The organism is Nevskia sp., from assembly GCF_023266035.1.
Classification (GTDB): Bacteria; Pseudomonadota; Gammaproteobacteria; order Nevskiales; family Nevskiaceae; genus Nevskia.
Genome location: NZ_JAHFRY010000014.1, coordinates 1 through 49,350 on the forward strand (window position 1 = coordinate 1; position 49,350 = coordinate 49,350).

General features: G+C 64.5%; 47 protein-coding genes and 2 pseudogenes. 18 read left to right on the forward strand and 31 right to left on the reverse strand.

The genetic code is table 11. The annotated features are described in order from the left end of the window. A partial coding sequence (gene fliF / locus Q0D45_RS03180; RefSeq protein WP_293388395.1) for a flagellar basal-body MS-ring/collar protein FliF occupies positions 1-921 on the reverse strand: 921 nt, incomplete at its 3' end. Between the two features lie 21 nt (positions 922-942). Then, positions 943-1,275 (reverse strand): flagellar hook-basal body complex protein FliE, encoded by a 333-nt coding sequence (gene fliE, locus Q0D45_RS03185; protein ID WP_293388397.1) that lies wholly within the window; start codon positions 1,273-1,275, stop codon positions 943-945. A gap of 333 nt (positions 1,276-1,608) precedes the next feature. Between fliE and Q0D45_RS03190 the strand changes: the two genes are divergently transcribed. Continuing rightward, on the forward strand, positions 1,609-2,526 hold the full coding sequence (locus tag Q0D45_RS03190) for a GGDEF domain-containing protein (RefSeq protein ID WP_293388399.1): 918 nt from the start codon (positions 1,609-1,611) through the stop codon (positions 2,524-2,526). A gap of 126 nt (positions 2,527-2,652) precedes the next feature. Further along, positions 2,653-3,708, forward strand: a complete 1,056-nt coding sequence (locus Q0D45_RS03195; protein WP_293388402.1) for an NAD(P)-dependent alcohol dehydrogenase — start codon at positions 2,653-2,655, stop codon at positions 3,706-3,708. A gap of 52 nt (positions 3,709-3,760) precedes the next feature. Here Q0D45_RS03195 and Q0D45_RS03200 read toward each other — a convergent pair whose 3' ends face one another. The 9 genes from Q0D45_RS03200 to Q0D45_RS03240 form a co-directional block, all read right to left on the reverse strand. After that, the gene (locus Q0D45_RS03200; protein ID WP_293388405.1) at positions 3,761-5,290 is read right to left on the reverse strand and encodes a sigma-54 dependent transcriptional regulator; all 1,530 of its coding nucleotides are present in this window, start codon (positions 5,288-5,290) and stop codon (positions 3,761-3,763) included. Then, positions 5,283-5,681 carry a response regulator transcription factor gene (locus Q0D45_RS03205; RefSeq protein WP_293388408.1) on the reverse strand — a complete coding sequence of 133 codons (399 nt, stop codon included), beginning with the start codon at positions 5,679-5,681 and terminating at the stop codon, positions 5,283-5,285. Before Q0D45_RS03205 ends, Q0D45_RS03200 begins: the two co-directional genes overlap by 8 nt. Before the next feature lie 67 nt (positions 5,682-5,748). Next, positions 5,749-7,227, reverse strand: a complete 1,479-nt coding sequence (rpoN, locus tag Q0D45_RS03210; RefSeq protein ID WP_293388411.1) for an RNA polymerase factor sigma-54 — start codon at positions 7,225-7,227, stop codon at positions 5,749-5,751. A 211-nt stretch (positions 7,228-7,438) separates the two neighbouring features. Next, on the reverse strand, positions 7,439-8,074 hold the full coding sequence (locus Q0D45_RS03215; RefSeq protein ID WP_293388413.1) for a response regulator transcription factor: 636 nt from the start codon (positions 8,072-8,074) through the stop codon (positions 7,439-7,441). A gap of 2 nt (positions 8,075-8,076) precedes the next feature. After that, positions 8,077-8,415 carry a type II toxin-antitoxin system PemK/MazF family toxin gene (locus Q0D45_RS03220; RefSeq protein ID WP_293388415.1) on the reverse strand — a complete coding sequence of 113 codons (339 nt, stop codon included), beginning with the start codon at positions 8,413-8,415 and terminating at the stop codon, positions 8,077-8,079. Continuing rightward, a complete protein-coding gene (locus tag Q0D45_RS03225; protein ID WP_293388437.1) occupies positions 8,402-8,638 on the reverse strand; it encodes a hypothetical protein in 237 nt (78 codons plus the stop codon). The genes Q0D45_RS03220 and Q0D45_RS03225 overlap by 14 nt, the downstream gene beginning before the upstream one ends. Before the next feature lie 53 nt (positions 8,639-8,691). Next, positions 8,692-9,267 (reverse strand): PilZ domain-containing protein, encoded by a 576-nt coding sequence (locus Q0D45_RS03230; RefSeq protein WP_293388440.1) that lies wholly within the window; start codon positions 9,265-9,267, stop codon positions 8,692-8,694. Between the two features lie 66 nt (positions 9,268-9,333). Beyond that, complete coding sequence (gene fliS, locus Q0D45_RS03235) at positions 9,334-9,735, reverse strand: flagellar export chaperone FliS (protein ID WP_293388443.1); 402 nt, start codon at positions 9,733-9,735, stop codon at positions 9,334-9,336. A gap of 90 nt (positions 9,736-9,825) precedes the next feature. Beyond that, positions 9,826-10,224 (reverse strand): hypothetical protein, encoded by a 399-nt coding sequence (locus tag Q0D45_RS03240; RefSeq protein WP_293388446.1) that lies wholly within the window; start codon positions 10,222-10,224, stop codon positions 9,826-9,828. A gap of 128 nt (positions 10,225-10,352) precedes the next feature. Between Q0D45_RS03240 and Q0D45_RS03245 the strand changes: the two genes are divergently transcribed. The 7 genes from Q0D45_RS03245 to Q0D45_RS03275 are packed head-to-tail and all read left to right on the forward strand — an operon-like array spanning position 10,353 to position 17,926. Then, positions 10,353-11,624, forward strand: a complete 1,272-nt coding sequence (locus tag Q0D45_RS03245; RefSeq protein ID WP_293388449.1) for a TolC family protein — start codon at positions 10,353-10,355, stop codon at positions 11,622-11,624. A gap of 8 nt (positions 11,625-11,632) precedes the next feature. Next, positions 11,633-12,874 carry an efflux RND transporter periplasmic adaptor subunit gene (locus Q0D45_RS03250; protein ID WP_293388452.1) on the forward strand — a complete coding sequence of 414 codons (1,242 nt, stop codon included), beginning with the start codon at positions 11,633-11,635 and terminating at the stop codon, positions 12,872-12,874. Between the two features lie 10 nt (positions 12,875-12,884). After that, on the forward strand, positions 12,885-16,031 hold the full coding sequence (locus tag Q0D45_RS03255; RefSeq protein WP_293388455.1) for a CusA/CzcA family heavy metal efflux RND transporter: 3,147 nt from the start codon (positions 12,885-12,887) through the stop codon (positions 16,029-16,031). A 37-nt stretch (positions 16,032-16,068) separates the two neighbouring features. Beyond that, complete coding sequence (locus Q0D45_RS03260; RefSeq protein ID WP_293388458.1) at positions 16,069-16,299, forward strand: hypothetical protein; 231 nt, start codon at positions 16,069-16,071, stop codon at positions 16,297-16,299. 14 nt (positions 16,300-16,313) lie between these two features. Beyond that, the gene (locus Q0D45_RS03265; protein ID WP_293388461.1) at positions 16,314-16,985 is read left to right on the forward strand and encodes a HupE/UreJ family protein; all 672 of its coding nucleotides are present in this window, start codon (positions 16,314-16,316) and stop codon (positions 16,983-16,985) included. Between the two features lie 10 nt (positions 16,986-16,995). Further along, on the forward strand, positions 16,996-17,559 hold the full coding sequence (locus Q0D45_RS03270; protein ID WP_293388464.1) for a hypothetical protein: 564 nt from the start codon (positions 16,996-16,998) through the stop codon (positions 17,557-17,559). Positions 17,560-17,599: 40 nt separating this feature from the next. Next, a complete protein-coding gene (locus tag Q0D45_RS03275; protein ID WP_293388467.1) occupies positions 17,600-17,926 on the forward strand; it encodes a YnfA family protein in 327 nt (108 codons plus the stop codon). Positions 17,927-17,941: 15 nt separating this feature from the next. Here Q0D45_RS03275 and fliD read toward each other — a convergent pair whose 3' ends face one another. The 14 genes from fliD to Q0D45_RS03345 form a co-directional block, all read right to left on the reverse strand. Further along, positions 17,942-19,273, reverse strand: a complete 1,332-nt coding sequence (fliD, locus tag Q0D45_RS03280; RefSeq protein ID WP_293388470.1) for a flagellar filament capping protein FliD — start codon at positions 19,271-19,273, stop codon at positions 17,942-17,944. 10 nt (positions 19,274-19,283) lie between these two features. Then, entirely contained in the window at positions 19,284-19,664 is a 381-nt protein-coding gene (locus Q0D45_RS03285; protein WP_293388473.1) for a flagellar protein FlaG, read from the reverse strand. An 86-nt stretch (positions 19,665-19,750) separates the two neighbouring features. Further along, positions 19,751-20,902, reverse strand: coding sequence for a flagellin (locus tag Q0D45_RS03290; RefSeq protein WP_293388476.1), 1,152 nt, complete (start codon positions 20,900-20,902; stop codon positions 19,751-19,753). Between the two features lie 512 nt (positions 20,903-21,414). Further along, positions 21,415-21,801, reverse strand: coding sequence for a VOC family protein (locus Q0D45_RS03295; protein ID WP_293388479.1), 387 nt, complete (start codon positions 21,799-21,801; stop codon positions 21,415-21,417). 122 nt (positions 21,802-21,923) lie between these two features. Beyond that, a complete protein-coding gene (locus tag Q0D45_RS03300) occupies positions 21,924-22,532 on the reverse strand; it encodes a hypothetical protein (protein ID WP_293388481.1) in 609 nt (202 codons plus the stop codon). A gap of 370 nt (positions 22,533-22,902) precedes the next feature. After that, positions 22,903-24,099, reverse strand: coding sequence for a flagellar hook-associated protein FlgL (flgL, locus tag Q0D45_RS03305; RefSeq protein WP_293388482.1), 1,197 nt, complete (start codon positions 24,097-24,099; stop codon positions 22,903-22,905). A gap of 11 nt (positions 24,100-24,110) precedes the next feature. Beyond that, positions 24,111-25,994 (reverse strand): flagellar hook-associated protein FlgK, encoded by a 1,884-nt coding sequence (gene flgK / locus Q0D45_RS03310; RefSeq protein ID WP_293388484.1) that lies wholly within the window; start codon positions 25,992-25,994, stop codon positions 24,111-24,113. Between the two features lies 1 nt (position 25,995). Beyond that, on the reverse strand, positions 25,996-26,913 hold the full coding sequence (gene flgJ / locus Q0D45_RS03315) for a flagellar assembly peptidoglycan hydrolase FlgJ (protein ID WP_293388486.1): 918 nt from the start codon (positions 26,911-26,913) through the stop codon (positions 25,996-25,998). Next, positions 26,913-28,034 (reverse strand): flagellar basal body P-ring protein FlgI, encoded by a 1,122-nt coding sequence (locus tag Q0D45_RS03320; RefSeq protein ID WP_293388488.1) that lies wholly within the window; start codon positions 28,032-28,034, stop codon positions 26,913-26,915. The genes flgJ and Q0D45_RS03320 overlap by 1 nt, the downstream gene beginning before the upstream one ends. Before the next feature lie 22 nt (positions 28,035-28,056). Further along, positions 28,057-28,719 carry a flagellar basal body L-ring protein FlgH gene (locus Q0D45_RS03325; RefSeq protein ID WP_293388491.1) on the reverse strand — a complete coding sequence of 221 codons (663 nt, stop codon included), beginning with the start codon at positions 28,717-28,719 and terminating at the stop codon, positions 28,057-28,059. Continuing rightward, positions 28,716-29,501, reverse strand: a complete 786-nt coding sequence (gene flgG / locus Q0D45_RS03330) for a flagellar basal-body rod protein FlgG (protein ID WP_293388494.1) — start codon at positions 29,499-29,501, stop codon at positions 28,716-28,718. Before flgG ends, Q0D45_RS03325 begins: the two co-directional genes overlap by 4 nt. Positions 29,502-29,643: 142 nt before the next feature. Beyond that, a complete protein-coding gene (locus Q0D45_RS03335) occupies positions 29,644-30,384 on the reverse strand; it encodes a hypothetical protein (protein ID WP_293388497.1) in 741 nt (246 codons plus the stop codon). Between the two features lie 119 nt (positions 30,385-30,503). Further along, on the reverse strand, positions 30,504-32,687 hold the full coding sequence (locus Q0D45_RS03340; RefSeq protein ID WP_293388500.1) for a YjbH domain-containing protein: 2,184 nt from the start codon (positions 32,685-32,687) through the stop codon (positions 30,504-30,506). Between the two features lie 54 nt (positions 32,688-32,741). Next, on the reverse strand, positions 32,742-35,651 hold the full coding sequence (locus Q0D45_RS03345) for an SLBB domain-containing protein (protein ID WP_293388503.1): 2,910 nt from the start codon (positions 35,649-35,651) through the stop codon (positions 32,742-32,744). 223 nt (positions 35,652-35,874) lie between these two features. On the opposite strand from Q0D45_RS03345, the gene Q0D45_RS03350 reads away from it, so the two are divergent. Next, a complete protein-coding gene (locus tag Q0D45_RS03350; RefSeq protein ID WP_293388506.1) occupies positions 35,875-36,144 on the forward strand; it encodes a hypothetical protein in 270 nt (89 codons plus the stop codon). A 96-nt stretch (positions 36,145-36,240) separates the two neighbouring features. Here Q0D45_RS03350 and Q0D45_RS03355 read toward each other — a convergent pair whose 3' ends face one another. Continuing rightward, positions 36,241-36,939, reverse strand: a complete 699-nt coding sequence (locus tag Q0D45_RS03355) for a YjbF family lipoprotein (RefSeq protein ID WP_293388509.1) — start codon at positions 36,937-36,939, stop codon at positions 36,241-36,243. 179 nt (positions 36,940-37,118) lie between these two features. Between Q0D45_RS03355 and rlmKL the strand changes: the two genes are divergently transcribed. Continuing rightward, the gene (rlmKL, locus tag Q0D45_RS03360) at positions 37,119-39,401 is read left to right on the forward strand and encodes a bifunctional 23S rRNA (guanine(2069)-N(7))-methyltransferase RlmK/23S rRNA (guanine(2445)-N(2))-methyltransferase RlmL (RefSeq protein WP_293388512.1); all 2,283 of its coding nucleotides are present in this window, start codon (positions 37,119-37,121) and stop codon (positions 39,399-39,401) included. Between the two features lie 128 nt (positions 39,402-39,529). Beyond that, entirely contained in the window at positions 39,530-39,889 is a 360-nt protein-coding gene (locus Q0D45_RS03365; RefSeq protein ID WP_293388515.1) for a DUF1428 domain-containing protein, read from the forward strand. A gap of 73 nt (positions 39,890-39,962) precedes the next feature. Here the strand turns inward: Q0D45_RS03365 and Q0D45_RS03370 are convergent, their stop codons facing one another. The 4 genes from Q0D45_RS03370 to apbC all read right to left on the reverse strand — a co-directional run bounded on the left by Q0D45_RS03370 (position 39,963) and on the right by apbC (position 42,871). Continuing rightward, the gene (locus tag Q0D45_RS03370; protein WP_293388518.1) at positions 39,963-40,256 is read right to left on the reverse strand and encodes a GIY-YIG nuclease family protein; all 294 of its coding nucleotides are present in this window, start codon (positions 40,254-40,256) and stop codon (positions 39,963-39,965) included. 277 nt (positions 40,257-40,533) lie between these two features. Continuing rightward, a complete protein-coding gene (gene dcd, locus Q0D45_RS03375; RefSeq protein ID WP_022975460.1) occupies positions 40,534-41,100 on the reverse strand; it encodes a dCTP deaminase in 567 nt (188 codons plus the stop codon). Positions 41,101-41,141: 41 nt separating this feature from the next. Further along, positions 41,142-41,759, reverse strand: coding sequence for a hypothetical protein (locus Q0D45_RS03380; protein ID WP_293388523.1), 618 nt, complete (start codon positions 41,757-41,759; stop codon positions 41,142-41,144). A 17-nt stretch (positions 41,760-41,776) separates the two neighbouring features. Then, positions 41,777-42,871 (reverse strand): iron-sulfur cluster carrier protein ApbC, encoded by a 1,095-nt coding sequence (apbC, locus tag Q0D45_RS03385; protein WP_293388525.1) that lies wholly within the window; start codon positions 42,869-42,871, stop codon positions 41,777-41,779. Positions 42,872-42,945: 74 nt separating this feature from the next. Between apbC and sbcB the strand changes: the two genes are divergently transcribed. Then, entirely contained in the window at positions 42,946-44,391 is a 1,446-nt protein-coding gene (gene sbcB, locus Q0D45_RS03390; protein WP_293388527.1) for an exodeoxyribonuclease I, read from the forward strand. 42 nt (positions 44,392-44,433) lie between these two features. Here sbcB and aqpZ read toward each other — a convergent pair whose 3' ends face one another. Beyond that, on the reverse strand, positions 44,434-45,144 hold the full coding sequence (gene aqpZ, locus Q0D45_RS03395) for an aquaporin Z (protein ID WP_293388529.1): 711 nt from the start codon (positions 45,142-45,144) through the stop codon (positions 44,434-44,436). 133 nt (positions 45,145-45,277) lie between these two features. On the opposite strand from aqpZ, the gene metG reads away from it, so the two are divergent. The 5 genes and pseudogenes from metG to Q0D45_RS03420 all read left to right on the forward strand — a co-directional run. Next, the gene (gene metG, locus Q0D45_RS03400) at positions 45,278-47,392 is read left to right on the forward strand and encodes a methionine--tRNA ligase (RefSeq protein WP_293388532.1); all 2,115 of its coding nucleotides are present in this window, start codon (positions 45,278-45,280) and stop codon (positions 47,390-47,392) included. Further along, a complete protein-coding gene (locus Q0D45_RS03405; protein WP_293388535.1) occupies positions 47,389-47,772 on the forward strand; it encodes a hypothetical protein in 384 nt (127 codons plus the stop codon). The genes metG and Q0D45_RS03405 overlap by 4 nt, the downstream gene beginning before the upstream one ends. Further along, positions 47,769-48,422 carry an RnfABCDGE type electron transport complex subunit B gene (locus Q0D45_RS03410; RefSeq protein WP_293388538.1) on the forward strand — a complete coding sequence of 218 codons (654 nt, stop codon included), beginning with the start codon at positions 47,769-47,771 and terminating at the stop codon, positions 48,420-48,422. Before Q0D45_RS03405 ends, Q0D45_RS03410 begins: the two co-directional genes overlap by 4 nt. A gap of 7 nt (positions 48,423-48,429) precedes the next feature. Continuing rightward, positions 48,430-49,068: pseudogene (gene nth, locus Q0D45_RS03415) on the forward strand (endonuclease III); the annotation flags it as partial. A gap of 96 nt (positions 49,069-49,164) precedes the next feature. Then, positions 49,165-49,350 (forward strand): annotated as a pseudogene (locus Q0D45_RS03420) (EF-P beta-lysylation protein EpmB); the annotation flags it as partial.

Sequence of the window (49,350 nt, forward strand, 5' to 3'; positions counted from 1 at the left end):
GGCGGCGGCGCCAGCACCATTGCGCGTGGCTTCCTCGCTGGTCTGCTCGCTGCGGATCGCCTGCGGATTCGGGTTGTAGGCTTCGCGCGCTTCTTCGGTGACGCTGAAATCGACATCCGCCGATACCTGCGCGCTGACCCGGCCAGCGCCCATCATCGGTGCCAGCAGCTGCTCGATTCGGCGCACGTAATCGGCTTCCACGCGACGCGCAAAGCTGAACTGTTCGGACGAGGCGTCGGCCTCGCTATTGTTGCCGTCGCCGGTCAGCAGATGGCCGTACTGATCGATCACCGTGACGGCCGACGGCTGCAGGTTGGGCACGCTCGACGCCACCATGTGGACGATCGACGCCACCTGTCCGGCTTCGAGCTGGCGGCCCGGATGCAGTTCCAGCAGCACCGACGCACTGGCCTGATCCCGCGAGCGGGCAAACGCCGAAGGCTTCGGCAGCGCCAGATGGACGCGTGAACTCTTCACCGACATCAGGCTGCCGATGGTCCGCGACAGCTCGGTTTCCAGGGCCAGCTGATAGCGCGCGGTTTCGATGAACTGGCTGGTGCCGAAACCCTGTTCCTCGCGAATCATCTCCATGCCCAGCGACGAACCTTTCGGCAAGCCTTGCGAGGCCAGGCGCAGGCGCGCTTCGTGAACCTTGTCGGCCGGCACGGTGACGCTGCCGCTCGCACCATCGAGCTTGAATTCGATGCCGGCAGCCCGCAGCGCATCGGCCACTTCGGCGGAATCCTTCTCGCCGAGGTTGGGATACAGCGGTGCCTGGTTCGGCTTCTGTGCCCAGAAGAACAGCGTGATGCCGGCGGCGATCGCCAGCGCGATACCGGCGATCGCCATCAGCTGGCGTACCGCAGGAAGGTCCTGGAGCTTGCGGGAAGCGAATCCCGCGGGAACTGCGATGTCAGCCATGGTCGTTTAGGTTTCGTGCAATCACAGCGGCATGTTCATGACGTCCTGATACGCGGACACCAGACGGTTGCGAACTTCGACCATGGCCTTGAACGAGACCTGGGACTTGGAGGTGGCGAGCATCACGCTGGCGAGATCGGTGTTGGGATCGCCGAGCTCGAATTTCTTCTGCAGCTCGCTGGCCTTGTTCTGGGTGCTGGAAACCGAGTCGATCGACGATTTCAGCATTGCGCCGAAACCGCCCGCGGCCTCGCTGCCGGCCTCGGTGGCCAACGGTGCCGACGGGCGATTCGTTGCCTGCGTCTGCAGTGCGCGAATCTGGGAAAGCACCTGGCTGACGTCGATCGTGTTCATCCGTGTTCGCCTAGTGATAGCAGGACTTGAGAGCGGTTCTGCCAGCGTTCGAGCAAGACCTGTTCCACGGCGAAAGCACACGGAAACCCCTGAAATCAGGCGGAATCGCGACAGATTTCCGACGCGAAACGATGCGCGAAACCGAGCTTCAGCGCAGTCCTACCTTCGGTCGGCCAACGATAAATGATCACTGTCAGCGGTCATCAATGCCGCCCACACTCACGTCATCAGCTGCTGTGCTGGCGTCGCCGACACACGCCTTCAGGAGCACTCGCGATGTCCCCTCCTTCCGAAACAACCGCCGCTGGCGATGAGACAGCAATGAGCTTACCGATGACGCAGATCGAAACCGAGCAACTTCGCGAAACCCTGGCCATTGCCCAGGCGACGATCGAGAGCAGCGAACGGTTCAGCCGTCATGGCCTGTTGATGCAGGCATTCATGGATGGCAGCGCCCAGCTCGCCTGGCTCAAGGACGAACGCGGCCGGCTGGTCTGGGCCAATCGCCGCTGGTTCGAGCAATTCGGCATCGACGAAAGCACGGCACCCGACAAGACCGATTTCGAACTGTTTCCCGAAGCGGAAGCGCAGCGCATCCGCGCGCTCGATCTGGAAGTGCTCGGCGGCCACACGCCGCAGCACAGCATCGAAACCATGCTCGGCAGCGATGGCCGCGAACTCAGCTGGCGGGTCACTCGCTTCCCGTTCCACGACGCCGCCGGCCAGCGCTATGTCGGCGGCCTGGCCGAAGACGACACCGAACGCGTGCGCCAGCACGAGATCGCCCATCGGCAGTCGATCACCGACAACCTCACCGGCCTGCTCAATCGCCACGGTTTCGACGCGCAGGCAGCGCCTGAACTGCTGCGCGCACGGCGTCGCGGTTCGTCCTGCACCCTGGTCTGCATCGGGCTCGATGGCCTGAGCGGCGTTCATGTGCGCCTGGGCTCTGCCGCCAGCGACGCGCTGATCTCGCTGGCTTCGATGATCCTGCGCAAGAGCTTCCGCACCACCGACATCGTCGCCCGCATCGATGGCGACCGGTTCGCGATCCTGGCGCCGGACTCATCCGGCGAAGTGGACGTAATCCGCCGCCGGCTGCAGGCCGCGGTCGCCGAGCTGTCGGCGAATCCGATCCTCGAAGCGCAGTTCGATTTCCGGATCGGACTGCTGCTTTGCGAGCCGGCCGGCAGCGAATCGCTGGCGCAGTTGCTGGACCTTGTCGAGTTGCAGATGACAGCCGCGAGCTGATCGCAGGGCTGGGCCAATCCGGGGATTCGCAAGCATTTTTTTGAACGCTTGCAGCACTCGATTGTCGGACGAGGAGTATGTTACCGATCGGTATCATTCACTCCCCGCCTGATCCGGAACCCGAAAATGTCCTTTACCTCGCTCAGCTACGCGGCGCCCGCCGCCAGCGTCCCGCTTGCTCCGTTCACGATCGACCGCCGAGCCCTGCGCCCGAAGGATGTCGCGATCGACATCCTCTACTGCGGCGTCTGCCACTCCGATGTCCATCAGGCCCGCGATGAATGGGGCGGCTCGAAATTCCCGATGGTGCCCGGCCACGAGATCGTTGGCCGCATCTCCGCCGTCGGCCCCGAGGTCAAAGGTTTCAAGGTCGGCGCTACCGTCGGCGTCGGCTGCATGGTCGACAGCTGCCGCAGCTGCTCCGCCTGCCAGGAAGGCGTCGAGCAGTATTGCGAAAAGGGCTTCACCGGCACCTACAACAGCAAGGATCGCCACGACGGCTCGACCACTTACGGCGGCTATTCCAGCCACATCGTCGTCGATGAAGCCTTCGTGCTGCGGGTCTCGGACAAGCTGCCGCTGAACGCTGTTGCGCCGCTGCTCTGCGCCGGCATCACCACCTATTCGCCGCTGCGCTACTGGAAGGTGGGCCCGGGCGACAAGGTCGGCGTCGTCGGCCTCGGTGGTCTCGGTCACATGGCGGTGAAGATCGCCAATGCCATGGGCGCCCACGTGGTGCTGTTCACCACTTCGCCCAGCAAGGTGGCCGATGCGGTCAGGCTCGGCGCCAAGGAAGCGGTGATTTCCAATGACAAGAAAGCGATGTCGGCACACCTCAACAGCTTCGATTTCATCATCGACTGCGTCAGCGCCCCGCACGATCTCAACGCCTACCTGGTGCTGCTCAAGCGCGAAGGCACGATGACCTTGGTCGGCGTGCCGGACAAGCCGCCGACCATCGAGATGGCACCGCTGGTGTTCAAGCGCCGTCACCTTGCCGGCTCGCTGATCGGCGGCGTTGCCGAGACACAGGAGATGCTCGATTTCTGCGCCGAGCACGGCATCGTGTCGGATGTCGAAATGATCGACATCAAACAGATCAACGAGGCCTATGACCGCATGGTCAAGAGCGATGTGAAGTACCGCTTCGTGATCGACATCGCGACCTTGAAAGCGGCCTGATTCTCGGGCGGCGCTGGGAACTGGCCGGCAGCGCAAAGGCTGCCGGCCGGTTTCAGGCCTCGAGGTCGGCGTCGTCGCGCTGCAGGCCGTACTTGCGCAGCTTCTCGACCAGGGTCGTGCGCCGCGTGTTGAGCAGCTTCGCGGCATGGGCGACCACGCCGGACGACTGCATCAACGCCTGCTTGATCAGGGCCAGTTCGATGGTTTCGATGTGGTCCTTCAGGTTGACACCATCGGGCGGCAACTGTGTCGAGGCCGACGGGAAGTAGGTGCTCGACGCCGACGACAGCGGCGGCAGGCTGCTGATCGCCGTGAAGCCGGACGAGCCCAGTCCTGAGCCGCTGGACTGGCTCCGCGCATTGACGGCAATCGGCTCGTGTTCTTCATCGGCCACCGCGGGCACTGACGTCACGGGCATCACCGGCAGCGCCACGTTCTGGCGATAGCGGCTCGGCAATTCGGCGATGCCGACCATCGAATGCGGATGCAGCACGGCCAGACGCTCGATCAGGTTCGACAGCTCGCGGACATTGCCCGGCCAGTGGTAGGCGCGCAGCGCGTGCACGGCATCGGGCGACAGCCTGACCGAACCATGACCGTTGCGACGCATGGAGTCGATCAGGTCGTCGATCAGCAGCGGCAGGTCTTCCAGGCGCTCACGCAGCGCCGGCATTTCAATCGGGAACACGTTCAGGCGATAGAACAGATCTTCGCGGAAGGTGCCCTTGATGATGTTCTCTTCGAGGTTGCGATGGGTCGCGGCGATGATCCGCACCTCGCAGCGCATGCTGCGATTGGAGCCCACGCGCTCGTAGGTGCGTTCCTGCAGCACTCTCAGGATCTTCACCTGCATCGGCAGGGTCATGTCGCCGATTTCGTCGAGAAACAGGGTGCCGCCATCGGCCATCTCGAAGCGGCCCTTGCGCGAGGTGATCGCGCCGGTGAAAGCGCCCTTCTCGTGGCCGAACAGTTCCGATTCCAGCAGCTCGCTCGGGATCGCGCCGCAGTTGACCGCGACGAAGGGCTTGTCGCGACGCGCCGATTGCTCGTGCACCGCGCGCGCCACCACTTCCTTGCCGGTACCGGATTCGCCGGTGACCAGTACGGTGGTGTCGTGGCCGGCCACCTGTTCGACCATGCGCCGCACCTTGCGGATCGGTGCCGAATTGCCAGTCGGGCCGACCAGGCGAATGGCCGCAGCTTCCTGATCCATCCGTACCAGACCGGCACGGCGGAGCAGATCGTTCAGCTGGGCATAGCGCACCGGCTGTTCGAGCGCAAAGCAGGCGCTGCGATCGAGACTGAATTGCTCGCAAATCGTTTCCTGGCGCGTTGGCGAGACCAGCAGCGGTGGATGGTGGCGATCGCGCTTCAGCCATTCGACGAAGCGGCCGAGCGCAGCCGGATCCGCTTCCTGACCAACGATCACCGCCAGCCATTCCTGGGGCTTGCGATCGGCCAGCTTCAGCGCGGCCGCGCTGGGCACGCAGACCGGCACGAAATCGATGAACTGCAGGATCGAGGCGAGTGTGGCCGAGCTCTGCTCGTCGCCGTCGATCACCAGCACGCGGGATTCAGCCATGCGCGCCGCCCTCCTGTACCGATGCCGCCATGTTGGCGCGCACGTACTCGGCGATGCGGTGCTCGTAATCGTGCTTGGAAATGAAGCCGTCGGCACCGGCCTGCGCGGTGTGCTCGCGGTGCTCGGCATCGTCGTAATGGCTGGCGATCAGGATGCGCGGCGGCGTGTCCTGCGCCTTGATCAGCCGGGTCGCCTGCAGGCCGCCCATGCCGGGCATCGACAAGTCCATCAGGATCAGATCGGGGCGCAGTTCTTCGGCGAGACGCACGGCGTCGTAGCCGTCATGGCCGAGGCCGACGACGCTGATTTCCGGCACCGTGGCCAATAGATGGCGCGCCAGCACCAGAAACGCTTCGTTGTCATCGACCAGCAAGGTACGAACGGTATTCATGGGTTCCCCACGGAATTCTCTGGGCCGCGTCTGCGGCCTTGGCTCGCGGTTCAAGCAACGATCCGCATCAGCTCGCCATTCTGACTGCAATGGGTACCGCGATCCGTCTGCGTTCCTTGGCCGGTGCAATTTTCATGGCTTCGCGGTACTTGGCGATCGTCCGTCGGGCAATCAGCACGCCGCCGCGGGCAAGGATAGCGGCGATGGCACCATCGCACAGCGGCGCGCTCAGCTTCTCGCCATCGACGATGCGGCGGATCATTGCCCGCACCGCAATGCCCGAGGTATCGCTCTCCGCGCCCTGGATCTGGCTCGGGAAGAAATCCTTCATCGAGTACACGCCCCAGGGCGTGGCGACGAACTTGTTGGAGGTCACACGGCAGACGGTGGACTCGTGCATGGCGATCGCATCGGCGACTTCACGCAGGGTCAGCGGCAGCATGCCCTCCTCGCCACGGCGCAGGAAATCGCGCTGCCGCTCGAACACCACGCGGGCCGTCTTCAGCAAGGTTTCATGGCGCATTTCCAGGCCGCGAACCAGCCAGCGCGCCTGCTGCATCTGATCTTTCAAACCGCGATGGGCGCTGGCCGAAGTGGCCATCATCCGCTCGTAGGTGCTGTTGATGCGCAGCTTCGGCAGGCTGGCCGGATTCAGTTCGATCTTCCAGGCACCGGCGACGCCGCTGACGATCAGATCCGGCACCACCGCCTGCGCCGGTTCGATGCGCGAGGCACCCGGCTTCGGATCGAGCGTGCGGATCAGATCCATCGCCTGGATCATCCGGGTTTCAGTGGCGCCGAGTTCGCTGCGCAGCTTGCCGAAATCACGGGCGGCGACGCGCTCCAGATGATTCATCACCAGTGTTTCCGCCAGGTTGCGGCCCGGCGTGCCGGCTTTGATCGCTTCCAGCTGCAGCAGCAGGCATTCGCGCAGATCGCGGGCGGCGAAGCCGGTGGGCTCGACGCTCTGCACGGTGGTCAGCGCAGATTCGAGTTCGTCCATCGTCACCTGCCATTCGGCCGGCAGGCCGGCGAGGATCATCGCCAGTTCGGTTTCCAGATAACCGTTGTCGTCGATGTGTTCGATGATCGCCACCGCCAGCTGCCAGTCGCGGCGGCTTTCGATGATCAGCTCCAGCTGTTCGAGGGCGGCAACCCGGGCGTCCTCGATCGGCGCCGCCGCGCGGCGGGCTTCGATCGGCTCGCCGTCTTCGGTCGGTTCGCCACCGGACCAGGACTCGGCGCTGGACCAGTCGAAATCGGCATCGACACGATCACCGGCGGCTTCATCGCAACCGCTGACCGCCACTTCGGTGGACTCGCTGCTGGCCTGCGTGCGGTCGATCAGCTCAGGAGACGGCGCCTCGGCACCGGCGGTCGTCGGGGTGACGTCGTCATGGCGCTCGAGCAGCACATTGCCTTCCAGGGCGGTTTCCACTTCCTGTTCCAGCTCGATCGCCGAAAGCTGCAAAAGGCGAATGGACTGAAGCAGTTGCGGAGTCATCGCAAGGTTCTGCGACATGCCCATCCTGGTGGCCGGCTTCATGGTTGCGCTCCGTTGTGTGATTCCGTGGAGCCATCCTCAGTCAAAGCGCAGCATCGCCCAATCAGTTTATTCCTGACCGGATGTCAGCAAAATCCTGACCAGTGTCAAAAGCCGATCAGTGGATTCGCCACTGGTCCGGAAATTGCCCTCGCCGGTCCGGATGCAAGCTTTGGGCGAGCCCGTGGTTCCAGCGTGGGCCGGCCCACATCGCTCAACTTTCTGCGCCTTCCAGACCGGTGCGGATCGCATAGCGCATCAGCGCATTGGTGCCGTAGAGGCCGAGCGCGTCCATCATCCGCGCCCGGTGGGTTTCGACGGTCTTGGTGCTGATGCCCATCAGCTGGGCAATTTCCTTGGTCGACTTGCCGCGGGCGATCATCTGCAGCACCTGCTGCTGGCGACGCGGCAGGGTCACGCTGTCCTCGGCACGCGCCGATTTGCGCACCCCGACCAGCGTGTGCGACACGCTCGGGCTCAGGTAGGTCTGACGCTTGGCCACCGCTTTCAGCGCCAGTTCCAGTTCCACCGCTTCGCCATGCTTGGACAGATAGCCCACCGCGCCGGCCTTCAGCGCCGCGCGCACCTGCGAAGCCTCCGAACGCGCCGACAGCACCATCACCATGGTCTGCGGGTAGTGGCGGCGAATCTGCTGCAGCACGTCGAGGCCGTTGATCGTCGGCAGGCTCAGGTCGATCAGCGCCAGATCCGGCTGCTGCCGGGCCACCAGTTCCAGCAACTGCTGGCCATCGCCGGTTTCGCCCAGCACCTCGGTGCCGGCAATCGCTTCGCAGAGCTTGCGGATGCCGGCACGGATGAGCGGTTGGGAATCGGCGAGGACGAGTCGCATGCTCAGACCGAAAGAACCAGCTTCAGGCCGCTGTCGACCGCTTGCATGACGCTGGCGGGCAAGGCTTTGACTCTTGCGGTCAACAGGGCTTTGTCGACGGTCAGCAGCTGCGACACGTTGATCACCGATGCCTTCGGCAAGCCGGATTCGCTCTTGCCGATACGGACATTGCCGGGCGCCGCCGCCAGCGCCAGATTCGAGGTGACGACGGCGACGATCACCGTGGCGATGCGGCTGTCGTTATAGGGATTGGCCTGCACCACCAGCACCGGCCGGCGCAGGCCTGGTCCCGAACCCGTCGGCTCCGGCAGATCAGCCCACCAGACTTCACCACGTTTCATCGGCGAGCGGCTGCATTTGGGCACGCGCCAAAGCCGGATCGAGGTCCGACGCCTGATTGCCATAGACGGCATCGAGCTGCTCGCGAATGCCGATATCGCCATGACTGACGACGTAGGCCGCAACTGCGTCGGCGTAGAGCTGGCTGCGCGATTTCTTCTGCTGGCGCGCCACCTGTTCGGCGGCGCGGAACACGGAGTCAGGCACGGAGATCGCGATCTTCATGCGCCGACGGTATCACCGAGGTATGACCCGGACAAGGCACGACGACGCCTTGTTCAAGCTGAGGCGGTACGCCGAATACCCGCAATCGCTCTGCGGTGTCGCAGGAAGACGTGGCGTTCCAACGCCGTCTGCAGCGCATCGCCGAAGGCTTCGAAACGGGCATGGCATTCGTCGCCATCGACATGGACGATGCGCGCCGGCCAGACCAGCGGCTGCGGCACGCTGCGATTCAGGCGCAGCGACACCAGCCCGATGTCGCCGAGCGGCTGTTCGCCGCTGAACACCAGGCCCTGCCAGGACAGGCGCACCCGACGCGCTTCCGCCGCCGGTGCGTTCTGGCTGACCAGAAAGCCAAGCAGATCGATGACCAGGTTCAGCTTCTGGTTCAGCCGTGCGATCTCGGCATCGATCGGCGAGCTTTCATCGGCCGCGGTACCACTGCCGCGCTGCTCGTCGAGCAAGGCGACGGCCGCGAGCACGCGCAGATTGTCCTCGTTGAACTGCTCCAGACGCACGGCGCCGGGCAGCGCGACCAGCGGCGTCCAGCTCACCGGCATCGCCGCGTCATAGCTCAGCGCATCGCCGAGCGGAGCGCTGACAGCGGCAGTCATCGGGTTCGGATCAGGCATGAAGGACTCCGTGCAAGGCCTGCGCCTGGCAGCCGGGCGACGGATCGCTGACGGCCCCTCCCTCGATCAGTGCGCTCTGGCGCGCGCCGTGATCACGTCCCAGCCGCCCTTGATCTCGCGCAGCAGGCCGATCACTTCATCGACGGCCGCCGGATCGTCGGCCAGGTTTGCGGCCGGCAGGCGGCCGAGCATGTAGTCGTAGAGGCGGCGCAGATTGCGGGCGATGTCGCCGCCGGCATCGACATCGAGCACCAGCCGCAGATGCTCGATGATCGACATCGCCGAGGTCAGGTAATGGTGCTTGGCCTCGCGCTCCTGGCGCAGCATCGCGCCGCGGGCATGCGCCAGGCGATCGATCGCGCCGCCGAGCAGCATCTCGATCAGCTTGACCGGATCGGTCTCGACGGTCGCCGCCGCGATGCCGGTCTGGCGGTACTGGTTCATCGCGGAATTCATGTAATGGGCCATCGCCGTTTCCTTCATTTGCCTGCTTCGTCTAACGGCCTCACGGGCAGGAACTTGAGCGCGCAGTGCGCTTCCTGGGCTCGTCATGAAGCGTCATTCATTCGGCACCGCCTTCAGCTCTGCTAGGCTTCCCAGGTGATCACCACCCGCCCCTTGCTGCTGGTTCTGGCCTGCATTGCCGTCTTGGTGATGCGGCTGGGCGGTGTTCATCAGCATCTCTGCTTCGATGGCTCGGAAGCGCCGAGTGCGCTGCACTTCGTCGATGGTGGGCTGCATCACGTCGACGGCGAGCATGGCGTCTCGATCGACGACAGCTTTCATCACCACGATGTCGAAGTCTCGGCCGCCGATGACGGCGTGACCAAACTGCCATCGCTCGATCTGCCGGTGCTGGCACTGCTGATCGCGGTCAGCTTGCTGATGCCGTTCGGCCGACGTGGTGGCTTGCGCCCGGCCCGCCCGATAGCCCGTCTCGCGCAAGCTCCACTGCATTTACGACCGCCACTGCGCGGGCCACCCCGCTTCTCTTTCGCGTGATCTGAACGCGCCCGGCCGCTGAGGCTCGGGCATCGAATGCCGCTGGCGCCACGCGCGCCGCGGCTTTGAGAAGGAGATGAACCATGTGGTCGTCATTCGCTCGCCGGCTGTGCGTCGGCGTGCTGTCCCTGCTTCCCGTCGTGGCTGTTGCCGAAGCGGAAGCGCCCCTGCAAGGCCCGCCGATCCGGCTTGTGCAGGCCGTTGCCCAGGCCTTGGAAAAGAACCCGGACCTCGCTGCCTTCGGCTACGAGTTTCGTGCCCAGGATGGCCGCAGCGTGCAGGCGGCGCTGGTGCCGAATCCGCTGCTGAACTTGAGCGTCGAGGACGCACTCGGCAGCGGTGCTCGCAGCGGCATCGACAGCGCCGAATTCACCATCAGCCTGAGCCAGGTGCTGGAGCGTGGCGCGCGCCAGAGCCGCATCGCCGTTGCTGCTGCCGGGCGCGACAAGCTGGCTGCCACGCAGCTCGAGAAGCTGGTCGATACCGCGGCCGAAACGGCGCGCCGCTACGGCCATGTGCTGTCCGATCAGGCGCAGCTGGTAGTCACTCACGAAGCGATCGAACTGGCGCAGCAGACCGTCGACCTGGCGCGCAAGCGGGTCAAGGCCGGCGCCGTGCCGTCGGCGGAAGTGGCGCGCGCGATGGCGGCGCTGGCGCGGGCCGAGCTGGAACACGAGCACGCCGAGCACGAACTGCTGACCAGCCGCCGCCAGCTCGCTTCGCTGTGGGGCGATCGAGAACCGGCGTTCGGCACAGCGCTGGGTGATCTGATGGTGTTGCCGGCGCTGGCGCCGTTCGAAGCGCTGGCCGAGCGGCTGCAGGCCAATCCGGCGCTGCTGGCGTTCATCGCCGAACAGCGCGTGCGTGATGCCGAGCTGCGGCTCGCGGAGCAGCGCCGCAAGCCGGCCTGGCAGGTCTCCGCCGGCCTGCGTCGCTATCAGTCCGGCAATGACTTCGCGGGCGTCTTCGGCCTGTCGATCCCGCTCGGCGTTCGCGATGCCGGCCAGGGTGCGGTGGCCGAAGCGCAGGCCTTGTCCGAACAGGTGTCGGTGCAGCGCACGGCGGCCGAGACGCGCGGCCTGACCCAGCTGTTCGAGCTGTTCCAGGAGCTGAAGCACGCGCGCACCGCCGCCGACACCCTGGACCGCGCCGTGCTGCCGCAGATGAGCGAAGCGCTGCGCCAGACCGAGTACGCCTACAGCCGCGGCCGCTATGGCTACCAGGAACTGATCGCCGCCCAGAAAGAACTGCTCGAAGCCCGTCGCGCGCGCATCCAGGCCGCTGCCGACGGCTGGGGCTACGCCACCGAAATCGATCGTCTGACCGGCGCGCTGCCGGCGCGGACCACGCCATGAGAACCCCGATGAAGCTTGCCAAGCGATTGCTGCTGTCCCTGTTGCTGACCGTGCTGCTCGCTGCCTGCGGCCGCGAAAACACCAACCCCGAAACCGCTGCCGGCGAGCATTCCGAAGTTGCGGAGCCCGCCAAAGGTCCGAACGGCGGACGCCTGCTGGTCGATGGCGCATTCGCGCTGGAACTGGCGATCTTCGAAACCGGCGTGCCTCCGGAATTCCACGCCTGGGCAAGGCTCGATGACAAGCCGCTGGCACCCGCCGATGTCGCGCTTGAAGTGAGCCTGGCGCGCCTCGGCGGTGCGATCGATACGATCCGCTTCGCACCGAAAGACGCCTTCCTGCTCGGCGACGCCGAAGTCCGCGAACCGCATTCCTTCGACGTGACGGTGACGGCTCGCCACGCCGGCAAAGCGCATCGCTGGACCTACGAAAGCCACGAAGGCCGAGTGCAGATTCCGGCCGAAGTCGCGGCGGCATCGAAGCTGGTGACCGAGACGGCTGGCCCGGCGACGCTTTCCGAAACGCTGAGCCTGTATGGCCAGATCGCGACCAATGCCGAGCATCAGCGCGAAGTCGCAGCGCGTTTTCCGGGCTTGATCAAGAGCGTGCGGCGTTCGCTCGGCGATACCGTCAAGGCCGGCGAAACACTGGCGGTGATCGAAAGCAATCTGAGCCTGGAGCCGGTGGCGCTGACCGCGCCGATGGCCGGCGTGATCACCGCGCGTGATGCCAATCCCGGCGAGCAGAGCGGCGAGCGGATGCTGTTCACGATCACCGATCCGGCCTCGGTCTGGGCCGAGCTGTCGGTGTTCCCGCGTGACCGCATGCGCGTGCGGCCCGGTGCCGTGGTTCGCGTGCGAGCGGCCGATGGCGGCGACGTCATTACCGGCAGCGTGTCGCGCATCGGCCTCGAAGCCGGCGGCAATCAGGCGGTCACTGCCCGCGTGGTGCTCGACAACCGCAGCGGCGCATTTCCGCCCGGCACTTTCGTCACCGCCGACGTCGAAGTCGGCAGCATCGACGTGCCGCTCGCCGTGAAGACCAGCGGCCTGCAGCAGTTCCGCGAGGCCAGCGTGGTCTTCGAGCAGGTCGGCGATCTGTACGAGGTGCGGATGCTCGCACTCGGCCGTCGCCATGGTGCCTTCGTCGAAGTGCTCGATGGCCTCAAGCCCGGGGCGATCTATGTCAGCGGCAACAGTTATCTGATCAAGGCGGACATCGAGAAGTCCGGCGCCTCGCACGACCATTGAGGCGAAGACCATGATCGAAAAAATTCTGAGGACCGCCATCGCACGACGCGGCCTGGTGATGCTCGCCAGCCTGGTCATCATCGCCATCGGCCTGTGGAGCTTCACGCGGCTGCCGATCGATGCCGTGCCGGACATCAGCAACGTCCAGGTGATGGTCAACACCGAAGCGCCGGGCTACACGCCGCTGGAAGCCGAGCAGCGCGTGAGCTTCGCGATCGAGACGGCGATGGCCGGGCTGCCGAAACTGGTGGCGACACGCTCGCTGTCGCGCTACGGCCTGAGCCAGGTCACGGCGGTGTTCGAGGACGGCACCGATATCTACTTCGCTCGCGCCCAGGTGGCCGAGCGGATCAACGCCGTGCAGAGCCAGTTGCCGGCCGGGCTGACGCCGGAGCTGGGACCGGTGGCGACTGGCCTGGGCGAGATCTTCATGTTCACCGTCGATGCCGTTCCGGGCGCGACCAAGGCCGATGGCTCGCCGATCACGCCAGCCGATCTGCGCGCCGAGCACGACTGGGTGATCCGCCCGCAGTTGCTGAGAGTGCCGGGCGTCGTCGAGGTCAACCCAATCGGTGGCTACAAAAAGGAAACCCTGATCGCGCCCGACCCCGCCAAGCTGCTCGCCTATGGTTTGACGATCAGCGATCTGCAGCGCGCGGTGGCTGGCAACAACACCAATCGCGGCGCGGGTTACGTCGAGCAAAACGGCCAGCAATGGCTGGTGCGGGTGCCCGGTCAGGCGGCCGACATGGCGGACATCGGCGCCATCGTCGTGCGCGTGGAGGACGGTGTGCCGCTGCGAGTGCGCGATATCGCCAGCGTCCAGGCCGGCCGCGAACTGCGCAGTGGTGCCGCTTCGCAGAACGGCCATGAAGTGGTCCTGAGCACGGTGTTCATGCTGCTCGGCGAGAACAGCCGCAAGGTGTCGAAGGCTGTTGCCGCCAAGCTCGACGAGATCAAGGCCAGCCTGGCCCCGGGCATCACCGTCAACGCCGTCTACGACCGCACGACGCTGGTCGACAAGACGCTGGCGACGGTCGAGAAGAACCTGATCGAAGGGGCGCTGCTGGTGGTCGTCGTGCTGATGCTGCTGCTCGGCAATCTGCGCGCCGCGCTGCTCACTGCTGCGGTGATTCCGCTGGCGATGCTGATGACCCTGAGCGGCATGATCCAGGGCAAGGTGTCGGCGAACCTGATGAGCCTGGGCGCGCTGGACTTCGGGCTGATCGTCGACGGCGCGGTGATCATCGTCGAGAACTGCCTGCGGCGGCTGTCGCATGCAGCCGAAAGCAAAAGCACATTGAGCCTCGATGAACGCCTGAAGCTGGTCTTTGACGCGACTCGCGAAGTGATCCGCCCGGCGCTGTTCGGCGTGCTCATCATCACCGCCGTCTACCTGCCGATCTTTGCCTTGCAGGGCGTCGAAGGAAAGATGTTCCACCCGATGGCGATCACCGTGGTGCTGGCGCTGATTGCGGCGATGCTGCTGTCGATCACGTTCGTGCCGGCGGCTGTTGCCTTGCTGTTCACCAGGCCGGTGGCCGAGCGCGAAGTCTGCTTGATGCGCCTTGCGCGCAAGGTCTACACGCCCTTGCTGGCGGCCGCTATGCGAGCACGCGTCGCCTTGGTTGCGGCGGCCTTGCTGCTGCTGATCGGCTGCGGCTGGCTGGCGACGCGGCTCGGCACCGAGTTCGTGCCGAACCTCGACGAAGGCGATATCGCGATGCACGCGCTGCGCATTCCCGGCACCAGCCTGACGCAAGCGGTGCAGATGCAGGCGCAGCTCGAAGCCGCGGTGACGACGATGCCGGAAGTCGAGCGGGTGTTCGCCAAGATGGGTACGGCGGAAGTCGCCACCGATGCGATGCCGCCGTCGGTCGCCGACAATTTCATCATGCTGAAGCCACGCCGTGCATGGCCTGATCCGGGCAAGTCGAAAGCGCAGCTCGTGGCCGAACTCGAAGCGATCGTCCGCCGCGTGCCGGGCAACAACTACGAGTTCACCCAGCCGATCCAGATGCGCTTCAACGAGCTGATCGCCGGCGTTCGCGCCGAGCTGGCGGTGAAGGTGTTCGGCGATGACTTCGATACTCTGGTGAAGCTGGGCCAGCAGATCGAAGCGATCGTGCAAGCGGTGCCGGGCGCCGCCGATGCCCGCGCCGAACAGGCCACCGGCCTGCCGGTGCTGACCATCCTGCCGAAGCGCGAAACCCTGGCCCGGCTCGGGCTCGACATCAGCACCGTGCAGGATCTGGTGGCGACCGCCACCGGCGGCAGCATCGCCGGCCAGCTTTATGACGGCGATCGTCGTGAGGATCTGGTGATCCGCTTGCCGGAAGCGCTGCGGGCGGATCCTGAAGCATTGAAGCGGCTGCCGATCATGCTTCCGAAAGCTGGCTTCGTGCCGCTCGGCGAAGTCGCCGATCTGCAACTGCTCAGCGGCTACAACCAGATCAACCGCGAGGACGGCAAGCGCCGCGTGGTGGTCACTGCCAATGTTCGCGGCCGCGATCTCGGCAGCTTCGTCGCTGACGTGCAGCGCGCGATCGATGCGCAGGTGCGGCCGCCGCCGGGTTACTGGATTCGCTACGGCGGCACCTTCGAGCAACTGCAGTCGGCCTCGGCACGGCTGGCGATCGTGGTGCCGGTGACCTTGATCCTGATCGCGATGCTGTTGTTCTTCGCCCTCGGCTCGGCGCGCGATGCGGCGCTGATCTTCAGCGGCGTACCGCTGGCGCTGACCGGTGGCGTGCTGGCGCTCTGGCTGCGCGGCATTCCGCTGTCGATCTCGGCCGGTGTCGGCTTCATCGCCTTGTCCGGCGTCGCGGTGCTGAACGGCCTGGTGATGGTCAGCTTCATTCGTGAGCTGATCGCGCGTGGCCAGCCGATCGACCAAGCGATCACCGAAGGCGCGCTGACCCGCCTGCGCCCGGTGCTGATGACCGCGCTGGTCGCCAGCCTCGGCTTCGTGCCGATGGCCTTCAACACCGGCATCGGCAGCGAAGTGCAGAGACCGCTGGCGACGGTGGTCATCGGCGGCATCATCTCGTCGACCCTGCTGACCTTGCTGGTGCTGCCCGGCCTGTATCGGCTCGTGCATCGGCGCGAGCGGCCGGCGCGCGAATCTTCCATTGTCTTCACATCCTCGCAGGCATGATCCTGTTCAACGCTGACCCAACCCGAAGGAGTTTTCGATGAAGCTGAAATTGCTTGCGCCGCTGCTGCTGAGCCTGATCGCCGCCCCGGCCTTTGCCCATGGCAATCACGACGATGAAGACGACGACGCGCCGGTACCGACGACGCAGGAAGCTGGCAAGGACGCAGCGAAGCCTGCGAAGAAGCCAGAAGCCGCGCAGCCAAAACCGGCGCCGAAGCCGGCCGCGGCCAAGGACAAGCCGGCACCGGTTGAACCGAAGAAGCCGTGATCCGCAGATCTTCGATGCTCCGCCTTGCATTGCTGCCGGGCGTGTTGCTGTCCGGCGTCGCAGCCGCGCACGGCGTTGCCGACGACGACCGGATGTTCATCGAAGGCAGCGCCGGCCTGCAGTTGCTGCCGTTCCTGTACCTCGGCGCCAAGCACATGGTCACCGGCTACGACCATCTGCTGTTCCTGTTCGGCGTGATCTTCTTCCTGTACCGGCTCAGGGACGTCGGCCTCTACGTCACCTTGTTCGCGATCGGTCACAGCAGCACCTTGCTGTTCGGCGTGCTCAGCGGCACTCACGTCAACCCGTATCTGGTCGATGCGCTGATCGGCCTGTCGGTGGTCTACAAGGCGCTCGACAATCTCGGCGCATTCAAGACCTGGTTCGGCGTGCAGCCGAACGCCAAGGCAGCGGTGCTGATCTTCGGCCTCGCCCATGGCTTCGGCCTGGCGACCAAGCTGCAGGACTTCCAGCTGTCGGCCGACGGGCTGCTGCCGAACATGCTGGCCTTCAACGTCGGCGTCGAGTTCGGCCAGTTGCTGGCCCTGGCCGCGATCCTGATCGTGATGGACTTCTGGCGACGGTCATCGCTGTTCGCCCGGCAAGCCTTCGCCGCCAATACGCTGCTGATGACCGCCGGCTTCGTGCTCGCGGGCTATCAGCTGGTCGGCTACTGCCAATCCTGAGAACCCGGACATGACACCCGTCTCCCCTTCCGTGCACGCGAGCACGCCACAACTGCTCAAGGCCACCGGCGGCGCGCTGCTGCTGGCCACCGCCATCCTGCTGACCACGGTGCTGCCAGCCGAATACGGCCTTGATCCCACCGGCATCGGCCAGGCACTGGGCCTCAAGGCCTTGAGCGCGTCTGCAGAGGCTGCGCCAACGACGGCCGTCGAAGCGGTGCCTGCGGCGCTGGTCGTGCAGCGCGACACGCCGTTCCAGACCAGCGAGATGAGCCTGGTCCTGGCAGCCAATCAGGGCGCGGAGATCAAGGCGCTGATGCGGGCCGGCGAAACCTTCGTGTTCAACTGGAGCACCGACGGCGGCCCGGTGAATTTCGACATGCATGGCGAGAAGCCGAATGCCGGCGACGAATTCACCAGCTACTGGAAGGACCGCGGCAAGACCAGCGGCCACGGCAGCTTCACCGCGCCGTTCGATGGCTCGCATGGCTGGTACTGGAAGAACAAGGGCAGCGAGCCGGTCACCGTCACGGTGACGGTCAGCGGCTGGTTCGAGCGGCTGTACATGCCTTGATCGATCCGACTGAAAGCCTCATGTCGAGGCGCGGCCGACGATGATCCAGACGCTGGCGCTGTTCGCGATCACCGCGCTGGCGGAGATCGTCGGCTGTTACCTGCCCTACCTGTGGCTGCGCAAGGGCGGCTCGGTGCTGCTGCTGATTCCGGCAGCAGCCAGCCTCGCGCTGTTCGCCTGGCTGCTGACCCTGCACCCGGAAGCCGCCGGCCGCACGTACGCCGCGTATGGCGGCGTCTATGTGCTGATCGCGCTGCTATGGCTGTGGGGCGTCGATGGCATCCGGCCGGACCGTTGGGATCTGGCGGGTGCCGCGTTCGTGTTTACGGGTCTGCTGCTGATCTACTTCGGGCCGCGCGGCGCTTGAACGCCGCAGGTCGAATCAGCTCAGCTTGGCCAGCTGCTGAGTCAGATACGAACTGGTGGAGCTGAGCTTGGACATCAGCGTATCGAGTGCCGTGAACTGCGCGCGAGTACGCGCTTCGTAGGCCTGGATGCGGACATCGACGGCGGTCTGCTGCTTGCCAAGATCTTTCAGCCTTGCGTTCAGACCATCGGTCTTGGCCTGCAACTGGCCATCGTCGGCGAGCAGCGTCTTGGTCAGTGCCGACATCCTGGTTGCCAGGCCATCGGTGCCGGCGAACAGGCGCTGCACGGCGGCGAAATCGGTACTGGTCGCCTTGTTGAACTTGGTGGTGTCGGAGATCAGCGTGCCGTCGGCTGAGGTGGTGATGCCGATCGCCGACAGCGTCTTGTAGACGCCAGCCGAATCGGCGCTGCCGCCAATGACGTTGCGCAGCTGCTGGGTGGCCGACAGCACCGTGGAATCGCCGAGCAGGATGCCGGCGGTCTTCGCGACCGGATCGAACTTGGTCTGCGTGGCAATGAACTTGACGACGTTGTTGTAGGCGTTGACGAAGGTCGCCACCGCCGCTTCCGAGGCTTTCTGATCGAGGCCCACAGTCAAGGTGGTACTGGTGCCCGGCTCGGCCTTGACCAGATTCAGGGTCAGGCCATCGACGGCGGTGGTCACCGCATTGCTGCTGCTGGTGGTGGTGAAGCCATCGACCTTGACCACGGCATCTGCCGCAGGCTGGGACTCCGTGGTGTTGAAGATCGTACTGCTGACGCTGACCGCATTGGCGGTACCGGTGGCGCGGCTGGTCAGCAGCAGGCGGGCGCCGCCGCCGTCGGAAACGATGGCGGCACCGACGCCGCTGTTGTCGCTGGCAGCGTTGATCTTGTCGCGCAGGTCGGCGAGCGTGTTGGCCGGGCTGGTCAGATTGACGGTGAATGACTTGCCGGCGACGGCGATCGTGACGTCGCCATCGCCGACGGTGGCGCTGCTGCTGGCGTAGAGATCGCTGGCGCGCTTGTTGGCAGCAGCCAGCGACACGACTTCCACCGAGTAGTTGCCGGCCACCGCCTTGTTCTCGGCGCTGGCGGTGAAGAAATCCAGCTTGGCGGGCGTGGCTGTCAGCTTGCCGAGGCTGCTGGCGGCGCCATTGCTGCCCGGTAGCAGCGCGTTCGAAGCGGTCTGCAGATTGGCCATGGCCGAACGGAAATTGGCCAGTGCCGAGATCGAGGTATTGGCTCGCGTCGTCGCGATCGAGATGCGCTGATCGGCCGGGCCACGCTCGGCGGCAACCAGCTGCGAGACGATGTTGGCGACATCGAGCCCGGAGCCGATGCCGGCGGAAGTGATGGCGGCCATGAAATTCTCCTTAAGCGATGCGCCTGATCAAGGTGCCCAGCGCCTCGTCGAGTGCTTTCGAAACGCGCAGCGCTTCCTCGGTCGGCATCTGCCGCAGCACCGTGCCGTCCTGGGCATCGACGACCGACACCACGGTGCGGCCGCTGTCTTCGTCGATGCTGAAACGCAGATCGGTGCGGCTGTCCTTGAAACGCTGATTGAGATCGTCGACCGCCTGCGCAAGCTGCGCGGGCTGGGCGGCGATATCGGTAGCCGCCGTGCTCGATGGCTGGAGCACGGCGGGAATGGAATTCGTCTGCGCCGAGCCCGGCACCGCGATGACGGAAACGGCAAGACGATCCACGCCCATCGGGGCCTGGATCGTGCTGACTGCAGTACTGGTCAGAGACATGGCTCTTTCCCTCTTGAAAAATCCAGGCTCCGGCCGGCAATCCCCGATCAGGATTGCAAGCCGAAGCCTGGACCCGTCCTACTGTTTTAGCGGAGCAGGCTCAACACGCTCTGCGGAGCCGAATTGGCCTGCGACAGGATTGCAGTTCCGGCCTGCTGCAGGATCTGGCCGCGAGTCAGCGCGGCGGTTTCCTTGGCGAAATCGGCATCCTGGATGCGGCTGCGTGAAGCCGACAGATTCTCCGACGTCGAAGCGATGTTCGAGACCACCGAGCTGAAGCGGTTCTGGATCGCACCGAGGTTGGCACGAGCCGAATTGATCTGGCCAAGTGCCGAATCGATCTGCTTGATCGCCAGCGAGGAACCGGCGTAGCTGGACAGATCCAGCGAGGTCAGACCGGTGGTGGTGCTCGCCGTGCCGGTGACGCCGGTGGCGCCATCGAAGCCGGTGGCCGTGCCGTCATCGGTGCCGCCGACGGTGATGGTGGACTCCGAGCTCAGCACGATCTTGCCGGTCGAGGCATCGAAGGCGGCATTGACGCCAGTGGTGGTCGAGCTGTTGTTGATCGCATCGACAACCTGGCCGACGCGCTGCTGCGAAGTGCCGGCAGCGCCGATCTGGGTGCTGATGTCGGTGCCGTTGATGGTCAGCGTGCCGGCCACCGGGGCGGTCAGGACGCTGATGCCGGAGACGGCGCTGGACTGCGCACTGGCCGAAGTCACCGAGCCGAGCGCCGCCGTGTTGGCGTCGACCAGCGAGCTGACGGTGATCGTTTCGCCGGCATTGGCACCGACCTGGAACACCGCCGAAGTGAAGCTGCCGTCGATCAGCGACACGCCGTTGAACTTGGTCTGGTTGGCAACGCGGTCGACTTCGCTGAGCAGCTGCGCGGCTTCGCCCTGCAGTGCGGCACGGTCGGTGGCGCTGTTCGAGGCATTCGCCGACTGCACGGCCAGTTCACGGACGCGCTGCAGGTTGTTGGTGACTTCGCCCAGCGCGCCTTCAGCGGTCTGCGCCAGCGAGATGCCGTCATTGGCATTGCGCGAGGCGACATCGAGGCCGCGAATCTGCGAGGTGAAGCGGTCCGCGATGGCGAGGCCGGCGGCATCGTCCTTGGCGCTGTTGATGCGCAGGCCCGAAGACAGGCGCTGCAGGGAGGTGTTCAGGGCGCCCTGAGACGACGACAGATTGCGCTGCGCGTTCAGAGACGCCACGTTGGTGTTGATGATTGCGGCCATGGTCATTGCTCCTGGTGAGGTGGGTCTCGGCAGGTCTGATCCGTGTCGAGGGTGCTGCGAGAAAGCGGGAAAAGATGGGACCTTGCTTCGGTGCTGCCTTGCTGCTCTTGGAGGATTTAGCGGTCCGCCCCGGCAAAACTTGACTCACGAAGGATTGACACCGACCAGCGGTAGCGTCGCGCGGAAGTTCGGTGGTGAGCGAGCGTTTTGTGGTGGCACGAGAATCAATGGCCGCTGCCTCGCGGCAGCTTCAAGCCATTGTCGACAATGGATTTCTCGATTCCGGAGGGATCTGCAGGCGCTTCAAGAGCGCAAGCCGGCAAGGCTCTGCAAGTCCACTCGTCATTCCCGCGCAGGCGGGAATCCAGTCCTGATGCGGGGCGCTACGGCCAAACTGGATGCCCGCCTGCGCGGGCATGACTGGCTTTCATGTATCTACTCAACAAAAACCGTGCTGGCGGCTTACCCAATACGAGACTGGCGCGTGACGTAACCGCGCAACACGCACCCGATCATTGGCCAGCAGGCGGCTGCCAGAGTTCTACTTTGTTTCCTTCCGGATCGATGACCCAGGCAAATTTCCCGTACTCGGAATCGTCGATCTTCTCGAGGACGTTGCAGCCTTCTTCGCGCAAGACTTTGACCAGGGCGTGGAGATCGTCCACCCGATAATTGATCATGAAAGCGGCAGTGCTCGGCGCGAACTGGTCGCCTTGCGCCGAACCGATCGACCAGATGGTCGTTCCGGCAACGGGCTTGCCATCACCGTCGGTCCAGGTGAACGCCGTGCCACCCCATGCCTGGACATCGATCCCGAGGTGCCGCTTGTACCAGGCCAGCAGTGCCGGAGCGTCCTTGGCCTTGAAGAAGATGCCGCCGATGCCGGTGACTCGTTTCATGGAACCTCCGAGCTAGGGTGCGGTGGTGGTAGTGCGGGAGCGCTAATTTTCTGCGGTCTATCGCTCAAGTTAAATCGCGTTGCCGACTTTTCGGAAACGTCAGATCGAACACATGGTCGCCGTCATTTATTAAGAATAATAGGAACGGTAATCGTTGTAGATCTGAATTCTTGCGTAGTCTTAATGCAATCTTCTTCGGTGCACTTCAAGAAAACGGCGAGTTCAGCATCGATTATGCGATCATTAATATTTTCAATATTTCTCTTGAGCATTTCATAATCTTCTAGCAGATGATCCGAGACATCTACAGAATAGTTTTGAGAAGCTCGATTCAATTTCAAATCGATTCTTCCTTTATAAGAAATACGACCTTTTATAATAGAAAAAGGTATTTTGAAGAATGCTGTTGGCTGGAAACCAAGCAATATTTCCCAATCATAAAACTCGTATTCTCCTTCATCCAACTCTATAACAACTAATCGGCCCTTAGGATTGGTCCAGACAAGAGGATCATAAACTGTATGGAATGTGATCTCTTTCGAGTCTTTTGATCCAACCTTTCGAAGATGCCAATAAAAATTAGGCATACTTTCGTCAGCCGTAATACCAACGGCGAGTATTCCCTTTCCAGAGCCTTCTGAAAGCTGATACCCAGATTTAACATTAAGCTCTGCGCAGCCCGTTAAGCACGCAAACAATAGTACGATGGCTAAATATTTCGCTGTTTTCATCGATTCTATTACTTAATAATGTATAAATAGATTTAACGTAAAAATTCGCTTAGTGAATTTTCCAGAAGTGCGCAAATAACCGAATAAGAATACACAATAAGTTGATTTTCTGAGTGCTAACGAATCCGGGCAATTCATGCGGTGACTGGACAGCGACAACGGCGCCATAGTAAAGCCACCCGGCCTGCTGCATAGCATGCGGCAAGCTCGCATTCCGGCCTCAGAAAGACATGCAGGGGTTTGCCTTGACCCAACGGGACATCGCTTTTCCCGGCGAGCGCTACTTCCCGCACGAATCCGGCGCTCGGTCGTTGCCCTGCGTTCAGTCAATCGCCATCAGTACGCCGAACTCAGCTTAGCCCACCACGCTTCAACGCAGATAGTCGAACAAACTCAAACCCTGAATCTTCGCGAACGACTGCTGCGCGGCCTGCAGGCCGGTGAGTTGTTGCGTGAGGCGGCCGGCGGCTTCGGCGTAGTCGATGTCGCGCAGGCCGGACAGAGCGTCCTGCACTTTCACGGCCTGTGACGACAATTGATTGCTGGCGTCGTCGGCCGCGACCAGTCGCGCGCCCAGCGAGGCACGGACGTCGATGATCCGGTTCTGCGCGGTTTCCAGTGACGACAGGTTTTCGAGCAGGCCGGTCTGCACCTTGGCGCGCAGTGCGGGGTCGTTGGCGGTGGGCGTTTCCAGCAATGCCGCGAGATCGCGGATGGTCTGGAAGACGTCCTTCTGGCTGCTAGGCGCGACGCTGAAGGAATCGCCATCGGCCGGCTGGCCGGTGACGGTCAGATCAACGCCGCGAAAGCGGATGCTGTTGCCGGCCGTGTAGGCGCCGCTAGCTACGGCGTTGTTGCTGGCGTCGGTCACCGAGTAATTGCCGGCGCTGAAGCTGACCGAGTAGCTGCCGCCATCCCAGGCCGATGAGTCGTAGACCTTGCTCGACGAGATCGTCGCCGTGCCGGTGTTGGCTGCGGTGGCGGCAATGCTGAAGCTGCCGTTGCCAGAGACGTGGCGCAGGAACACGTCGGCGCCGCCATCGCTGGATTGCACGGCGCGGTTCGGGCCGATCTGGATCTGGCGGATGACGTCGTCGCCGCTGAACTGGGTGCCGGCGCTGGTCAGCGAAAACGGTGCCGAGGCGTCATTGCTGCCGGCGAACAGGTAGCGGCCCTCGCCGTCCGCGGCGTTGGCATAGCTGAGCAGGCTGTCGAGCGACTGGCGAATATCGGCCGCAAGGCTCTTGCGATCGGAATCGCCGAGCGTGCCACCGTTGCCCTGCAGCACCCGTTCGCGAATCCGGTTCAGGGTTTCGCTGGCGCCGGACAGCGCGTTCTCCTCGAAGCCCAGACGTTCGGACACCGCCTGGGTGTTCGAGGTGTAGCGCTGGTTGGCGCTCAAGGTCTGATCCAGCGACAAGCCGTGCGCGGCGCCGGTGGGATCGTCGGCACCGGTCAGCAGCTTCTTGCCGGAGGACAACTGGTTCTGCGTCGCCAGGGCCAGCGATTGCTGACGCTGCAGCGAAGCGATGCTCTGACGATAGAAATCAGCGGTCGAGACTCTCATGTGTCTCTCCTTCAGCGACGCGTGGCCGCGAGCAGCGAATCGAACACTGTGCTGGCGACGGAAATGATTTGCGCAGCGGCCTGATAAGCCTGCTGGTAGCGCAGCAGATCGGCGGCCTCTTCATCGAGGTTGACGCCGGACAGCGCATTGCGCTCGGTGATCGTCTGCGCCTGCAGCGAGGTCTGGGCATCGAGCTGCAGCTGCGCGGTCTGGGCGCTGGAGCCGACCTGCTGCACCAGCTGGCCGTTGGCCGCGGTCAGCGTGTTCAGGCCGCCGTCGAGCAAGGCTTTCGTTGCAATGCCGGACAGCAGGCGGGCGTTGCGATCGTCGCCGCTGTTGGCACCGGTGGGGCCGACATTGAAGCTGTCGCCGCTCGCCGGCGCACCAGAGATAGCGACCTTCCAGCCATTGACGCTGATGTCGCTGCCGGCGGTGTAGGTATAGCTGCCGCTGCCGTTGATCGTATAGGTGCTGGCGCTGGTGAACTGGATCTGTGCCGGCGTGCGCAGGTTCGGATTGGTGACGTCGACCACCTCGCCCGCGGTGATCGTGCCGCTGCCGAGATTGCCGACCGTGGCGCTGGCCTTGATCGGCGCTGCGGCAGCGAGCTGCGAGGGATTGCTCAGCGCCACCTGCAACTGGCCGGCGGCGCTGCGGCCGGGCTGGACCAGGAACTTGTCGCCGGCGGCAGCGCCTGGCGTAACGCTCAAGGAAAGGCCCTTGGCGACGAAGGGATCGGCCGTGGTGCCGCTGCCGGTGAATGGAACAGCCGAACCACTGGCGGCATCGGTCAGCGACCAGGCGCTGCCGTTGTAACTGAGCTGGTAGGCACGACCATCGAGCTGGGTCGCGTCGCTGAAGCCGACGGTGACTGCAGCGCTGCCGGTGTTGCGATAGGACGCCGGTGCGGCACCGGCCAGAGGCGCGAATAAAGGCTGGCCAAAGTTGCCGCTCTGATCGACGCCCTGCGCCTGTTGCGCGTTGACCGCTTCGGATAGCGAGATGGCGATGCGGCCGAGCTTCTCGCGTGCCGGATCGAGCACTTCGCGGCGCGCATCGAGCAGGCCGCCGAGGCTGCCACCGCCGACCTGGCCGCTGATCACTGCCCCGCCCGGCACGGTCACTTCCACACGCCCGGAATCGAACTCGTTCGGCGCGGTGCCGAGCTGCGTTGCCTTGGTGCCGACGACCAGGCTCTGGCCGTTGGCGACGAACACGTTCAGCGCGCCGTTGTCCTGCTCGACAGTGGTCACCGAGACGCGATCGGCCAGATCACGCACGGCCTGATCGCGCTGATCGACGAGATCGTTGGGAATCTTGCCGCCGGAGCTGCCGATCGCCTGGGCAATGCGTTCGTTGAGCTGGGCGATGGTGCCGGCGTAGTTGTTGATCTCGGTGACGGTCTGCGTCACTCGGGAGTTGATCGAGTGCTCGTCGGCATCGAGCTGGCTCTGCAGATCGTTGAAGCGGCCGGCCAGGGCATCGGCGGCGCTGAGCACGGTCTGCCGGGTGGCGCTCGATGACGGCGTGGTCGCCAGCACGCTGAGGCTGTCGAAGAAGCTGGTCAGCGGCGTGCCGAGGCCGGTGGTGGCATCGGACAGCAGCGCATCGCTGCGCTTGGCTTCGGCGGTGAAGGTTTCGATGCGCGAGTAGGAGGCTGCGCCGGCGATCTCGCGGGCGAAAACGAACTTGTCCGACAGGCGCTCGACGCCGCGCACGGTGACGCCATTGCCGGCATAACCGTAGGTGGTGACTGCGCCGACGGCGTTGGTGGTATCGAGCCGCTGGCGCGAATAGCCAGCGGTGTTGACGTTGGCGATGTTGTGGCCGGTGACATCCAGTCCGCTGCGGTTGGCCAGCAGTGCCGAAATGCCGATGCCGAGGATGTCCGCCATCTCAGGTCTCCCAGGTGTTGCCAGCGAGCTTCGGCGACGCATCCAGCGTGGCCGACATCGTGCGTCCGTATGCCACTCGCGCAATCTTCTGCGCGTAGGCCGGGTCGGTGGCATAACCGGCTTGCTGCAGACCCTGCAGGTACTGTTCCCCGCTGCCGCCGTGCTTCAGCGCCTCGGCATAACGCGGGTTGTCCTTGACGAAGGACACGTAGTCTTCGAAGGCTTCGCCGACCGACTTGTACGAGCGGAATTCGGCACGCTCGACGCGGCGTTCGCCCTTCACGTATTCGTGTGTGGCGGTGTTGGTGGTAGCGCCATCCCAGCCGCGGCAGGCCTTGATGCCGAACAGATTGTGGCTGTCGGTGCCATCGGCATTCTTGATCTGACGCTTGCCCCAGCCGGTTTCGTGTGCGGCCTGCGCCACCAGCACGCGCGCCGGAACGCCGAGTTCCTTCGCGGCTTTCTCGGCGAACGGGGTGATCTCGTCGACGAAGGCGTCGGCGGATTCGACAGCGGTGCCGTTGACTGGCGCCACGCTCGTTGCCGAAGTTGCAGCGCTACGCCCGCGCAGACCCGCTGGCGCCACTGTCGAGCTTTCGATGCCCGGTGTTTGCGCGCCAATCAATTGACGCGCAAGCAGGTCGGCGAGCCCCAGGCCCTTGCCGGACGACAATTGCGCGGCCATCTGCTGATCGTAGATATCGCGGTAGGTGTCGCTGCCGGAGCCGCCGAGCAGATCGTTGCTCGCCGTATCGTCGCTGTGCGAAGCCTTGAGCAGCATCTGGGTAAACAGCGCTTCGAACTGCCGCGCGACCTGCTTGATGGTTTCCGGATCACGATCCTTGGCGCCCGAACGCAGCTTCGCGAACTGGCCGAAGTCCGTCGTGTTGATGCCCTGCGTGGGCGCCGCGCTGCTCATCAGATGATCACCAGCTCGGCACGCAGCGCACCGGCGGCACGCAGCGCTTCGAGGATCGCGACCAGATCGCCAGGCGCGGCACCGACCTGATTGATCGCGCGAACGATGTCGTCAAGATTGGCACCGCCATCGAACACGAAGGCCGGGCGGCCGCTGGAAGTGACTTCGATCTGCGAGCGCGGCACCACCACGGTCTGGCCTTTCGAGAACGCTTCCGGCTGGCTGACTTCGGGCTTCTCGCTGATCGTCACGCTCAAGGAGCCATGCGAGACCGCCGCCGGCAGCACGCGCACGGCGCTGGAGATCACCACGGTGCCGGTGCGCGAGTTGACGATCACCCGCGCCGGCGCATCGCCGGGGGTGATGTCGAGGTTTTCGAGTTGCGACAGAAAAGCGACTCTGGCATTGGCATCGGCCGGCGCAACCACGGACACCGTCACCGGGTCGATCGCCCGAGCCAGTTCGGAGCCGAGCGCGCTGTTGATGCCGGTGGCCAGACGAGTCGCGGTGGTGAAATCGGAAGTGCGCAGATCCAGCCGCAGTTCCGGGCTGGCGCCGAAAGTCGCCGGCACGGCGCGTTCGACCGTCGCCCCCCCCGGCACGCGGCCGGCGCTCGGCACATTGATGGTCACTCGCGAGCCATCCTTGGCCGACACGCCCAAGCCGCCGACCACGACATTGCCCTGGGCGATGGCATAGACCTGTCCGTCCGCGCCTTTCAGCGGCGCCATCAGCAAGGTGCCACCGCGCAGGGAGCCGGAGTTGGCGATCGACGACACCGTGATGTCGATCGTCTGGCCGGGCTTGGCGAACGGCGGCAGCTCGGCGTTGATCGCCACCGCGGCGACATTCTTCAACTGCGGATTGACCCCCGGCGGCACGGTGACGCCGAGCTGGGCGAGCATCGCTTTCAGGCTCTGCACGGTGAACGGTGCCTGCGAGGTCTGATCGCCGGTGCCATCGAGACCGACCACCAGGCCGTAGCCGATCAGCGGATTCGAGCGCACGCCGGCGACCGTCGCCAGATCCTTCACGCGCTCGGCGCGGGCCACGTTCAGGGTGGCGATCGCCATCAGCAGACAGAGGCAGGCGATGAGGTGGAACGCAGTGCGCATGGACATGGGAGTGCTTGCCGGTCGGCCGTCAGAACGGGAACCACGGGGAGTTGAAGAAGCGCGTCAGCCAGCCCTGGGAGTTGGCATCGGCCAGCGCGCCGCGGCCCTTGTAGGAGACGCGGGCATTGCCGACGCGATCCGAGGAAACCGTGTTGTTACTGAGGATGTCGACCGGGCGGATGACGCCATCGATGAACAGGGTTTCCGAACCCTGATTCAGCTCGACCTGCTTCTCGCCGCGAATCTGCAGCAGCCCGTTCGGCAGACGGCCGATGACCACCGCGGTGATGCTGCCGTCGAGGCTGTTGCTCTGCTTGGAGTCGCCGCTGCCATTGGCGCTGCGAGTGCCGGCGATGCCGGTGTTGACGCCGATCGGCTTGCCGAACACCGAGATGTCGGTGAGATCGACCTTCGATGATTTGGAAGTGTTGGTCTCGGCGCTCTTCTGCGCCTGGGTCTTCTCGATCAGCAGGATGGTGATCAGATCGCCGACGTTGCGCGCCTTGGCGTCCTCGAACAGGGCGATCGACTGGCCATCGCTGTAGATCGCACCTTCGCTCGGCATGCCTTGCGGCAGAGGAATCGGCACCGGCTGCGGACGCTCTTCGCCAAGCGAGACTCTCGGCGACATCGAGCCGCAGGCGCCGAGCAGCAATGCCGAAGCGACGACGAGGGCGCGGACAGCGGTCACAGATTCTGGCCGATGTACTGCAGCATCTGGTCGGTGGTCGAGATCGCTTTCGAGTTCATCTCGTAGGCGCGCTGCGTCTCGATCATGTTGACCAGCTCCTCGACGACATTGACGTTCGAGGCTTCCAGCGCACCCTGCTGCAGCGAGCCGGTGCCGTTCAGGCCCGGCGTGCCGACCTGCGGCGCGCCTGAAGATGCGGTTTCGACGTAGAGATTGCCGCCCACCGCCTGCAGGCCGGCGGGATTGACGAAATCGGCGACCGTCAGCGAACCGATCTGCTGGCCAGCCGCCTGGCCGGGGAGCTGCGCGGAGACGGTGCCATCGGTCCCGATGGTCACCGACAGCGCGTTCTGCGGCACCGTGATGCCCGGCTGGATCGTGTAGCCGGCCGCCGTCACCAGTTCGCCCTGGCTGTTCAGCTGGAAGCTGCCGTCACGGCTGTAGGCAGTGCTGCCGTCGGGCTGCAACACCTGGAAGAAGCCGCGACCATTGATCGCGACATCCAGCGAGTTGTTGGTCTGCTGCAGGTTGCCCTGGGTGAACTGCTTGTCGGTGGCGACCACGCGGACACCGGTGCCCAGCGTCAACCCCGTCGGCGCCTGGGTTGATTGCGTGGTCTGGCCGCCGGGCTGGCGCACCGTTTGATAGAGCAGATCCTCGAACGCCGCACGGCCGCGCTTGAAGCCGGTGGTGTTGACGTTGGCGAGATTGTTCGACACCACGCTCATCCGCGTGGCCTGGGCATCGAGCCCGGTCTTGGCAACCCAGAGTGCTGAATTCATCGTCTGGCCCCGTCTTTCGCATGCCGGAATCCGGCGGACGAGGGAACATTTACAAGTTCCGGACCAGACGCGATCGCGACGGTTTTGCGTCGCGGCCCGGGAGCGCGCAGCGGCTTGTTGGCCGCCGCGCGCGACCATCCATTTAAGGCAGCGTGACCGGCTCGATGCTCAGGTCATAACCGTAGGCATGGCTGGCCACGCCGACGCCGAGCGGCAGCGGCATGGGCAGAAAGCCGCCCTTGGCTTGCAGCACCGTGCCGGTGCCGATCTTGGCGCTCTGTGCGCTGTAGTGACCTTCGATCACCGCGGTCACCGCGCCGTTCTGCACCCGGAACAAGCGCGCCGACGCCGCCGCGAACTTCAGCACCGGGCCGGTGACCACCGTGCTGGTGTTCAGACGCGTCCGCGGGCCGGCTGCCTGGGTCTTGCCGCTGCGGGTGCCGAGCAAGGACTTCACGCTGACGTCGACCATGCCCAGTTCGACCAGATCGCCGAATCCGAGCGCCGCGAAACTGGCGGCGGTCTTCGTGCTTTCGGTGATCGCCCCCAGGAAGATGCCGTAAGCCAGGATGCCGTCCGCCTGCAGCGCCAGCGGCGGCACCACCTCGACGAAGGAAATCACCTCATCCGTCGGCCGCCCCTCGCCGCCATCGGCGCAGGACGAGCCGGACACGTGCACCGAAGCCCGCCGTCCATTGCCAGGAAATGTGAACCCGGCCGGCAGCAGATCGGCAAACCGCGAAGCCGGATAGTTCAGCAGCACGGTCTGCTCGGCGCAGTCGCTGAAGTAAAGGAAATTCGCCGGCACTTGCAGCGGCGGCTGGGCGCCGACGCTGGCCGAAGCAATGGCGAGCGCGGCAACAGCGAGGAATCGGAAAGTCACGGCAATGCTCCCTGGCAATGGTGGATCAAGGTTTGCGATCGCCTTGTCCCGGCGATTCCAGGGATTGTGTGCGCCGCCACGGGAAATATCTTCCCCGTCCTGCAGGACAGGGAATCGCCCTAGCGCACCACGTCTGCCCAGTCACCGACGATCCGCTCCGGGTTGCCGGCGTCGGTGGCGCCGTAGAGATCGACGCCATCGCGGACTTTCTGGCCGCCGTCCCGGGTCAGCGGACGGAACAGGAAGCTGCCGTAGCCGCGCGTCGAGCGCTGGAAGAACAGATCCAGCGGCATGCTGACGAAGAAGCCCTTGTCGAACGAGCCTTCGCCGAACTTGCTCGCCGACACGTTGGTGAAGGTTGCGAACGCGCCGAGCGTGGCGCCACTCTTGAACTCGCGAGCGATCTCGACGGTGGTGCCGTAGTCCTTGGCCAGGTAGCGGCCGTAGCTGATCTTGGTGCGCAGCCGGTACCACGGGAATGCGTAGTAGAAGTTCACATGGCCGGTGGCGACGCGGTAGTCGCGGAAGTTGAAGCGCACCGCGTAATCGCGCTGCTGCACGACGTTGGCATTGACGCCCAGCGCCCAGCGCTGGAAATGCGGCCGCCACAGCAGTTCGCCAGCGACGCCGCCGTACATGTCTTCGAACAAGCCGGCGGAAGCGCGCGCGTAGACACCCGAAGAGATCGAGGTGATGTAGTTCGCTTCCAGCTTGGTGACTGCCTGCTGACCCTGCTGCAGGTAATCGACGATGTCGCTGCGCACGCGCGGTAGCTGGCTGTTCGATTCGAGGCGGATGTTCTCGAAGTTGTTCAGCAGGTTCAGCGACACCGTGCCGCTGAGGCTGAGCTTCTCGGTGACCCGCACATCGCCGAACACCCGCCACAGGATCTGGCCGAAATAGAAACCGTCCGGCCCACCGATCTGCTGGCGCACGCCCGGTCCCATGTCCCAGCTGAACGCCGGCATCTTGACCAGATCCTGGGCGTCGGCTTCGGCGTGATCGGGCTGCACCGGATCGAGATCGGCGCTGTAGCGCACTTCTTCAGGGCTGCCGCGATACTCGGCGATCTTCTCGAACTCGCTGCGTTGCACGGCCAGCCGCCAGCTTTCGACGCCGGCATCGACGCCGATCACGGTGATCCTGTCGACCCAGGGCGGCAGCACGGCGCTGGTGGCGCGCACGGTGCGGCCGGTGGTGGTCAGCGCACTGCGATAGCGCCCCTGTTCGACCCAGATGTAGACCTGCCGCCGGTCCACCTCGACATCAAAGGCCGATAGCGTGAAATCCTGTTCCTTCAGCGCTTTCTTGACCTCGGCGAGCAGCGCGTCGAATTCAGGCTTCGGCAGCGGTACCGGTGCCTCGACGCCGATCGTCGCTGGATCACGTACCGCGATCTTCGGCAGCGGTGGATCGAGCACCTTCGGCGGACCACTGCCGGTCTCGAAATTGGTGCGCATCGAGACCCGAAAAGTCAGGAGGTCGCCACGCTCGTAGCCGATGCCGGCGCGGAAGTTGTCGGTGATCGCGTAATCAGCGCCGAAATTGACCGGCAAGCTCTGCCGGATCGACGAGCCGGTGCCGCGTTCGTTGCTGTAATCGTTGCCGTCGTACTCGGCTTTCAGGCTCAGGCCGTTGAGCGGCGTCTGCCATTGCACGCCGCCGAAGACGCCGACGGTGCGGCCAGTGAACAAGCGGCCAACGCCACTGCCGCCTGGCGTGCTGGTCGACGTACCGGTGCCGGTGCGGTCGCGATCGAAGCGGCTCGACAACTGGCTCAGCGGATTGCGCAGATCACCGCCTTCACCCAGACGCCCCCAGCCGAGGCCGAGGCTGAAGTCGAAGTCGTACCAGCGCCGGCTGGCGACGAGGTATTCACCACCAAAGACGCCGGTACCGCCGAAATCCTGGATGCCGATCGCCAGTGCCGGCGTGTTCGGCCCTTCTTCGAGCAGCCGCAGCTTGAACGCGAAGCTGCGGTCCTTGTATGACTGCGCGCCGCTGAACGATTCCGGGCCGTAGGGACGATCGGTGACATCGGTATAGCGGAACACCGCTTCGAGAAACGGCAAGGGCTGCGCGAACAGCTGGATCTGGTTGTACGGCTTCACCACCGAGATGCCACCGCCGAAGCTGCCTTGCTCCATGAAGCGGGCGCTCGGCGTCTGCAGCAAACCGACGCCGCCGAAGTCATTGAGATCGACGAAGCCAGCCGCCCGGGCCTGGCTCAGGCTGACGGCGGCCGTGGTCAACACCAACGCCACACCGCTTAGCCGCCGCGGACCTGGCATCAGGGCAGTCATGTCAAACGAACAGCGAGGGCCGGATGGCGAACGGTGCTTCAGGTGAGCAGTCGATCAGTTGCGGCTGATGGTGGCCAGTGCTGCGGCCGAGATCGCGAGATTCGACAGCAGGCCGAACAACCGCTCCGAGAACGCCACCAGGTTGAACGGCGCAGCGTCGCGCGGCACGACGATGACGCTGCCAGGCGGGATGTCCTGAGTCTGGTAGTTCCAGAAGCTGTTCCTGAACTTCTTCGCGGTGCCATTCGGCAGGATCACGAACACGCGGCCATCGTCGGACGCTTGCGAGTAACCACCGGCGCGCTCGATGTAATCCTTGAGCTTCGCGCCCGGCGCGAACGCCAGACTGCCGGGGTTCAACACCTGGCCGATCACCGTCACCGAGATCGGCCGCTTCGGGACTACCAGCAGATCGCCCGGTTCGATCACGGGATCGATTTCCGGGCGCGCTTCGAGAATGGCCGGATCGGCTTCGATAACCACACGACCTACCGCGTCAGCGTTCTGCAGCCGCGCGATCACGGTGCCGAGGAACTGCGCGGAATTCGACGCATCCTTGCCTAGTGCACCGCTGGTGACGGCGGTGACCATCGCTTCCTGCAGATCGCTGGCGGCACGCCGGTAGGACTCGCGTTCAGCGTCACGGGCCGCCACGCGGGTGAACACCGCGCCATACGGATAAGCGTTCTGGGTCACACCACCGGCGCGCTTCATCAACTCGCTCAGGCGCTCGCCGCGCAGGATGCCGTAGGAGCCCGGGAAGCGGAACTCACCCATCACCCGCGCCGTGCCCACTTCCTGGCCGAGATACAGCGGCTTGAAGTTGAACAGGTCGCCGGGATTGACCGAGAGCGCCAGAGTCGCGGCATTGCCGACATTCAGCGTCTGGTAGCTGGACTTGCCGTTCTTCAACGCCGCGTCATAGGACACGAACTCGACATTGGCGGCATCCGATTCGTTGCTCAGTCCACCGGCGGCATCGATCAGCGTGTTCAGCGGCGTGCCGCGAGCGATCGGATAGATACCGGGACGGCGCACTTCACCGTAGACCGCGGTCGATTCTTCAAGCAGGTACTGCAAGGCCCGGGGTGCGGCGCGAAACAGGTCCGGGCAACGATCGTGATCGACATCAACGCGAGTCATCAGCTTGTTCTCGCGGGTGTTCTCGGCCGTATAGGCCTTCAGAAACCGGGCAGCGCGTTCGGAATTGGCGACGTCGGCAATCAGCTTCAACGCTTCACAATCGCTGGCCGTCTTGGCACTGCCGCTAGCCACCGCACGGACTTCCTTCGAGTCGAGAAAGGCAATGTCTTCGCGGGTAAGGATCACGATGCGGTCATCGCGCTCGAGCGGAATCGCCGCACTGGCGGGATCGACGGCGATGCTGACATTGAAGCTGATCCAGCCGCGCACACCGGTCGCCGAATTGGTGCGCTCGATCAAACCGAGCGGCAGATAGGCCTCGGAGCGCGCATCGCTGGACTTGATCTGGGCGGCGCCGAGCAGGCTGCGTAGATCGTAGCCACGGCTCCACTGGTACGGGCCCGGATACTTCACATAGCCAATGACCCGCACCTTGTCGTCGATCGCCGCAGCCACCGGGCCGACTCTGAGGAAATCGCCATCGCGAACCGGCAGACCGAGATCGGCAGCCTTCGACAGCTCGATCTGGCGAATCGAACGGCGGTTACCTTCATAGCGCTCGATCTGCGCGGTGCTGGTGTTGACCGTGGCCAGCAGACCGCCGGCCAGTTGCACGATCGCACCCAGCGTCTGTTCGCCATCAAGCTCGTAGATCGCCGGCCGCTTGACCGCGCCGGCCACCGAGACGCGCGCGCCAACCGGTGGCACGAACACCACGTCGCCAGGCTGCAGGCGCAGATCACCGGTGGAATCACCGCGCAGCAGCAGGGAATACAAATCCAGCGTCTGCAGCAGGCGGCCGTTGCGCTTCAGCTGCACCTTGCGCAGCGAACCGACTTCGGTGATGCCGCCACCGACGAACAGCAGATTGGTGATCGTCGCCAGCGAACTGATCGTGTAGGAACCGGGCTGGCGTACGTCACCAAGCAGGAACACCTGAACCGAACGCAGTTCGCCGAGCGAAATGCTCGATTGCACGCCGATCAGTTCTCGGCTCACCCGTTCCGAAAGCAACTGGCGGACGTTCTCGAAACGCTGGCCGGCGACCGCGATCGGGCCCAGCTTCGGAAAATTGATCTGACCATCCCGGCCGACCAGCAGGCTGTAGTTGCCGTTCTCACTACCGAACAGTTGCACGCGTACCGAATCGCCCGGGCCGACGACGTAATCAGCCGGCACCGGAATATCGGTGGCCGGGGCGAAGGTGGTGGCACCGGCGATGAACAGATCCTGGCCGAACGGGCGCAGTGGCAGGTCTTCACTATCGCCGTACTCGACCGGCAGTTTCAGACCATCCGGGAATCGGTCGGCGTCGCGATAGCCAGCCTCGGGCACGCAGTCCTGTTGATTGCTGCCGTTCGAAAACGGCTGTCGCGTACCTGATGCCTGCGGATACCGACTGGTATTGGGGCGGCCACTATTGCCGCGGTCCGCACCGGCCAGTTGGCCGTTGCCGAGAGGACGGCAGTCCGGCAGACGCTGCTGACTCGAGCCGTTGCTGTAGGCATTACGGCTGGAATAGTTGCTGCTGCCAGAATTATTGTCGTTGCGAACGTCGGGGTTGTCGCCCGTCCCGGTCTGAGTCGACAATTTCTTGTCGCGGAAACTGCCATCGGGCGAGGCCACCGCGCCACCGCTGCTGGCACCGCTGGTGCCTAGCGCCTCAAGGGCGCGCTGCCGCTGCTCAGGCGTCAACTGATCGATCGACGAGGGATCGAACGGCAACTGAGCTTGCGCAGCGGCCCACGGCAGGCAGGCGATCAGCAGGCCGGCCACGAAGGCGGAGGCAGTCGGGTAGATCCGCGTTCTCACAATGGGCATGAATCCGTTCAAGAAGATTGAAGTATCGCCAGCAGCGCCGGCGGATCGTAAGGATAACGGCTCGGCTACGCCACTGCGGAATAATCGGCTGCGGCGTGTTGTCGCTACCGCAGGGCATTCAGCGCTGGACGTTGCCGAACCTGACAGCTATCCTGACGGCAGTCTCGATGCACCTCCAGCTGGGGCGTCCCGAGTCGCCCGAACCTCTCAGGAGCTTACAAAAATGAAGCATGTAGTCACCGGATTGACCCTCGCCCTGCTCGCCGCCACCTCCACCATGGTGTCCGCTGCCGACCCGGCTCCCGCTGGTGCTGCGGGCAGCGTTGAAAAGGCTTCGACGTTTGCCAATGGCAATGTCGCCACGATCATCGCCATCGGCGCTGGCGCCGCTACCGGCATTGCCGTCTACGTGCTGGGTGCCAGCGATGGTGCCAACTCGACTTCGACCTCAACGGCGACGGCGACTTCGACGGCCACTGCAACGACCCGCTAAGGGCGTCACAGCGACAAGAAAGCCGCTCTTCGGAGCGGCTTTTTTTATGGGGGTCTGCCGATGGGCTGACAGTGATTGCAGCCGATCACCGCAGCTTCAGACCGCGTCGGGCGGTGGCTCGATGGCCGGTCTCAGCACTTCCATCGTGATCGCCGCCACTTCCGGACAGTATTGCTGGCGGGATTTCAGCATCAGCCCGCTGTCGACATCGAACCAGTAGCGGTTCTCGGCTTTCCAGCGCCATTTGCCGACCTTGATGTGCTCGCTCAGCATCACGGTGCGCCGGGTGCGGCCGACCAGGGTCAGGGTTTCCTCGCCGAGCCATTCGCAGCGCGATTCCACCGGCACGCTGAAGTCATCTTTCGGGCGCAGATCGATGATGCGGCCGACTCGCGAATCTTCAGTGCCAGGCACACGACGCAGCACCGGCAACAGCGAATCGGCGCCGGTCCAGCGGGTACTGAGCAGATCGCGCGGCATGCCGATGGTCTTGACCAGCCGGCCACGCTCGGTGATCAGCACCACGCGATCGGCCGATGCCCAGTGCAGCTTGGCGCCGTTGATGTTGGCCAGGATCATGATCACCGGCGCACTCCCGCCGATGCGCACGCCCATGCTCGCGTAGGGAATGTCGTCGATCTGCGCATTGGTCAGCGCATAACCATCGCTGCCGAACAGACTGCCAGGCTTCTTGAATGGCGCCCCAATCAGCTGCAGCGATGGGCTGGCGCAGCCGGCAGCCAGCAATCCTCCGACCGCGCCCAGCCCCGCGAGCAGGACTCGGCGGCGCTTCAAGAACGGATCAGCAGCGGCTTCAGAGGGTTGTTCGAAATGGGGCATCGGATGGTCGATGACGATCACCGGTAAAATGCGGGCAGGCAGTGTAACCGCTGCGAGTATCGTGCCAGTCGATGGCACTGCAATGAAATCCTGCGGCCCCGTCCGCTGCCCCTGCCGGACGCCTGCCCCCTGCCGTGACTGACGAAACCTCGACCCTCTCCTCTACCAGCCAGCCGTCCGCCCCCTTGCCCGGCCCGCTGTTCGTCACCTGTGCACGTGGCCTCGAGCCGCTGCTGGTCGACGAGCTGAAAACCCTGGGTTTGAGCGAAGTCGCCGAGCGCGGCGGCGGTGTCACCGCCAGCGGCACCTGGGCTGATGCCTATCGCGCCTGTCTGTGGTCAAGACTGGCCAGTCGCGTGCTGCTGCCGCTCGATTTTTTCGAGATCGCGGATGCCGACGCGCTGTATGAAGGCGCCAAGCGCATCGACTGGACCGCCTGGTTCGACGTCGATTCCAGCTTCGCGATCGATGTCGCCGGCCGCTCGAACACCGTCACTCATACCCATTTCGCCGCGCTCAGGGTCAAGGACGCGCTCGCCGATCGCTTTCGCGACGTTCACGGCCGCCGGCCGAACGTCGATGCCGACGATCCCGACGTGCAGATCCACGTCCATCTGCATGGCGCGCAGGCCACCGTCAGCCTCGATCTGTCCGGCGAAAGCCTGCACCGGCGCGGCTATCGCCTGGCGACCGGCGGCGCGCCGCTGAAGGAAAACCTCGCTGCGGCGATCCTGATCCGCAGCGGCTGGCCCGCGGTGTTTGCCCGTGGCGGCAGCCTGTTCGATCCGATGTGCGGCTCCGGCACCCTGCTCCTCGAAGCGGCCCTGATGGCCGGCGATGTCGCCCCCGGCCTGATGCGCACGCGGCACGGTTTCCTGGCACTCAGCACCTGCGAGATCGATAACTGGCGCGCGTTGATGGATGAAGCGAAGGCGCGCCGGGAAACTGGCGCCGAGCGCATTCCGACCCTGTACGGCGCCGATCTCGACCCGGCCGCGCTGAAAGCAGCGCGCGGCAACATCGAACGCGCCGGCCTGGCCTGGAAGATCAAGCTGACCGAGGCCGATGTCTCCCTGATGCGGCCGCCAACGGCGACGCCAGGCCTGGTGGTCACCAATCCGCCGTACGGCGAGCGCATGGGCAGCGAGGCCGAGATGGTCAAGCTGTACAGCCTGCTCGGCGCGCTGCTGAAGCAGCATTTCCACGGCTGGCGTGCCGGCGTGTTCACCGGCCGGCCGGACCTCGGCCCGCGTCTCGGCCTGCGCGCCGAGCGGATGTATGCGTTCTACAACGGCGACCTGCCCTGCAAGCTGCTGACCTTCGACATCGCCGCGCGCGATCCGGATGCCGCGCTGCCGGCGCAGATCGTCGACGGCGATTTCGCCAATCGCCTGCGCAAGAACCTCAAGCACCTCGGCAAATGGGCCAAGCGCACCGGCGTCAGCAACTACCGCCTGTACGACGCTGACCTGCCCGACTACGCGCTCGCCGTCGACCTGTATCAGACCGATCAGCTCCATGTGCACGTGCAGGAATATGCGCCGCCAAAGACCATCGATCCGGTCCACGCCGAGCGCCGCCTGCGTGAAGGCCTGAACGCGATCCAGCAGGTGCTGGAAGTGCCGATCTCGAACATTCATCTCAAGGTGCGGCGCCAGCAGAAGGGCGATTCGCAGTACGGCCGCCAGGGCGAAAGCGGCGCGCTGCATGTCGTCGACGAACACGGCTGCCGCCTGCAGGTGAACTTCACCGATTACCTCGACACCGGCCTGTTCCTCGATCACCGGCCGATGCGGATGCGGATCCGCGCCGAAGCGCAGGGCGCGCGCTTCCTGAACCTGTTCTGCTACACCGGCTCGGCGACTGCGCAAGCGGCGGTGGGAGGCGCGATCGAAAGCGTGTCGGTCGATCTGTCCAACACCTATCTGGACTGGGCGCGCGAAAACCTGCGTCTGAACGGCATCCGCATGGTCGATGTCGAGCGGCGCAGCGCCAAGGAAAACCCGCATCGCTTCTATCGCGCCGATTGCCTGGCCTGGCTCAAGGAACAGGCCGACAAGTCCCGCCCGCCGCAATTCGACCTGATCTTCTGCGACCCGCCGACCTTCTCGAACTCGAAGAAGATGGACGGCACCCTGGACATCCAGCGCGACCATGTCGAGATCATCACCCTGTCCGCGCAACTGCTGGCGCCGGGCGGCGTGCTGTACTTCTCGTGCAATCGCAAACGCTTCAAGCTCGACGACCTGAAGCCGCACGGCCTCGATGTCGAGGACATCACGCCGAAAACACTGGACGAGGACTTCAAGCGTCCACCCGCGGCGCATCGCGCCTGGGCGATCCGGAAGGTCGGCGCCGTCTGGCGTCTGGCCGGCCAGACGGCAGAAACCAGAATTCAAGGAAAAGCAAAAGCTTAGGAACTTCTTTCGAGAAACTCCGGGATCGCTGTCGATTTCGTGGGCGGCCGTTCGACGTAAAGACAGAAGCGCAGAAAATCGCTTCAAACCTTGCCCGAACCCAAGCAGCCCCCTCGAGAGGAACAGCCATGAATTACGTCGACGGTTTTGTCATCCCAGTTCCGAAAGCCAAGCTGGACGCCTATCGCGAACTGGCCGAAAAAGCAGCCGCGATCCTGCGCGAACTCGGCGCGCTGGAAGTCCGCGAATGCGTCGCCGATGACGTCAAGGCCGGCGTCCACACCTCGTTCCCGCAAAGCGTGCTGCTCAAGGACGACGAGGTGGTGGTGTTCTCGTGGATCGTCTTCGAATCACGGGAAGCGCGCGACAAGATCAACGCCGCATTCATGGCCGACCCGCGCATGGCCAGCATGATGGATCCCAGCAGCCATCCGTTCGACAGCAAGCGGATGTTCTTTGGCGGCTTCAAGGTGCTGGTTGCGGCTTGAGTGGCGCCTACCCCCCATTTTCTTTGTCATACCGGCGAAAGCCGGTATCCAGAGTCGGAAAGGACCTCGGCAGCTAAGAAGCGATCACCTCGTAAAGATCGCGCCACTGCGGATTGCTGCTTTCAATCAACTCCAGCTTCCAGGCCCGCTTCCATTCCTTGATCTGCTTTTCGCGTGTGATCGCCGAAATCGAATCAGGATGCGGCTCGAACCACACCAGCCGATGCACCTGATAGCGCTTGGTGAATCCCGCTACCTCATCATTGCGGTGCTGCCAGATGCGCAGAACGAGGTTCGACGTGACGCCGACGTAAAGCGTGCCATTACGTTCGCTGGCCAGAATGTAAACGTGGAAATGTTTTTCCATTCAGCGCCTCCAGGCTGCACTTCGCCGCGGCCCACTACCGGAGGCATGACATTCGTCCGCATTCTTCCTGGCCCTGGATACCGGCTTTCGCCGGTATGACGAGTTTAAAAAGCGGCGATCAAGTCTTCGGCGGGGCCACACCCGTCTGCCCCTGGTACTTGCCGCCACGGTGCAGACCGTCGCTACCCGGCGAGGGACCCGATGCGGCTTCATCGCATCGGGATCGACGGCAAGGCGGCGGGCTGCAGCGATCGGGGTGTGGCGGCAGCCGGCAGACTCAGGTCTTCGGCAGGGTCACGCCGGTCTGCCCCTGATACTTGCCACCCCGATCGCCATAAGACGTCTCGCAGATCTCATCGCTCTCGAAGAACAGCATCTGCGCCACGCCTTCGTTGGCGTAGATCTTCGCCGGCAGGGTCGTGGTGTTCGAGAACTCCAAGGTCACGTGGCCTTCCCATTCGGGTTCGAGCGGGGTGACGTTGACAATGATCCCGCAGCGCGCATAGGTGCTCTTGCCGAGGCAGATGACCAGGGTCGAACGCGGGATGCGGAAGTACTCGACGGTGCGCGCCAGCGCGAACGAGTTCGGCGGGATGATGCAGACGTCGGACTTCAGATCGATGAAGCTGCGCTCGTCGAAGTTCTTCGGATCAACGATCGTCGAATTGATGTTGGTGAAGATCTTGAATTCGTCCGCGCAGCGCACGTCGTAGCCATAGCTCGAGGTGCCGTAGCTGACGATCTTGTTGCCGTTGGCGGTCCGAATCTGGCCGGGTTCGAACGGCTCGATCATCCGGTCGCTTGCGGCCATGCGCTTGATCCACTTGTCTGACTTGATGCTCATCGGCGGCGGGTTCGGTCTGGCTGCGGGGTTTCGGAACGTGATTATCGCCGGTGAAGCACTTCCAGGTCTTCGACCCAGATGACTTCGCAGGCACCGGCGCCGGTATCGTCACGGCGCAAGGAGCTGCGGATGCGCATGCCGTTCGGCGCCACGGCTTCGACGAGCCGCCCGCGCAAGCGGATCAGCTGACCACGCCTGAGAGCCGAAATCCGCCGCGCAATCACCGGTGTCGCCGGGATCAGGTGCATGTTCGCCGCACTATTGATGATCTGCCGCTCGGGAATCGGAAACTGGGCGACGTGCCAATACATGAAGCGCCCGCTCTGGCTGAGCTCGATCTGCGCCAGCACGGCGCTATCGGACATCGCACCCCAGCCGAGACCGACGTCGACCGGCACCAGCCCGGCCAGCCGATCGAAGCGATAACTTTCGGTGGTCAGCACGCGGGCTTCGAGCGCGAAACCGGCCAGCGGCGTCAATCGGTAACCGCGATGCTCGAACGGTGCAGCCTCATCGCCTGAGAGCGCGGTCTGCGCCGGGACTTCAGCGACCAGCACGCCCGGCGGCTGTTCGACTTCGCGATGCGTCCAGGCATTCCAGCCACCCCACGCAGCCAGCGCCAGCGCGATCCAGACCCAGCTGACAGACCGGTTCAGCATCGCGGAGCGAACACGTATCAGTCGTCGCTGATCGACAGGTTCGGGAAGGCCAGTTCGCCAGCCACGCCATAGGCCAGACGCGCGGCGGCGAGACGGGCGATATCGCGGTAGCGCAGGCTCAACTCCGAGCGAGGATCGGCGGCGACGGTCGGATTGCCGCTGTCGGCCTGCAAGCGAATGCGCATGTCGAGCGGCATCTGGCCGAGCAGCTCGGTGCCCGCTTCACGCGCCAGCTTGTCGCCGCCGCCGGTACCGAAGATCGCCTCTTCATGGCCACAGTGGGTGCAGACATGGGTCGCCATGTTCTCGACCACGCCGAGCACCGGAATGCCGACCTTGCGGAACATCTCCAGGCCTTTGCGGGCATCGAGCAAGGCGATGTCCTGCGGCGTGGTGACGATGACGCTGCCGGCCACCGGGACTTTCTGGGAAAGACTCAGCTGGATATCGCCGGTGCCCGGCGGCATGTCGACGATCAGGTAGTCAAGATCGTCCCAGACGGTGTCGGTCAGCATCTGGGTCAGCGCCTGTGTGGCCATCGGCCCGCGCCAGACGGCCGGCTGGGCATCGTCCTTGAGCAGGAAACCGATCGACATCGCCTGCAGGCCGTGGGCAATGATCGGGTTGATGCGCTTGCCGTCCGGCGAGCTCGGCCGCTCGCGCGAACCGAGCATCAGCGGCTGCGAAGGCCCGTAGACATCGGCATCGACGATGCCGACCCGCGCGCCCTCGGCCTGCAGCGCCAGCGCCAGATTGACCGCCACCGTCGACTTGCCGACGCCGCCCTTGCCCGAAGCCACCGCGAGAATATTGGCGACGCCGGGCAGCGGGTTCAGGCCTTTCTGCACCGCCTGCGGCAATACGCGACAGCCGATGCGCACCTGGACTTCGACCCCACAGGCGGCCAGCAGCAACGCTTTCACGTCATCGACGATGCCGGCCGCGATGCCAGCTGCCGGGAAACCGAGTTCGATCGCAACCTGCGGGCTGTCGCCCGGCGCCACGTCGACCAGGCATTCGGCAATGCATCCGGCACTGACCAGGCCGCGGCCAATCAGTGGATGAATGTAGCGATCGAGCGCAGCAAGCAAGGATTCGCGGGTAGCGGGCACGGGCGGTTCACGAACGGTGGAAAGGCTGCGCTATTGTCTCGCATTCCGCCGCCCTCGCCCGTCCGCATCCGCTTATGAGCTTCAGCTTCGTCTGGCACGACTACGAAACCTTCGGCACTGACCCGGCTCGCGATCGCCCTTCGCAGTTCGCCGCGCGGCGAACCGATGAAAACCTGGAACCGATCGGCAAGCCGCTGGTGATCTTCTGCGCACCCGCAATTGACGTGCTGCCGCATCCCGAAGCCTGCCTGATCACCGGCATCACGCCGCAGCAGGCACGCGATGAAGGGCTGCCCGAGTACGAGTTCGCGCGCCAGATCGACGAGCTGTTCAGCGTGCCCGGCAGTTGCGCCGCCGGCTACAACTCGATCCGCTTCGATGACGAAGTCACCCGCTATCTGCTCTATCGCAACTTCCACGAGGTCTACCTGCGGGAATGGCGCGGCGGCAACTCGCGCTGGGACCTGATCGATGTCGTCCGCCTCTGGCATGCGCTGCGGCCGCAAGGACTGGAATGGCCGGTCGGCGACAACGGCGCCACCACTTTCAAGCTGGAACGGCTCAGCAAGGCCAACGGTCTGGTTCACGAGAAAGCCCATGACGCGCTCAGCGATGTCGACGCCACGATCGCCGTTGCCAAGCGCCTGAAGACCGCGCAGCCGCGGCTGTTCGAACACGCGCTTAAGCTGCGCGACAAGAAGTTCGCCGCGACCCTGCTCAACGTCCACGAGATGGCGCCGGTCGTCCACGTGTCATCGAAGATCCCGGCGATGCGCGGCTGCATGGCGGTGATCGCACCGATCGCGATGCACCCGACCAACAGCAACTGCGTGCTGACTTTTGATCTGAGCTGCGACATCGACGAACTGCTGGAACTCGATGCCGACGATCTGCGCGACAGAGTCTTCGCGTCGAACGATGATCTGCCCGATGGCCTGACTCGCCTGCCGCTGAAAGGCGTGCACCTCAACAAGTCGCCGATGCTGTCGCCGCTCGCCACGTTGCGCGGCCCGGATGCCGAGCGCTGGGGCATCGATATCGCCGCCTGCCTCGCCAATCAGGCCCGGCTGTTCGCCGCCGGTGACGCGCTGCGCGACAAGGTTCGCGAAGTGTTCACCCAGGAGCCGCGCGATTGGGCCGATCCGGAGCTGTCGCTGTACGGCGGCTTCCTGCCGGATGCCGACAAGCCGCGCCTGGCGCGAGTCCGCAACGCCGGACCGGACAGCATCGCCCGCCTGCACGGCAGCTTCGCCGACTCACGCTACGACGAACTGCTGTTCCGCTACCGCGCGCGTCACTACCCGGACACGCTCGACGAAGACGAACGCGCGCGCTGGCAGGACTTCGTCGCCGGCAAGCTGCGCTACGACACCGGCGTCGCCAGCCTGACCCTGAACGCCTACCGCGAACAGGTCGCGACGATGGCGGAGCGCGAAGGCAACCCGGAGCGGCTGCGGGTGCTGGCGCAGCTGGCGGTCTGGCCGGAGGAATCGGGGCTGGAGCGACTGATGCGGGGCTGAAACCCAAGCCTCCGGCTCAGCCGCTCCGATCAGGCTCGCGCCCTAGCTGTGCGGGTGAGACGAGTCGAGCCAGCGCGAAAACCCGCCGGCGACGACCGCGCCGGCAATCGGCGCAACCCAGAACAGCCAGAGCTGGGCGATCGCCCAACCGCCGACGAACAGCGCCGGGCCGGTCGAGCGTGCCGGGTTCACCGAAGTGTTGGTGACTGGGATGCTGATCAGATGGATCAGGGTCAGGCAGAGGCCGATCGCGATCGGCGCGAAGCCAGCCGGCGCGCGGGCCGAGGTCGCCCCCAGGATCACCAGCAGGAAGAAGAAGCTCAGCACGAACTCGGTGGCGGCGCTCGCCGCCAGCGTGTAGCCACCCGGCGAGTGCTCGCCGTAACCGTTCGAAGCGAAGCCGCCGGCCAGATCGAAACCGGACACCCCGCCCGCGATCACCAGCAGGATGCCGGCACCGGCCACCGCACCGAGCACCTGCGCCGCGATGTAGGGCAGCAGCTCGGCGGCCGGGAAGCGGCCGCCAGCCCAGAGGCCGATCGATACCGCCGGGTTCAGATGACAGCCCGAGATACGACCAATGGTGTAGGCCATGGTCAGCACCGTCAGGCCGAAAGCCAGCGACACGCCGGCGTAGCCGATACCCACGTTCGGCACGCCTGCAGCCAACACTGCGCTGCCGCAGCCCCCAAGCACCAGCCATGCAGTGCCGACCAGTTCCGCTGCCAGTTTCTGCCCCAGATTGACGGTCATGACGCTCACCCCCTTGGTGGAAACCCCGACAGATAGTGCACCCCCGCGCGGCAGCTTCCAAATGGCCGAGATCAAAGTCGGCGCGCCGGAGGCGCATGCGATAATCGCTGCCCGCTTCGAGTCCTTTCCAGCCATGTCCGCTCCGGCGCCACGCAAGATTCTGGTCACCAACGCCCTGCCCTACGCCAATGGCCCGCTGCACCTCGGCCACATGGTCGGCTACATCCAGGCCGACATCTGGGTGCGCTTCCAGCGCATGTGCGGCAATGAGGTGACCTATGTCTGCGCCGACGACGCCCACGGCACGCCGATCATGCTGGCTGCCGAGAAGGCCGGCGTCGCCCCGGAAACGTTCATCGCCGGCATGCAGGAATCCCACGCGGCCGATTTCGCGGCCTTCGGCGTGGCCTTCGATCACTACCATTCGACGCATTCGGACGAGAACCGGAAGCTGTCGGAATCGATCTACTCGAAGCTGAAAGCCAAGGGCCTGATCGCCAGCCGCTCGATCGAGCAGGCCTACGATCCGGTCAAGGAAATGTTCCTGCCGGATCGCTACATCAAGGGCGAATGCCCGAAGTGCGGCACCGCCGACCAGTACGGCGACAACTGCGAAAACTGCGGCGCGACCTACGGGCCCACCGACCTGAAGAATCCGAAGTCGGTGGTCTCCGGCGCCACGCCGGTGTTGAAGGAATCCGAGCATTACTTCTTCACGCTGTCGAAGCTGCAGGCCGAAGTCCAGCAATGGCTGGAAGCCGCGAACGTCCATTCCAGCGTCAAGGCCAAGCTGCGCGAATGGCTCGATGGCGGCCTGCGCGACTGGGATATCTCCCGCGACGCACCGTACTTCGGCTTCGAGATTCCAGACGCGCCGGGCAAGTATTTCTACGTCTGGCTCGATGCGCCGATCGGCTACTTCGCCAGCCTGAGCGCCCTGCTCGGCAACGACGAAGCCAAGCTCGCCGAGTTCATCGGCCCGGATTCCACCGCCGAGATGTGGCATTTCATCGGCAAGGACATCATCAACTTCCACGGCCTGTTCTGGCCAGCGATGCTGAAAGGTGCTGGTCACCGCCAGCCGACCGGGCTATCGGTCAACGGCTATCTGACCGTCAACGGCGCGAAGATGAGCAAGTCGCGCGGGACCTTCATCAAGGCGCGGACCTTCCTCGATGCCGGCTTGAATCCGGAATACCTGCGCTATTACTTCGCAGCGAAGCTGTCCGACGGAGTCGATGATCTCGATCTGAATCTCGATGATTTCGTGGCGCGGGTGAACAGCGACATCGTGGGCAAGTACGTGAACATTGCCAGTCGCTGCGCCGGATTCATCGAAAAAAGATTCGATGGCCGCTTGGCGGAATTCTTCGATGACGAGTTCGCGGATTGGTACCGCCTGTACTTCATAGAAGCAGCAAGCTCAATTCGCCAGGCGTACAACGATCGAAACTATCTTGCCGCGATCTCACAAATTATGGGTCTGGCTGACAGTGCGAATGAGTGGATTCATGATCGCGCGCCTTGGGTTCTAGCAAAGAATATTGATGCCGAGTATCCGGAGCCTGAAAAAATTTCAGCGCAACTTCATCAGGTTTGTTCGATTAGTTTGAACATTTTTCGGGTACTGACGATCTATCTGAAGCCTATTCTTCCGGAACTCTCCCGTGAAGTAGAAAAATTCTTGGCCTTAGATTCAGAGTTGAGTTGGGAGCACGTCGCCTCACCGCTCCTTGATCACAAAATCAATTCCTACAAACCACTCGCCACCCGCATCGATCCAGCCGCAATCAAGGCAATGATCGCCGCATCAACCGAAAGCCTCGCACCAACTGCCGCCGAAGTACCGAAAGCCAAGCCCGCGAAACCGGCACCGGCTGCCGTGACTGCTCCGACGACGAGCACGCCCGGCGACACCACCCACGCCAGCATCGAAGACTTCGCCAAGATCGACCTGCGCATTGCCCGCATCGAAAACGCTGAAAGCGTCGAAGGTGCGGACAAGCTGCTGCGGCTGACGCTGGACCTCGGCGCACTCGGCAAGCGGCAGGTGTTTGCCGGCATCAAGAGCGCTTACCCGCCAGAAAAACTCGTCGGCCGGCTGACCGTGATGGTCGCCAATCTGGCGCCGCGCAAGATGCGCTTCGGCATGTCCGAAGGCATGGTGCTGGCGGCCAGCGGTGATGAAGGCGGGCCGTTCCTGCTGGCGCCGGATGACGGTGCCCAGCCCGGCATGAAGGTGAAGTGAATCTCGACTTCCGGGGCAACTTCCGGCTCGACCTCCGGTTCGCGGCGAAGCTGTACTGCACCGCGACCGGTGCCGTGCTGATCGCCCTCGGCCTGAGTGCCTGGGGCACGGACCACGGGAATCCGATCATCGGCGCGATGCTGGCCGGCGCCGGGTTGTTCCTGATCGCCGGCAGCTTCGGCCGCCCGACCCGGCTGACCGCGATGCTGGCCTTGTGCGCGCTGTGCTTCGGCGGTGCTTTCCTCGCCGGGCTGGGCTATGCGCTGCTGGCCTTGGCGCTGCCGTCCTGGCCAGTGCTGCGGCTGCTGCTGATCGAGCTGGTGGCGACCCTCGTCGCCGCGACGCTGGCCCGCCGGATGTATCTCGAATCCCTGAAATGAACGGCGTCGCAATCGCCGATCTGATCACTCGCCTCGACGCGCTACTGCCGCAGACGCAGTGCCGGCGCTGCGGCTTCGACGGCTGCCGGCCCTATGCAGAGGCACTGGCCAACAACAGCACCACGCTGAACCGCTGCCCGCCGGGCGGACTGGCGACGATCACCGCGCTTGCTGCGGCGCTCGATCAAACGCCGCTGTCGCCGGACCCAACGGTATGGCCGGACGATGCGCCGCTGACGAAGGATCAGGCGCTGATCCAGACCATCGCGGTGATCGACGAGACGCGCTGCATCGGCTGCTACAAGTGCGTGCTGGTCTGCCCGGTCGACGCGATTCTCGGCGCGCCGAAGTTCCTCCATGTCGTGATCGACGAGGACTGCTCCGGCTGCGATCTCTGCCTGCCACCCTGCCCGGTCGACTGCATCGCGCTGGAAGTTCGGCCAGCCGCGCTGACACCGGCCGCCGCGATGGCCGAACGCTGGCGCAAGCTGCACGAGCGTCGCAAGGTTCGTCTGGCGCGCGAGCGCGAGCAGCGCGACGAAGCCCGCCGCCTGCGCCGCGGCGAAGTGCTGGCGGCGCAGGCGAAGGAGATCGACATCGGTGCCGCGATCGCCCGCGCGCGACTGCGCAGACAGCAGACCCGGCCCTGAATTGGTCATGAAACTGGAAAACCGCATCGAGCTGTACCGTCGCCTCGCCACCGTCAATCCGAGTCCGCGCAGCGACCTGGTCTATGGCAATGACTTCGAGTTGCTGGTGGCCGTGGTGCTGTCGGCGCAGGCCACCGATGTCAGCGTCAACAAGGCGACGGCGAAGCTGTGGCCGATCGCCAATACCCCGGAAGCGATCCTCGCGCTCGGGGAAACGAAGCTGCGCGACTACATCAAGACCATCGGTCTCTATCAGACCAAGGCGAAGAACGTCATCAAGCTGTGCGAGCTGCTGCTGGCGCGCCACGGCGGTGTGGTGCCGAACGATCGCGCCGCACTTGAGGCGCTGCCCGGCGTCGGCTCGAAGACCGCGAGCGTGGTGCTGAACGTCGCCTTCGGCGTGCCGACGATCGCCGTCGATACCCACATCTTCCGGATCGCCAACCGCACCGGCCTGGCACCGGAAAAGACCGCCGACAAGGTCGCTGCGAAGCTTGAAAAAGTGACGCCGAAGGAATTCCTGCTCAACGCCCATCACTGGCTGATCCTGCACGGCCGTTATGTCTGCAAGGCGCGACAGCCGGAATGCTGGCGGTGCTCGATCGTCGATCTCTGCGGCTACAAGGCGAAGACGCCGGCGGCAGGCGAAACCGCAACGGCACTGAAGGGCAAGCCGGTGGTCAGAAAGAAAGCTGCAGCCCGCAAATCTGCCGCGCGTTGACCAAACCCGGACAATTCACCGATGGATGACGGCCTTTCCCCAATACCGAACGCGACCCGCCCGCTGTGGCAGACGTTGCTCGCCGACGCGATCACTCGGCCGGCCGATCTGCTGGCCGCCCTCGGCATCGATCCGGCGCAGCCGGCGCTCGCCGCCGAAGCGCTGCGCGCGTTTCCGATCCGGGTGCCGCGCGGCTTCGCGGCTCGC

Coding starts and splice junctions, on each gene's coding strand:
- flgG (WP_293388494.1), bottom strand. CDS start 29,501: ATGAATTCAGCACTCTGGGTTGCCAAGACCGGGCTCGATGCCCAGGCC.
- Q0D45_RS03220 (WP_293388415.1), bottom strand. CDS start 8,415: ATGAAACGTGGTGAAGTCTGGTGGGCTGATCTGCCGGAGCCGACGGGT.
- Q0D45_RS03190 (WP_293388399.1), top strand. CDS start 1,609: ATGACGCAGATCGAAACCGAGCAACTTCGCGAAACCCTGGCCATTGCC.
- Q0D45_RS03250 (WP_293388452.1), top strand. CDS start 11,633: ATGAAGCTTGCCAAGCGATTGCTGCTGTCCCTGTTGCTGACCGTGCTG.
- fliD (WP_293388470.1), bottom strand. CDS start 19,273: ATGGCCGCCATCACTTCCGCCGGCATCGGCTCCGGGCTCGATGTCGCC.
- fliE (WP_293388397.1), bottom strand. CDS start 1,275: ATGAACACGATCGACGTCAGCCAGGTGCTTTCCCAGATTCGCGCACTG.
- Q0D45_RS03340 (WP_293388500.1), bottom strand. CDS start 32,687: ATGACTGCCCTGATGCCAGGTCCGCGGCGGCTAAGCGGTGTGGCGTTG.
- flgJ (WP_293388486.1), bottom strand. CDS start 26,913: ATGAGCAGCGCGGCGCCCACGCAGGGCATCAACACGACGGACTTCGGC.
- Q0D45_RS03270 (WP_293388464.1), top strand. CDS start 16,996: ATGACACCCGTCTCCCCTTCCGTGCACGCGAGCACGCCACAACTGCTC.
- Q0D45_RS03320 (WP_293388488.1), bottom strand. CDS start 28,034: ATGTCCATGCGCACTGCGTTCCACCTCATCGCCTGCCTCTGTCTGCTG.
- Q0D45_RS03240 (WP_293388446.1), bottom strand. CDS start 10,224: ATGCAGTGGAGCTTGCGCGAGACGGGCTATCGGGCGGGCCGGGCGCAA.
- Q0D45_RS03290 (WP_293388476.1), bottom strand. CDS start 20,902: ATGGCCGCAATCATCAACACCAACGTGGCGTCTCTGAACGCGCAGCGC.
- Q0D45_RS03230 (WP_293388440.1), bottom strand. CDS start 9,267: ATGCCTGATCCGAACCCGATGACTGCCGCTGTCAGCGCTCCGCTCGGC.
- Q0D45_RS03295 (WP_293388479.1), bottom strand. CDS start 21,801: ATGAAACGAGTCACCGGCATCGGCGGCATCTTCTTCAAGGCCAAGGAC.
- Q0D45_RS03255 (WP_293388455.1), top strand. CDS start 12,885: ATGATCGAAAAAATTCTGAGGACCGCCATCGCACGACGCGGCCTGGTG.
- Q0D45_RS03345 (WP_293388503.1), bottom strand. CDS start 35,651: ATGCCCATTGTGAGAACGCGGATCTACCCGACTGCCTCCGCCTTCGTG.
- Q0D45_RS03350 (WP_293388506.1), top strand. CDS start 35,875: ATGAAGCATGTAGTCACCGGATTGACCCTCGCCCTGCTCGCCGCCACC.
- Q0D45_RS03205 (WP_293388408.1), bottom strand. CDS start 5,681: ATGAATACCGTTCGTACCTTGCTGGTCGATGACAACGAAGCGTTTCTG.
- Q0D45_RS03380 (WP_293388523.1), bottom strand. CDS start 41,759: ATGCTGAACCGGTCTGTCAGCTGGGTCTGGATCGCGCTGGCGCTGGCT.
- Q0D45_RS03275 (WP_293388467.1), top strand. CDS start 17,600: ATGATCCAGACGCTGGCGCTGTTCGCGATCACCGCGCTGGCGGAGATC.
- fliS (WP_293388443.1), bottom strand. CDS start 9,735: ATGGCCCATTACATGAATTCCGCGATGAACCAGTACCGCCAGACCGGC.
- Q0D45_RS03410 (WP_293388538.1), top strand. CDS start 47,769: ATGAACGGCGTCGCAATCGCCGATCTGATCACTCGCCTCGACGCGCTA.
- Q0D45_RS03300 (WP_293388481.1), bottom strand. CDS start 22,532: ATGAAAACAGCGAAATATTTAGCCATCGTACTATTGTTTGCGTGCTTA.
- Q0D45_RS03215 (WP_293388413.1), bottom strand. CDS start 8,074: ATGCGACTCGTCCTCGCCGATTCCCAACCGCTCATCCGTGCCGGCATC.
- Q0D45_RS03265 (WP_293388461.1), top strand. CDS start 16,314: ATGCTCCGCCTTGCATTGCTGCCGGGCGTGTTGCTGTCCGGCGTCGCA.
- aqpZ (WP_293388529.1), bottom strand. CDS start 45,144: ATGACCGTCAATCTGGGGCAGAAACTGGCAGCGGAACTGGTCGGCACT.
- Q0D45_RS03365 (WP_293388515.1), top strand. CDS start 39,530: ATGAATTACGTCGACGGTTTTGTCATCCCAGTTCCGAAAGCCAAGCTG.
- Q0D45_RS03260 (WP_293388458.1), top strand. CDS start 16,069: ATGAAGCTGAAATTGCTTGCGCCGCTGCTGCTGAGCCTGATCGCCGCC.
- Q0D45_RS03285 (WP_293388473.1), bottom strand. CDS start 19,664: ATGTCTCTGACCAGTACTGCAGTCAGCACGATCCAGGCCCCGATGGGC.
- metG (WP_293388532.1), top strand. CDS start 45,278: ATGTCCGCTCCGGCGCCACGCAAGATTCTGGTCACCAACGCCCTGCCC.
- flgL (WP_293388482.1), bottom strand. CDS start 24,099: ATGAGAGTCTCGACCGCTGATTTCTATCGTCAGAGCATCGCTTCGCTG.
- sbcB (WP_293388527.1), top strand. CDS start 42,946: ATGAGCTTCAGCTTCGTCTGGCACGACTACGAAACCTTCGGCACTGAC.
- Q0D45_RS03370 (WP_293388518.1), bottom strand. CDS start 40,256: ATGGAAAAACATTTCCACGTTTACATTCTGGCCAGCGAACGTAATGGC.
- rpoN (WP_293388411.1), bottom strand. CDS start 7,227: ATGAAGCCGGCCACCAGGATGGGCATGTCGCAGAACCTTGCGATGACT.
- Q0D45_RS03200 (WP_293388405.1), bottom strand. CDS start 5,290: ATGGCTGAATCCCGCGTGCTGGTGATCGACGGCGACGAGCAGAGCTCG.
- dcd (WP_022975460.1), bottom strand. CDS start 41,100: ATGAGCATCAAGTCAGACAAGTGGATCAAGCGCATGGCCGCAAGCGAC.
- Q0D45_RS03245 (WP_293388449.1), top strand. CDS start 10,353: ATGTGGTCGTCATTCGCTCGCCGGCTGTGCGTCGGCGTGCTGTCCCTG.
- Q0D45_RS03195 (WP_293388402.1), top strand. CDS start 2,653: ATGTCCTTTACCTCGCTCAGCTACGCGGCGCCCGCCGCCAGCGTCCCG.
- Q0D45_RS03225 (WP_293388437.1), bottom strand. CDS start 8,638: ATGAAGATCGCGATCTCCGTGCCTGACTCCGTGTTCCGCGCCGCCGAA.
- flgK (WP_293388484.1), bottom strand. CDS start 25,994: ATGGCGGACATCCTCGGCATCGGCATTTCGGCACTGCTGGCCAACCGC.